The sequence below is a fragment of the Spirillospora sp. NPDC047279 genome, assembly GCF_040643285.1.
GTDB lineage: Bacteria > Actinomycetota > Actinomycetes > Streptosporangiales > Streptosporangiaceae > Spirillospora.
Window position 1 is genome coordinate 1 of record NZ_JBEYUA010000013.1, and the last position, 56,196, is coordinate 56,196.

At 72.0% G+C, this 56,196-nt stretch carries 55 protein-coding genes and 2 pseudogenes (1 of these 57 only partly in view); 22 read left to right on the forward strand and 35 right to left on the reverse strand.

The window, feature by feature from the left end:
* Window positions 1-768: hypothetical protein (locus ABZ810_RS30125; protein ID WP_358409097.1), on the reverse strand; the 768-nt coding region annotated here is incomplete at its 3' end.
* A 128-nt stretch (window positions 769-896) separates the two neighbouring features.
* Between ABZ810_RS30125 and ABZ810_RS30130 the strand changes: the two genes are divergently transcribed.
* Together ABZ810_RS30130 and ABZ810_RS30135 are read left to right on the forward strand one after the other, a co-directional pair.
* The gene (locus ABZ810_RS30130) at window positions 897-1,442 is read left to right on the forward strand and encodes a WHG domain-containing protein (protein WP_358409099.1); all 546 of its coding nucleotides are present in this window, start codon (window positions 897-899) and stop codon (window positions 1,440-1,442) included.
* The gene (locus tag ABZ810_RS30135) at window positions 1,439-1,831 is read left to right on the forward strand and encodes a PaaI family thioesterase (protein ID WP_358409101.1); all 393 of its coding nucleotides are present in this window, start codon (window positions 1,439-1,441) and stop codon (window positions 1,829-1,831) included. The genes ABZ810_RS30130 and ABZ810_RS30135 overlap by 4 nt, the downstream gene beginning before the upstream one ends.
* Here the strand turns inward: ABZ810_RS30135 and ABZ810_RS30140 are convergent.
* Entirely contained in the window at window positions 1,809-2,399 is a 591-nt protein-coding gene (locus tag ABZ810_RS30140) for a dihydrofolate reductase family protein (protein WP_358409103.1), read from the reverse strand. The genes ABZ810_RS30135 and ABZ810_RS30140 overlap by 23 nt on opposite strands.
* A gap of 98 nt (window positions 2,400-2,497) precedes the next feature.
* Between ABZ810_RS30140 and ABZ810_RS30145 the strand changes: the two genes are divergently transcribed.
* Entirely contained in the window at window positions 2,498-3,367 is an 870-nt protein-coding gene (locus ABZ810_RS30145; protein WP_358409105.1) for a helix-turn-helix domain-containing protein, read from the forward strand.
* Between the two features lie 205 nt (window positions 3,368-3,572).
* Window positions 3,573-4,208 (forward strand): hypothetical protein, encoded by a 636-nt coding sequence (locus ABZ810_RS30150; protein WP_358409106.1) that lies wholly within the window; start codon window positions 3,573-3,575, stop codon window positions 4,206-4,208.
* A gap of 48 nt (window positions 4,209-4,256) precedes the next feature.
* On the opposite strand, the gene gcl is transcribed toward ABZ810_RS30150, so the two are convergent.
* From gcl to uraD, 16 genes are all read right to left on the reverse strand, one after another.
* A complete protein-coding gene (gene gcl, locus ABZ810_RS30155; RefSeq protein WP_358409108.1) occupies window positions 4,257-6,026 on the reverse strand; it encodes a glyoxylate carboligase in 1,770 nt (589 codons plus the stop codon).
* A 130-nt stretch (window positions 6,027-6,156) separates the two neighbouring features.
* Window positions 6,157-7,185: an allantoicase gene (alc, locus tag ABZ810_RS30160; RefSeq protein WP_358409110.1), complete on the reverse strand. Its 1,029-nt coding sequence runs from the start codon at window positions 7,183-7,185 to the stop codon at window positions 6,157-6,159.
* Window positions 7,185-8,555 carry an allantoinase AllB gene (gene allB / locus ABZ810_RS30165; RefSeq protein ID WP_358409111.1) on the reverse strand — a complete coding sequence of 457 codons (1,371 nt, stop codon included), beginning with the start codon at window positions 8,553-8,555 and terminating at the stop codon, window positions 7,185-7,187. The genes alc and allB overlap by 1 nt, the downstream gene beginning before the upstream one ends.
* Window positions 8,552-9,730 (reverse strand): glycerate kinase, encoded by a 1,179-nt coding sequence (locus ABZ810_RS30170; protein WP_358409113.1) that lies wholly within the window; start codon window positions 9,728-9,730, stop codon window positions 8,552-8,554. Before ABZ810_RS30170 ends, allB begins: the two co-directional genes overlap by 4 nt.
* 90 nt (window positions 9,731-9,820) lie before the next feature.
* Window positions 9,821-10,738 (reverse strand): NAD(P)-binding domain-containing protein, encoded by a 918-nt coding sequence (locus ABZ810_RS30175; RefSeq protein WP_358409115.1) that lies wholly within the window; start codon window positions 10,736-10,738, stop codon window positions 9,821-9,823.
* Window positions 10,735-11,562, reverse strand: a complete 828-nt coding sequence (locus ABZ810_RS30180; RefSeq protein ID WP_358409526.1) for a TIM barrel protein — start codon at window positions 11,560-11,562, stop codon at window positions 10,735-10,737. The genes ABZ810_RS30175 and ABZ810_RS30180 overlap by 4 nt, the downstream gene beginning before the upstream one ends.
* Window positions 11,562-11,948, reverse strand: a complete 387-nt coding sequence (locus ABZ810_RS30185) for a gamma-glutamylcyclotransferase (RefSeq protein WP_358409117.1) — start codon at window positions 11,946-11,948, stop codon at window positions 11,562-11,564. The genes ABZ810_RS30180 and ABZ810_RS30185 overlap by 1 nt, the downstream gene beginning before the upstream one ends.
* 155 nt (window positions 11,949-12,103) lie before the next feature.
* The gene (locus ABZ810_RS30190; protein WP_358409119.1) at window positions 12,104-13,198 is read right to left on the reverse strand and encodes an XdhC family protein; all 1,095 of its coding nucleotides are present in this window, start codon (window positions 13,196-13,198) and stop codon (window positions 12,104-12,106) included.
* An 11-nt stretch (window positions 13,199-13,209) separates the two neighbouring features.
* On the reverse strand, window positions 13,210-14,658 hold the full coding sequence (locus ABZ810_RS30195) for an NCS2 family permease (protein ID WP_358409121.1): 1,449 nt from the start codon (window positions 14,656-14,658) through the stop codon (window positions 13,210-13,212).
* Window positions 14,659-14,853: 195 nt separating this feature from the next.
* Window positions 14,854-17,241, reverse strand: coding sequence for a molybdopterin cofactor-binding domain-containing protein (locus tag ABZ810_RS30200; RefSeq protein WP_358409123.1), 2,388 nt, complete (start codon window positions 17,239-17,241; stop codon window positions 14,854-14,856).
* Window positions 17,241-18,626, reverse strand: coding sequence for an 8-oxoguanine deaminase (locus tag ABZ810_RS30205; RefSeq protein ID WP_358409125.1), 1,386 nt, complete (start codon window positions 18,624-18,626; stop codon window positions 17,241-17,243). Before ABZ810_RS30205 ends, ABZ810_RS30200 begins: the two co-directional genes overlap by 1 nt.
* Window positions 18,623-19,120, reverse strand: coding sequence for a (2Fe-2S)-binding protein (locus tag ABZ810_RS30210; RefSeq protein ID WP_358409127.1), 498 nt, complete (start codon window positions 19,118-19,120; stop codon window positions 18,623-18,625). The genes ABZ810_RS30205 and ABZ810_RS30210 overlap by 4 nt, the downstream gene beginning before the upstream one ends.
* A complete protein-coding gene (locus ABZ810_RS30215) occupies window positions 19,120-20,004 on the reverse strand; it encodes an FAD binding domain-containing protein (protein WP_358409129.1) in 885 nt (294 codons plus the stop codon). The genes ABZ810_RS30210 and ABZ810_RS30215 overlap by 1 nt, the downstream gene beginning before the upstream one ends.
* A gap of 32 nt (window positions 20,005-20,036) precedes the next feature.
* Window positions 20,037-20,939: a factor-independent urate hydroxylase gene (gene pucL / locus ABZ810_RS30220; protein ID WP_358409131.1), complete on the reverse strand. Its 903-nt coding sequence runs from the start codon at window positions 20,937-20,939 to the stop codon at window positions 20,037-20,039.
* A 6-nt stretch (window positions 20,940-20,945) separates the two neighbouring features.
* Entirely contained in the window at window positions 20,946-21,260 is a 315-nt protein-coding gene (uraH, locus tag ABZ810_RS30225; RefSeq protein WP_358409133.1) for a hydroxyisourate hydrolase, read from the reverse strand.
* Window positions 21,257-21,793 carry a 2-oxo-4-hydroxy-4-carboxy-5-ureidoimidazoline decarboxylase gene (gene uraD, locus ABZ810_RS30230; protein WP_358409135.1) on the reverse strand — a complete coding sequence of 179 codons (537 nt, stop codon included), beginning with the start codon at window positions 21,791-21,793 and terminating at the stop codon, window positions 21,257-21,259. The genes uraH and uraD overlap by 4 nt, the downstream gene beginning before the upstream one ends.
* 267 nt (window positions 21,794-22,060) lie before the next feature.
* Between uraD and ABZ810_RS30235 the strand changes: the two genes are divergently transcribed.
* From ABZ810_RS30235 to ABZ810_RS30245, 3 genes are all read left to right on the forward strand, one after another.
* Window positions 22,061-23,611, forward strand: coding sequence for a PucR family transcriptional regulator ligand-binding domain-containing protein (locus tag ABZ810_RS30235; protein ID WP_358409137.1), 1,551 nt, complete (start codon window positions 22,061-22,063; stop codon window positions 23,609-23,611).
* A 167-nt stretch (window positions 23,612-23,778) separates the two neighbouring features.
* Complete coding sequence (locus tag ABZ810_RS30240; RefSeq protein WP_358409138.1) at window positions 23,779-23,979, forward strand: hypothetical protein; 201 nt, start codon at window positions 23,779-23,781, stop codon at window positions 23,977-23,979.
* Window positions 23,980-24,012: 33 nt separating this feature from the next.
* Window positions 24,013-24,786 (forward strand): protein phosphatase 2C domain-containing protein, encoded by a 774-nt coding sequence (locus ABZ810_RS30245; protein ID WP_358409140.1) that lies wholly within the window; start codon window positions 24,013-24,015, stop codon window positions 24,784-24,786.
* Here ABZ810_RS30245 and ABZ810_RS30250 read toward each other — a convergent pair.
* Both ABZ810_RS30250 and ABZ810_RS30255 read right to left on the reverse strand, forming a co-directional pair.
* On the reverse strand, window positions 24,770-25,504 hold the full coding sequence (locus ABZ810_RS30250) for a hypothetical protein (RefSeq protein WP_358409142.1): 735 nt from the start codon (window positions 25,502-25,504) through the stop codon (window positions 24,770-24,772). The two genes, ABZ810_RS30245 and ABZ810_RS30250, sit on opposite strands and share 17 nt — an antisense overlap.
* Before the next feature lie 45 nt (window positions 25,505-25,549).
* Entirely contained in the window at window positions 25,550-26,242 is a 693-nt protein-coding gene (locus ABZ810_RS30255; RefSeq protein ID WP_358409144.1) for a hypothetical protein, read from the reverse strand.
* Window positions 26,243-26,461: 219 nt separating this feature from the next.
* Between ABZ810_RS30255 and ABZ810_RS30260 the strand changes: the two genes are divergently transcribed.
* Window positions 26,462-27,196: a hypothetical protein gene (locus ABZ810_RS30260; RefSeq protein ID WP_358409145.1), complete on the forward strand. Its 735-nt coding sequence runs from the start codon at window positions 26,462-26,464 to the stop codon at window positions 27,194-27,196.
* Here the strand turns inward: ABZ810_RS30260 and ABZ810_RS30265 are convergent.
* Entirely contained in the window at window positions 27,193-28,281 is a 1,089-nt protein-coding gene (locus ABZ810_RS30265; protein WP_358409146.1) for a glycosyltransferase, read from the reverse strand. The two genes, ABZ810_RS30260 and ABZ810_RS30265, sit on opposite strands and share 4 nt — an antisense overlap.
* A 675-nt stretch (window positions 28,282-28,956) precedes the next feature.
* On the opposite strand from ABZ810_RS30265, the gene ABZ810_RS30270 reads away from it, so the two are divergent.
* The 4 genes and pseudogenes from ABZ810_RS30270 to ABZ810_RS30285 all read left to right on the forward strand — a co-directional run.
* Entirely contained in the window at window positions 28,957-29,595 is a 639-nt protein-coding gene (locus ABZ810_RS30270; protein ID WP_358409148.1) for an SMI1/KNR4 family protein, read from the forward strand.
* A 306-nt stretch (window positions 29,596-29,901) separates the two neighbouring features.
* The gene (locus ABZ810_RS30275; protein ID WP_358409149.1) at window positions 29,902-30,633 is read left to right on the forward strand and encodes a hypothetical protein; all 732 of its coding nucleotides are present in this window, start codon (window positions 29,902-29,904) and stop codon (window positions 30,631-30,633) included.
* A gap of 205 nt (window positions 30,634-30,838) precedes the next feature.
* Window positions 30,839-30,985 carry a hypothetical protein gene (locus ABZ810_RS30280; protein WP_358409150.1) on the forward strand — a complete coding sequence of 49 codons (147 nt, stop codon included), beginning with the start codon at window positions 30,839-30,841 and terminating at the stop codon, window positions 30,983-30,985.
* A gap of 27 nt (window positions 30,986-31,012) precedes the next feature.
* Window positions 31,013-31,104: pseudogene (locus ABZ810_RS30285) on the forward strand (transposase); the annotation flags it as partial.
* A 67-nt stretch (window positions 31,105-31,171) separates the two neighbouring features.
* Here ABZ810_RS30285 and ABZ810_RS30290 read toward each other — a convergent pair.
* From ABZ810_RS30290 to ABZ810_RS30310, 5 genes and pseudogenes are all read right to left on the reverse strand, one after another.
* Window positions 31,172-31,577 (reverse strand): annotated as a pseudogene (locus ABZ810_RS30290) (transposase); the annotation flags it as partial.
* A 152-nt stretch (window positions 31,578-31,729) separates the two neighbouring features.
* Entirely contained in the window at window positions 31,730-32,092 is a 363-nt protein-coding gene (locus ABZ810_RS30295) for a transposase (protein ID WP_358409528.1), read from the reverse strand.
* Between the two features lie 296 nt (window positions 32,093-32,388).
* On the reverse strand, window positions 32,389-33,930 hold the full coding sequence (locus tag ABZ810_RS30300; RefSeq protein ID WP_358409152.1) for a DUF222 domain-containing protein: 1,542 nt from the start codon (window positions 33,928-33,930) through the stop codon (window positions 32,389-32,391).
* Between the two features lie 727 nt (window positions 33,931-34,657).
* On the reverse strand, window positions 34,658-35,698 hold the full coding sequence (locus ABZ810_RS30305) for a DUF4037 domain-containing protein (protein WP_358409153.1): 1,041 nt from the start codon (window positions 35,696-35,698) through the stop codon (window positions 34,658-34,660).
* Window positions 35,695-36,228, reverse strand: a complete 534-nt coding sequence (locus ABZ810_RS30310; protein ID WP_358409154.1) for a helix-turn-helix domain-containing protein — start codon at window positions 36,226-36,228, stop codon at window positions 35,695-35,697. The genes ABZ810_RS30305 and ABZ810_RS30310 overlap by 4 nt, the downstream gene beginning before the upstream one ends.
* Before the next feature lie 79 nt (window positions 36,229-36,307).
* Here ABZ810_RS30310 and ABZ810_RS30315 point away from each other — a divergent pair, with 79 nt between their 5' ends.
* Entirely contained in the window at window positions 36,308-36,697 is a 390-nt protein-coding gene (locus ABZ810_RS30315) for a nuclear transport factor 2 family protein (RefSeq protein WP_358409156.1), read from the forward strand.
* Between the two features lie 10 nt (window positions 36,698-36,707).
* Window positions 36,708-37,208, forward strand: coding sequence for a GNAT family N-acetyltransferase (locus ABZ810_RS30320; RefSeq protein WP_358409157.1), 501 nt, complete (start codon window positions 36,708-36,710; stop codon window positions 37,206-37,208).
* Between the two features lie 4 nt (window positions 37,209-37,212).
* Here ABZ810_RS30320 and ABZ810_RS30325 read toward each other — a convergent pair whose 3' ends face one another.
* Window positions 37,213-37,368: a hypothetical protein gene (locus tag ABZ810_RS30325; RefSeq protein WP_358409158.1), complete on the reverse strand. Its 156-nt coding sequence runs from the start codon at window positions 37,366-37,368 to the stop codon at window positions 37,213-37,215.
* A 3-nt stretch (window positions 37,369-37,371) separates the two neighbouring features.
* Between ABZ810_RS30325 and ABZ810_RS30330 the strand changes: the two genes are divergently transcribed.
* Window positions 37,372-37,803 carry a helix-turn-helix domain-containing protein gene (locus ABZ810_RS30330; RefSeq protein WP_358409159.1) on the forward strand — a complete coding sequence of 144 codons (432 nt, stop codon included), beginning with the start codon at window positions 37,372-37,374 and terminating at the stop codon, window positions 37,801-37,803.
* A 143-nt stretch (window positions 37,804-37,946) separates the two neighbouring features.
* Here the strand turns inward: ABZ810_RS30330 and ABZ810_RS30335 are convergent, their stop codons facing one another.
* The 6 genes from ABZ810_RS30335 to ABZ810_RS30360 form a co-directional block, all read right to left on the reverse strand.
* The gene (locus tag ABZ810_RS30335; RefSeq protein ID WP_358409160.1) at window positions 37,947-39,422 is read right to left on the reverse strand and encodes an MFS transporter; all 1,476 of its coding nucleotides are present in this window, start codon (window positions 39,420-39,422) and stop codon (window positions 37,947-37,949) included.
* A gap of 171 nt (window positions 39,423-39,593) precedes the next feature.
* On the reverse strand, window positions 39,594-40,568 hold the full coding sequence (locus ABZ810_RS30340) for an NAD-dependent epimerase/dehydratase family protein (protein ID WP_358409161.1): 975 nt from the start codon (window positions 40,566-40,568) through the stop codon (window positions 39,594-39,596).
* Window positions 40,565-42,076 carry a class I adenylate-forming enzyme family protein gene (locus ABZ810_RS30345; protein ID WP_358409162.1) on the reverse strand — a complete coding sequence of 504 codons (1,512 nt, stop codon included), beginning with the start codon at window positions 42,074-42,076 and terminating at the stop codon, window positions 40,565-40,567. Before ABZ810_RS30345 ends, ABZ810_RS30340 begins: the two co-directional genes overlap by 4 nt.
* Complete coding sequence (locus tag ABZ810_RS30350; protein ID WP_358409163.1) at window positions 42,073-43,317, reverse strand: cytochrome P450; 1,245 nt, start codon at window positions 43,315-43,317, stop codon at window positions 42,073-42,075. The genes ABZ810_RS30345 and ABZ810_RS30350 overlap by 4 nt, the downstream gene beginning before the upstream one ends.
* Window positions 43,314-44,066, reverse strand: a complete 753-nt coding sequence (locus ABZ810_RS30355; RefSeq protein ID WP_358409165.1) for a glycosyltransferase family 2 protein — start codon at window positions 44,064-44,066, stop codon at window positions 43,314-43,316. The genes ABZ810_RS30350 and ABZ810_RS30355 overlap by 4 nt, the downstream gene beginning before the upstream one ends.
* Before the next feature lie 2 nt (window positions 44,067-44,068).
* Window positions 44,069-45,088 (reverse strand): ketoacyl-ACP synthase III, encoded by a 1,020-nt coding sequence (locus tag ABZ810_RS30360; RefSeq protein ID WP_358409167.1) that lies wholly within the window; start codon window positions 45,086-45,088, stop codon window positions 44,069-44,071.
* A gap of 244 nt (window positions 45,089-45,332) precedes the next feature.
* On the opposite strand from ABZ810_RS30360, the gene ABZ810_RS30365 reads away from it, so the two are divergent.
* The gene (locus tag ABZ810_RS30365; protein WP_358409168.1) at window positions 45,333-46,532 is read left to right on the forward strand and encodes a cytochrome P450; all 1,200 of its coding nucleotides are present in this window, start codon (window positions 45,333-45,335) and stop codon (window positions 46,530-46,532) included.
* Window positions 46,533-46,666: 134 nt separating this feature from the next.
* Here the strand turns inward: ABZ810_RS30365 and ABZ810_RS30370 are convergent, their stop codons facing one another.
* A complete protein-coding gene (locus ABZ810_RS30370; protein ID WP_358409170.1) occupies window positions 46,667-47,785 on the reverse strand; it encodes a hypothetical protein in 1,119 nt (372 codons plus the stop codon).
* 107 nt (window positions 47,786-47,892) lie between these two features.
* On the opposite strand from ABZ810_RS30370, the gene ABZ810_RS30375 reads away from it, so the two are divergent.
* The 4 genes from ABZ810_RS30375 to ABZ810_RS30390 all read left to right on the forward strand — a co-directional run bounded on the left by ABZ810_RS30375 (window position 47,893) and on the right by ABZ810_RS30390 (window position 52,443).
* Window positions 47,893-49,053, forward strand: coding sequence for a steroid 3-ketoacyl-CoA thiolase (locus ABZ810_RS30375; RefSeq protein WP_358409172.1), 1,161 nt, complete (start codon window positions 47,893-47,895; stop codon window positions 49,051-49,053).
* Entirely contained in the window at window positions 49,050-50,075 is a 1,026-nt protein-coding gene (locus ABZ810_RS30380) for an MBL fold metallo-hydrolase (protein WP_358409173.1), read from the forward strand. Before ABZ810_RS30375 ends, ABZ810_RS30380 begins: the two co-directional genes overlap by 4 nt.
* A 201-nt stretch (window positions 50,076-50,276) precedes the next feature.
* A complete protein-coding gene (locus ABZ810_RS30385; RefSeq protein WP_358409175.1) occupies window positions 50,277-51,122 on the forward strand; it encodes an SDR family NAD(P)-dependent oxidoreductase in 846 nt (281 codons plus the stop codon).
* Between the two features lie 70 nt (window positions 51,123-51,192).
* A complete protein-coding gene (locus ABZ810_RS30390; protein ID WP_358409177.1) occupies window positions 51,193-52,443 on the forward strand; it encodes a cytochrome P450 in 1,251 nt (416 codons plus the stop codon).
* A 117-nt stretch (window positions 52,444-52,560) separates the two neighbouring features.
* Here ABZ810_RS30390 and ABZ810_RS30395 read toward each other — a convergent pair whose 3' ends face one another.
* A complete protein-coding gene (locus ABZ810_RS30395) occupies window positions 52,561-53,814 on the reverse strand; it encodes a cytochrome P450 (RefSeq protein WP_358409178.1) in 1,254 nt (417 codons plus the stop codon).
* Window positions 53,815-54,315: 501 nt separating this feature from the next.
* Here ABZ810_RS30395 and ABZ810_RS30400 point away from each other — a divergent pair.
* Both ABZ810_RS30400 and ABZ810_RS30405 read left to right on the forward strand, forming a co-directional pair.
* Window positions 54,316-55,569, forward strand: a complete 1,254-nt coding sequence (locus ABZ810_RS30400; RefSeq protein WP_358409529.1) for a glycosyltransferase family 4 protein — start codon at window positions 54,316-54,318, stop codon at window positions 55,567-55,569.
* 102 nt (window positions 55,570-55,671) lie between these two features.
* Window positions 55,672-56,196, forward strand: the 5' portion of a protein-coding gene (locus ABZ810_RS30405; RefSeq protein ID WP_358409531.1) for a methyltransferase domain-containing protein. Its footprint extends 252 nt past the window's final position; only the first 525 of its 777 coding nucleotides appear in the window; its start codon is at window positions 55,672-55,674; its stop codon lies beyond the right edge, outside the window.

Sequence of the window (56,196 nt, forward strand, 5' to 3'; positions counted from 1 at the left end):
GTGTCGGTCGTCGTCTCGTCCATCGGGGGTGTCTCCTTCCGGAGGAACATCAGTCCCTCGCGTCTCCGGAGTTACACCGTTGATCGTATAGACCCAGTCGCTCTTGAAGTCCACTGTGCCTCGCTCCATGAGTTGCTCCAGGATGTGCCGAGCCGGCTTCGGGAGCAGGCCGAGCACCATCTCAGCGTACAAGGACGCGTTCTTGTGGCCTGCGTTGTTGAGGGTCACCAGGGCGGCGTGCACCACCTCCAGCGACGCCCGGTCGGTGAACCGGGTCACGGCTGCCAGGACGGCCAGGATCGTGAGCTCCGGGTTTCTCGCGGCCTCCGCGGTCGTGGTGACGAGCGGACGGTCCGGTCCGAACACCAGGGGCATGAGCGTGAAGCCCGGGTGTCCGGTCGTGATCGGTGTGCGCGCCCAGTCGGCCACCGACTGGCTGGGACAGAGGACGACGAGCAGGGCGGGGCACTGCTCACGGCGCCGCAACTCGGTGATGTAGATGGGCCAGGTGAACCTCTTCTCCTTGTCCTTCTTGAGCTGCTGTTCGACGACCACGGCGAGCCGCGGTCTCGAGGTGTCGGGCGGACGGAAGAGCACCACGTTGTCGGCCCGGAAGGCCGCCGTGGTCTTGGTGAGCTCCTCCGAGGCGGGGGTCACTAAATCTCCCTCGGGGACCGCGATGTCGAAGGCTTTGCTCAGGAGCTGGCCTATGACCTCGGGGTTGTCTCGGATGAGCTTGATGGGGGCTTCGTGCCTCAGTGAGACCATGACACGGAACGTTAGCGTTCGACTACTGTCGATAGTAGAACTATCGATTAACCTGCGAATATTCTTTTTCGGATCACTGATCTGAAATGAGCTAGTCTGGCTTCGTGGGGCGAATCGGACGGCCTAGGGTGCGGACTCCGGTGCTGCGCGAGGAGCTGGTCGCGGTGGCGACGGGACTTCTCGCGGAGGGCGGGAGTCCGGCGGTGACGACGCGGGCCGTGGCGGCGGGGGGCGGGACGTCGCTGGCGGCGGTGAACGAGCTGTTCGGGGGTAAGGCGGGGCTCGTTCGGGCTCTCTTCGCGGAGGGGTTCGGGTGGCTGGCGCAGGAGCTGGAGGCTCTCGGGCCCGATGCGGGGGTCCTGGAGGTGGCGCTGGCGGTGCGGGACTTCGCGCGCAGGCGGCCTCATCTGTACGAGGTGATGTTCTCGCGGCCGTTCGCCGAGTTCCGGCCTGGGCCCGAGGACGCGCGGGCGTCCGAGGTCGTCCACCGGGTCGTGATGGAACGGGTGGCCGCGGAGGTCGAGGGGGACGTGAAGGACGCGGCGATCGGGCTCTTCGCGGTCGTGCAGGGGTTGGTGGCGATGGAGACGGCCGGGTTGCTGGGCAGTACGGCCGAGGCCGCCGAACGGCGGTTCCGGGTGACGGTCGAGGCGACGCTCAAGGGGTTCTCATGAACGGTTTCGTGGCTTGGCACCGGCCCAGTCCGCTGCTCGACGCGCTGGGCGGCTTCATGCGGGATCCGGACGATCCGCTTCGGGCGGGGTTCGTGGTGGAGGGGGCGAAGACGAACGCGCGGGGCTTCCTGCACGCGGGGACGATCGCCACGATCGCGGACGTGGTCATCGGGCACGCGCTGGCCGTTCAGAGCGATCCGCCGGTGCCGCTGGTGACGGTCAACCTGTCGTGCGACCTGGTGGGGGCCGCGCGTTCGGGCGAGTGGGTGGACGTCACCGTGACGCCGACCCGCGTCGGGCGGCGCCTGGCGTCCGGGACGGCCACCTTCGCGACGGAACGGGTCGTCGCGAAGGTCACCGCCCTCTTCATGCCGGCGACGGGCGCCTGACGCGATAGCGCAGATGGGTGACGCTCTTCGCGGCCTCCTCGCCGTCCGGGGAGGTCAGCTGGCGGACCTGTTCGAGCTCGATGTGGTCCGGCAGGTCGTCGAAGAGCCGGCGCCCCCGCCCCAGGAGAACGGGCACGACGTGCAGTTCCAGTTCGTCCATCAGCCCGGCTCGCAACAGCGCCTGCGCGGCGCCGGCCCCGTGCACCATGATGTCGCCGTCCCCGGCCGCGGCGCGGGCGAGCGCGGCGCACTCGTGCACGTCGGTGACGTAGCGGATACTTCCCGGCGGGTCGTCGGGGGCCTCGTGGGTCAGGACGAAGACCGGAACGCCGTCGTGGTGGTCGCCCTGCCAGCGGCCCGCCAGCTCATAGGTGCGGCGGCCGGAGATGACGGCGCGGGTGGCCATCGCCTCGGCGACCACCTGCCCGTTCGGCCCCGGGTCGTCGCGCCGGTCGAGCCAGTTGAAGAGGCGGCCGCCGCCGATGCCGAGCGGGGCGTCCGCGTCGTCCTTCGGGCCCGCGATGAAACCGTCCAGGGACATGGTCATGTAAAGCCGGATCACTGCCATGGGTCGTCCGTTCCTCGAGATGCGTCCTTGGTCAGAACGTAGGCGGGCCGGCCCGGCCGGACCTTGAACGAAACCGTCATGTTGGCGACACTGCTGGGATGCCGGAGGCCGGGGAGCGCTGGTTCCGGTGGCCGCAGAGCTACCGGGAGCGGCCGCCGCGCGCCGAGCTGGCGCCGTACGTGAGCTGCGTGTGGGTCCAGGAGGTGGGCCCGGACGCCCCTCCGTACGTCTTCCAGGCCGTGCCGAACGGCAGCGTCGAGATCGTCTGCGTCCTGGGTGGCCTGCCGCACGTGATCGGCGTCCAGTCGGGGCGTACGAGGGAGACCCTCGCGCCCGGCACGGTGATGGTCGGCGTCCGGCTGCGGCCGGGCGCGGCGGCTCCGCTGCTGCGGGCGTCCGCCGGCGAGCTGGCGGATCTCACCGTCGGCTTCGACGACGTGTGGCGCGGCTCGGCCCAGCGGATGGGCGAACGGCTGGCGACCGTGTGCTCGCCCCAGGAGGCCGCCGCGCGGCTGGAGGCCGAGGTGCTCCGCCGGATCCGCGCCGCCACCGGCCCCGACCCGCTGGTCCGGGCCGCGGTCGGGCTGCTCATCACCGACCCGGCCAACGCCGTGCGCACGCTCACCACCGAGCTGAACATCTCCGACAGCCAGCTGCGCCGCCGGTTCGTGACGGCCGTCGGATGCCCGCCCAAGGTCCTGCACCGGACGTTGCGGTTCTGGGGGTTCCTCGCGCTGGCCCGGGCGGGCGCACCCGGTTCGTCGCTGACCACGCTCGCCGCGTACGCGGGCTACGCCGACCAGGCCCACCTGACCCGCGAGTGCGCCGCCATCACCGGAATGCCCCCGACCGAGCTCCTGGCCGGCATCGAACGCAACTGCGGCGAGAGCCACGACCACTCCGCCACCTATCAGCCGCTCCTGAGAGCCCGAAGGTCGAGGGAACCGCAGGGGCGGATCGGACACTAGAAGGTCATGACTCTCCAACCCCCCGCGGACGCGGAGTTGTGGGGCCGTGCCCGGGACGGCGACGAGCAGGCCTTCGGCGTGCTCTTCGACCGGCACTCGCGCACGGTCTACAACTACTGCTTCCGCCGCGGCCCGGGCGCCCGCGCCGCGTCCCGGCCAGTACGTCTACACCGAGGCCGAGTCGCGGGGCTTCGACACGCCGCGGGTGATCCGTTCGAGGACCTGGTCGTCGGTGGACGGCACGCGCATCGGGCTGAAGATCGAAGGAGGTCAGCGGTTCTGGGTCTGCGAGGCCGTCCGGAAGCCCGCGCCGTCCACGGCGCCCGCCGACTGCGAGAACCAGCCGTTCTACCGCCGTGACCTGCCGGTCGACGCGAAGGCCATGCGCGCCTGGCTCTACAGGAGCCCCTGGGGCACGCTCCTCCCGCCGGACGTGCGCGCCTACAGCCGCGTCCAGGAGCTCCTCGCCGGCTCCCAGCTGACGCCCGCCGCGCAGGCCGCGGTCTTCAAGGCGACCGCGACGCTCCCCGGCGTGAAGGTCGTCGAGTCGACCGCGCGGCACGTCGCGGTGGGCCAGGCCTGGCGCGGCGTCCGGATCGAGTTCCTGTTCGCCCCCGGGACGTACCGTTTCATCGGCGTCCGTACCGTCGCCGACCACGACCGTTCGTTCCAGCCCGAGGGCGGCAAGGAGCCCCCGAAGGTGCTGAAGGGCCCGAAGCGTGCGGCCGATCCGTGGACGCGGTACGGCGCCGACCAGAAGCAGGGCACCCACCTGCTCTCCTGGATGATCCTCGACCAGCGTGTGGTCGACGCCATCCCGCCCGCCCAGCTCAAGAGCTGACCCGCCCCCGTCCGGGCCCGAGCCGCCGTCCGGGCCCGGGCCCGGACGTCAGGGGATGAGCGGGTGGGTGGCGGTGGGGGCGTGGGAGGGGTGGGTGGCGAGGGGTTCGAACTCGTTGACGCTAGCGATGTCGGTGCCGCTCATCGAGATGTTGGTGACACGTTCGAGGATGGCCTCGACGACGACGGGGACGCGGTGCTCGTGGGCGAGTTTCCTGGCCTCCTCGAACGCGGGCAGGAGGCCGGCGGGGTCGAGGACGCGGAGGGCCTTGCAGCCGAGGCCCTCGGCGACCTTGACGTGGTCGACGCCGTAGACGCCCAGTTCGGGGGTGTTGACGTTCTCGAACTCCAGGCTGACCTGGAAGTCGATGGCGAAACTGCGCTGCGCCTGGCGGATGAGGCCCAGGTAGGAGTTGTTCACCACGACGTGGACGTACGGGATGTTGTGCTGGGCGCCGACCGCCAGCTCTTCGAGCATGAACTGGAAGTCGTAGTCGCCGGACAGGGCGACCACCTGGGCGTCGGGGTCGGCGGTGGCGACGCCGAGGGCGGCGGGGATCGTCCAGCCGAGGGGGCCGGCCTGGCCGCAGTTGATCCAGTGGCGCGGGCGGTAGACGTGGAGCATCTGGGCGCCGGCGATCTGGGAGAGGCCGATCGTGGTGACGTAGCGGGTCTCGGGGCCGAACGCGCGGTTCATCTCCTCGTAGACGCGCTGCGGCTTGAGCGGGACGTCGTCGAAGTGGGTGCGGCGCTGGAGCCGCGCCTTGCGGTCCTGGGCGGAGGCGGCCCATTCGCGGCGGTCGGGCAGGTCGAGGTCCCGGGCGACCTCGACGAAGAGCTCCAGGGCGGCGCGCGCGTCGGAGGCGATGCCGAAGTCGGGCATGAAGATCTTGCCGAGCTGGGTGGGGTCGACGTCGACGTGCACGAACGTGCGGTCGCGCGTGTAGACGTCCAGCCTGCCGGTGTGGCGGTTGGCCCAGCGGTTGCCGATGCCGAGGACGAAGTCGGACTCCAGGAACGTGGCGTTGCCGTAGCGGTGCGAGGTCTGGAGTCCGACCATGCCCGCGTTCAGCTCGTGGTCGTCGGGGATCGTGCCCCAGCCCATCAGGGTCGGGATGACCGGGACGCCGGTGAGCTCGGCGAACTCGACGAGGAGGTCGGACGCGTCGGCGTTGATGATCCCGCCGCCCGCGACGATCAGGGGGCGGGACGCGGCGTTCAGCATCGCGATGGCCTTCTCCGCCTGCGCGCGGGTGGCGCGCGCCCTGAAGACCGGCAGCGGCTCGTAGGTGTCCGGGTCGAACTCGATCTCGGTCAGCTGGACGTCGACGGGAAGGTCGATCAGGACGGGGCCCGGGCGGCCGGAGCGCATGACGTGGAACGCCTGCTGGAACACGCCGGGGACCTGCGCCGCCTCCAGCACGGTGACCGCCATCTTGGTGACGGGCGTGGCGATCGAGGCGATGTCGACGGCCTGGAAGTCCTCCTTGTGGATCACCGAGGTGGGGGCCTGGCCGGTGATGCACAGGATGGGGATCGAGTCGCCGATGGCCGAGTACAGGCCGGTGATCATGTCGGTGCCGGCGGGGCCGGACGTGCCGACGCAGACGCCGATGTTGCCCGCGCGGGTGCGGGTGTAGCCCTCGGCCATGTGCGAGGCGCCCTCGACGTGGCGGGCCAGGACGTGGCCGATGCCGCCGGAGGCCTTGAGCGCGGCGTAGAACGGGTTGATCGCCGCGCCGGGGACGCCGAACGCGGTGTCGACGCCCTCGCGCTTCAGGATCTCGACCGCGGCGCGGGCGGCTGTCATTCGAGGCATGTCGCGCTCCTCAGGGGTCGCTGAACACACGGCGCGGCGCACGAAGGCGCGGCCGTCGTCAGGTGAAGGTCGGGTGTGCTGCTCGGTACGACGCGGCAGCGGTCAGGCGGTCGGGCGGTCGGGCGGAGGCTCAGGCCAGGGACTCCCAGCGGCGGACGAGGTCCGCCTCGCCCTCGGGGGTGAGGCCGCCGAGGAGGCGGAGGCGGGCGATGCCGCCGCACGGGTGGATGTCGACCCGTACGTGGGTGGCCTCGCGGTCGCCGGCGAGGCGGTAGCGGTGGCGGCCGTCGGGCTGGAGGCGGGTGCGCTCCAGGATCGGGAACCACGCGTCCTCGTCGTCCGGCGAGGCGGAACGGGCGTCGATGGCGAAGAGCGACGCCGCGGCGGGCGCGTTGAACTTCAGGTTGGTGAGGTCGATCTCGGCGAGTTCGACGACGCCCGGCGCGGCCAGCCGGATGATCGCCCACTCGTTGCCGGGCTCGCGGCGGCGGGCGGTCTCCCAGCCCTCGGCCTGGTTGCGGGCGAGGCCGGGGGCGAGCATGTTGTCGGGCCGCGAGTAGAACATGTTGGAGCAGCCGGTGACGCGGGCGCCGTTCTCGAGCGCCGCCAGGTCGACGGTGAGGCCGGTCAGCAGCGCCGGGTCGGCGACGGGCTCGCCGTGCACGCGGAGGCGGGCGATGCCGCCGTCCGGGATCATGTTCAGCCGCACGTGCGTGAAGCGCCGTTCCACCGCGACGTCGAACGTGTGCTCCGCGTCGCCCTTGATCGGGCTCTTCGGCACGATCTCCACCCAGTCGGCGGCGTCCAGCTCGGCGAGCGAGGGGAACCCGCCGGCCGCGCAGGCCTCGACGGAGGCGTACGGCGGGTAGTTGCCCTTGAACCAGGCGGTGTCGATCACGACGCCGCGGATCACGCCGGGCAGGCCGAGCCGCACGATCGCCCAGTCGTGCCCCAGCTCGCCGTTCTCGTCCGGGCGGCGGCGCGCGGTCTCCCAGCCGTCGTACTCCTGCCCCTTGGCGCCGAACGTCTCCGGCTGGAAGGCCGGCCGCCAGGGGTTGATCAGGTTCTCCTTCTCCTCGAACGACTCGTCGCTCGCGGCGATCACCGAGCCGCCGAAGGAGCGGACGGCGAGGTCGGGAAGGGACGTGAAATCACTCATCAGGCGGTCTCTTTCCGGTCGGGTCGGCGCAGGAGCTCGCCGCGCGGGGTGCCGTCGGCCACCGCGCCGCGCAGCCAGGTGGCCTGGACGACGCCGCTCAGGGAACGGCCCGCGTACGGGGTGACGGGATGGCGGTGGTGCAGCGCGGCCGGATCGACGGTGAACGGCTCGTCGGCGGCGAACGCGACCAGGTCGGCGTCGGCGCCGACCGCGATGCGGCCCTTGCCGGTGAGCCCGGCGAGGTCCGCGGTGCCCTCGGCCATCCAGCGCACGACGTCGCCGAGGCCGTGGCCGCGGGCGCGCGCGGCGCTCCAGACGGCGGGCAGGCCGAGCTGGACGGACGCGATGCCGCCCCACGCGGAGACGAAGTCGCCGCGTTTGAGCTCGGGGGTGCAGGGCGAGTGGTCGGTGACGACGCAGGAGATCACGCCGTCGGCGAGGCCGCGCCACAACTCCTCGCGGTTGCCCGTGTCGCGGATCGGCGGGCAGCACTTGTAGGACGTCCCGGGGAGGCCGTCTACCGGGGCGGGGACGTCGTCGGCTGAGAGGGTCAGGTAGTGCGGGCAGGTCTCGGCGGTCACCGGCAGCCCGCGTGACCGCGCCTTGGCCAGCGGCTCCAGGCAGTCGGCGGCGGACAGGTGCAGGATGTGCGCCCGGACGCCGGTCCGCTCGACCAGGCGGATGACCTGCTCGACCGCGCTGCGTTCGGACGAGGGCGGCCGGGAGGCGAGGAACGCCGGGTAGCCGCCGTCGGCGGGCGGTTCGAGGATCGCGGGGTCCTCGGCGTGCACGATGACCAGCCCGCCGAACGAGGCGATCTCGCGGAACGCGGCGTGCATCTCGTCGTACGACAGCGGCGGGAACTCGGGCACGCCCGAGTCGGCGGTGAAGCACTTGAACCCGAAGACGCCGTGGTCGTGCAGCGTGCGCAGCGCGGGCACGTTGCCGGGGACCGCGCCGCCCCAGAAGCCGACGTCCACGTGCACCTGGCCGGCGGCGACGTCGCGCTTGACGGCGAGCGCCGAGGGGAGGGTGGTCGGCGGCAGCGCGTTGAGCGGCATGTCGACGAGCGTGGTGACGCCGCCGGCCGCGGCGGCACGGGTCGCGGTCGCGAAGCCCTCCCACTCGGTGCGGCCGGGCTCGTTGACGTGCACGTGGGTGTCGACGAGACCGGGCAGCAGGGCGGTGTCGCCCAGGTCGACGTCGGCGGCCGCGGCGAGCGCGGCGCCGTGCTCCTCGACGGCGGCGATCCGGCCGTCCCTGACCGCGACCGCGGCGGGGCGTTCGCCGTCCGGCAGCACCGCCCGCCGCGACCTGATCACCAGGTCGTACGCGTCGCCGCGCGGCTCGTTCCGGTGGGTCTCGTTCACGCCGCCCCTCCCACGGGTGTCGTCTCCGGGCCGCCGGACGAGCCGAGCCAGGTGCGGCCGATCTCCTCCGCCAGCCGTTCCAGCAGCGGGCCCGCCTCGGTCATGCACCGTTCCGGGTCGGGTTCGATGTCGGTGAGCGCGTAGGCGCTCTGCAGGCGGGCCTTGCGGAGCTGCTCGCCCGTCAGCGCGCGCCGTCCGGCGACCGCGACGGCGGGCACGGCGGCCTTGGCCGCGGCGCGCGCCACGCCGACGGGGGCCTTGCCGCGCAGCGACTGCCGGTCGAGCGAGCCCTCACCGGTGATCACGAGCCGGGCCCCGGCGACCTGCTCGGCGAAGCCCAGCAGGTCCAGGAGGTAGGAGATGCCGGGCCTGACGGTGGCGTTCAGGAAGACCATGGCGCCGAAGCCCACTCCCCCGGCCGCCCCGGCGCCCGGCCGCTGGGCGGCGAACGCGCCGAGGTCGCGGCGGGCGATCGTCTCGAGCCGGGCGAGGCCCTGCTCCAGGGTCCTGACCTGGCCGGGCGAGGCGCCCTTCTGCGGGCCGAAGACCGCGGCGGCGCCGTCCGGGCCGAGCAGCGGGCTGTCGACATCGCTCGCGACGACGACGGTCACGCCGTCCAGCCGTTCGGCCAGGTCGCCGGTGTCGATCGACACGAGCGAGCGCAGCGCCGCCCCGCCGGGCGGCAGCGGCCCGCCGTCGGCGTCCAGGAGGCGCACGCCCAGCGCGGCCGCCATGCCGGCGCCGCCGTCGGTGCAGGCGCTGCCGCCGAGCCCGAGGACGACGCGGGTGGCGCCGCCGCGGACCGCCGCGTCGATCAGCTCGCCGGTGCCGTGGCTGGAGGCCGTGAGCGGCGCGGGCTCGCCGCCGGGGAGCCGCCGCAGCCCGGAGGCCTCGGCGAGCTCGATCACGGCGGTGTCGCCGCGGACGGCGTACGAGGCGGTGACCGGCTCGCCCGTCGGCCCGGTGACCGAGGTCTGGAGCCGGGCGAACCCGGAGGCGACGGCGGCGTCGACCGTCCCGTCCCCGCCGTCGGCGACCGGCATGGCGACGACCGGCAGGTCCGGGTGGACGCGGCGCAGGCCGGCGGCCACGTGCGCGGCCACCTGGGCGGCGGTGAGCGAGCCCTTGAACTTGTCCGGGGCGATCACCACCTGCCCCCGCTGAGATTTCGCCATGATTGTCACCATTCTCGCCGTCTTTACGTTTCGCCGGTATTTCTGGGCGCCGTTTCTGGAGGAACGCCCAGCCAGGGCCGCGAGCCCCCGTCAGGCCGCCGTGCGTCCCGACAGTTCCTCGACGACCTTGAGGAGCGCCGAGTGGTCGAGCGAGCCGTAGCCCTTGGCCCTGGCGGCGGCGATCAGCTGCGCGACCAGCGCCGTCATCGGGAGGGACACCTCGGCGGAACGTGCCGCGGCGGACGCGATGCCCATGTCCTTGTGGTGCAGGTCGATCCGGAAGCCCGGCTGGAACCGCCGGGCCAGCATCGACTCGCGCTTGATGTCGAGGATGCGGCTGGCGGCGAGGCCGCCGGCGATCACGTCGAGCCCGGCGGCCGCGTCCACGCCGGCCGCCTCCATGAGCACGATGGCCTCGGCGACCAGGGCGTACGTGCCGCCCACGATCAGCTGGTTGGCGGCCTTGACGTACTGCCCGGCGCCGCTGCCGCCGACGCGCTCGTAGGTCCTGCCGACGACCTCGAAGATCGGCGCGGCCGCCTCGACGTCCTCCGGGGCACCCCCGACCATGATCGACAACACCGCGTCGACCGCGCCCTGCTCGCCGCCGCTGACCGGGGCGTCCAGCACGCGCAGGCCGAGCTCGCGGCCCGCGGCGGCGACCTTGATCGAGGTCTCCGGCCGGACGGTGGAGAAGTCGATCAGCAGCACGCCCGGCTTGGCGTGCCGCAGCACCCCGCCGTCGTCGCTGCCACCGTCGCCGCCGGCGCTCTCGTCGCCGAAGATCACGGTCTCGACGTGCTCGTCCTGCGGGAGCATCGTGATGACGATCTCGGCCTCGGCGACCGCCTCGGCGACGCCGGCCGCGCCGGTGCCGCCCGCGGCCACCAGGCGGTCGACGCCCTCCTGGGCGACGTCGTATCCGGTGACCTCGTGCCCGGCCCTGACCAGGTGACCGGCCATCGGGCCGCCCATGATGCCGAGTCCGATGAAAGCGATCTTGCTCATGAGGGGAGGTTCTCCATCCAGGTGAAGTCGGTGGCGCCCGCGGGCTTGTACTCCAGGGCGACCGTTCCGGCGTAGCCGGCGGACTCCAGGGCGGCGAAGAGCGCGGTGAAGTCGATGTCGCCGGTGCCGGGGTGGTCGCGGCCGGGCGCGTCGGCGATCTGCACGTGGCCGATGTCGGCGGCGTGGGCGCGTACGGCCTTCTCCAGGTCCTCGCCGTTGGAGGCCAGGTGGAAGCTGTCGAACAGGAACCTGACGTTCTCCGGGCCCTCGGCGCGCACGCGCTCGACGACGGCGATCGCGTCGGCGGCGGTCTCCAGCGGGTACGCGCCGTTGAGGCCGCGGGCGAGCGGCTCGATCAGCACCGTGCCGCCGAACGCGCCGACCGCGCGGGCCGCGTGCGCGAGGTTCCGGGTCGCGACGCGGTCCTGCTCGGAGTCGGCCACGCCGTCCACGCGCTGCCCGTAGAGGGCGTTGAAGGCGCGGACGCCGGTGCGCCCGGCGATGCGGACCAGCACGGCGACGCTGTCGCGGAACTCGGCCGAACGGGCCGGGTCGGAGAGCACGCCGCGCTCCCCCGCCGGCATGTCGCCCGCGTAGAAGTTGAGCCCGGTGAGCTGGACGCCCGCGTCCTCCAGCGCCTGGCAGAACGTGTCCACCTCGCCGTCGGACGGCACCGCCACGCCGGGCCAGGGCCACCAGAACTCGACCCTGCCGAAGCCCGCCGCCCTGGCCGCCGCCGGGCGTTCCAGCAGCGGCAGCTCGCCGAACAGGATCGAGCAGTTGACCACGTAGTCGTCCCGGGCCGTCACGTCGCTTCCCACCATCACGCCGCTTCCTTGGTCTTCCGGTATTCGCCCCAGCTGCCGTGCTCGGTGATGTCGGTCAGCCGGGCGTACGAGGTGTACGGGCGGCGCAGCACCATCGCCAGCGACGAGGTGCCGTCGGCCAGCTCGACGACGCCGAGCTCCAGCTCCGGCGGCTCCGCCGGGAGCAGTCTGTCGCGCAGCACGTCCATCGGCACGTCGTAGACCTCGCCGTGGACCTCCGTGCCGCCGTGGGCGACGGGCTGGAGGGCCGGGCACTGGTCCCCCACCGAGTAGAAGCGGTAGCGCGCCGCGGTGGTGGTCTCGGCGACCAGCGGGGCGCCGTCCAGCAGATGGTGGAGCGGACCGCCACGCATGGCGCCGCCGTTCAAGAAGATCAGTGGCATCTCGGTCCTCTCATGTCGGTGCTCATTTCGTCAGACGAAATTACATTGCCGCGTCGTGAAAGTGAGACTAGGTCGGGTGGTCAGGGGCGTCAAGGAAGCCTGTGGTGTCCTACGAGGGCCTCCGGCGCGGCGGGCGGAGCCGTTGTAGGAACGACTCAGGCCACGCTCGCGGGCGCCTCCCTGTCGTGGTGGATCGGCCCCTCCGTACGCCCCAGGGACACACCGGACCCGCCCCGGCGCAACGCCACGAACTCGGCCGCGATCGACAGCGCCGTCTCCTCCGGCGTCCGCGCGCCCAGGTCGAGACCGATCGGCGAGTGCAGGCGCGCGAGCTCCGCGTCGGTCGTCCCGGCGGCGCGCAGGCGGCGCAGGCGGTCGTCGTGGGTGCGGCGCGAGCCCATGGCCCCGACGTACGCGACGGGCAGGCGCAGCGCGACCTCGAGCAGCGGCACGTCGAACTTGGCGTCGTGGGTGAGGACGCAGACGACCGTCCGGCCGTCGATCAGGCCACGTCCGGCCTGGTCGTCCAGATAGCGGTGCGGCCAGCCGACGACGACCTCGTCGGCGTCGGGGAAGCGGGCCGGGGTGGCGAAGACCGGCCGCGCGTCGCACACCGTCACCCGGTAGCCGAGGAACGCGCCCACCCGCGTGAGGGCCGCCGCGTGGTCGATCGCGCCGAACACCAGCAGCCGCGGCGCCGGCGCGTACGACTGGACGAACACGTCCAGGCCCTCGCGGCAGCGCACCGACCGGATGCCGGTGATGCCGCCGTCGAGCATGGCGCGGGCCTCGCCGACGACGATCTGGTCGACGTCGGCGAGGCCCGAGCCGCCGTGGTGACGGTCGGGCCACACCACGAGGGTCGTGCCCGTCCCGTCCATCAGATGGGCGAAGGCCACCCGCTCGTCGCGTGAGATCGCCGTCAGCGCCCGGTCGGGAACCGGCCCCGGCCGGACGAACACCTCGATGGTGCCGCCGCAGGTCAGCCCCACGGCGAGGGCGTCGTCGTCGCTGTAGCCGAAGCTCTCCCTGACGGCCCTGCCGGAACGGAGGGCCTCCCGGCACAGCTCGTACACCGCGCCCTCGACGCATCCGCCGGAGACGCCGCCGATCGCCTCGCCCGTCTCCGAGACCGCCATCGCGGCGCCCGGCCGCCGGGGCGCGCTGCCCGCGACGGAGACGACGGTCGCGATGGCGTACGCGGTGCCCGCGTGGTGCCAGTCGTGCAGCCGGTCGGCGATCTCACGCATCCCCGGACCTCCTAGTTGATCCCCAGGGCCTGCTCGATGGGGTGCAGCGCGAAGTAGGCGACGAAGACCGCCGACAACACGTAGTTGAGCCAGTGGATCTCGCGGAACCTGCCGCGCGCCGCCTTGAGCAGGACGAACGACAACACGCCGGCCGCGACGCCGACCGTGATCGAGTAGGTGAACGGCATGAGGACGATGGTCAGGAACGCCGGGACGGCGACGTCCAGGTCCTCCCAGTCGATCTTGCGGGCGTGCGTCATCATCAGCGCGCCCACGATGACCAGCGCGGGGGCCGCCGCGCCGATCGGGATGACCCCGGCCAGCGGGGTGAGGAAGATCAGCGCGGTGAGCAGGGCGCCGGTGACGACGCTGGCCAGGCCGGTCCTGGCGCCCTCGGCGACGCCCGCCGCCGACTCCACGACCGCGGTGTTGGCCGAGCCGTTGACGCCGCCGCCGATGATCGCGCCGAAGCCGTCCACCGTCAGGATCCTGCTCAGGCCGGGCATCCGGCCCTGCTCGTCCAGCAGCTCGGCCTCCTCGCCGACGCCGAGGATGGTGCCCATCGCGTCGAAGAAGCCGGACATCACCAGCGTGAAGAGGATCACCGAGGCGGTGACCACGCCCGCCCTTTCGAACCCGCCGAACAGGTCGACGTCGAACAGCAGGTCGAACCGGGGCGTCGCGACGACCGAGTCCGGCAGCTTCGGCTCGACCGGTCCCCAGAGCTTCGGGTCGATGGCGAACGCGGCGTTCAGGCCGATCGCCAGCGCGGTGGCCGCCACGATGCTGATCAGCATCGCGCCGGGCACCCTGCGGACGAACAGCACCAGCATCAGCACCAGGCCCGCGCAGAAGACGACCACCGGCCAGCCCGCGAGCTTGCCGAAGACGCCCAGCGTGACCGGGGTGGAAGAGGTGTCGTGGTGGCCCACGAAACCGGCGTCCACCAGGCCGATCAGCGCGATGAACGCGCCGATGCCGACGCCGATGGCCTGCTTGATGGCGAGCGGGATGGCCTCCATGATCAGCGTCCGGATGCCGGTGAGCGCGAAGACGACGATGACGACGCCCTCCAGCACCACCAGCCCCATGGCCTGCGCCCAGGTCATGTGCGGCGCCGCCTGGAAGACCACGATCGGCGTGACGCCGAGCCCGGCCGCCATGGCCAGCGGCGCGTTGCCGACCAGGCCCATCAGGACGGTGCTGATGCCGGCCGACAACGCCACCATGGTGGTCAGCTGGGCCGGGTCGAGCGTGGCGCCGGTGACGTCCTCGGCGTCACCGATGATCAGAGGGATCAGCACGACCAGGTAGGCCATCGCCACGAACGTGGTGATGCCGCCCCGCACCTCGCGGGCGACGGTCGTGTTCCGGCCGCTGAGATCGAAGAAACGATCCAGCGCCGAACCCGATGGGGTGGATGCCGGAGACTCCGGGGGTGGGGTCTTGGTCTCGGTCACGGTTCGGTGCCCTCCTCGCGGGCGCGATCGACCGCCGGGCGGCCCCGGACCGCGCGGGTCCGGGTGCCGTCCGTTCGTCTCGATCGGTGCGGTTGTGGGGTCCGTCCCCGCGATGCCGTCCCCCGAGTACACGGCGCGGGGCGCCCCTGTTGATCAACTGCTCTGGAGAACCGGAGCCGTCGGCTGGGGCGTTGGTCAGCCGAGGGTGATGTGCTCCGGTCGAACCGGCACTCGGGTGAGTGCTCTGCCGGTGGCGTCGCGCACGGCCGCGACGATCGCCGGGGTGGAGGAGAGCGTGGGTGGCTCTCCGGCGCCCCGCAGCCCGTATGGGGCCTTGGGGTCGGGGTTCTCGAGGATGTCGAGCCGCATCGGCGGCATGTCGAGGATGGTCGGGATGAGGTAGTCGGTGAACGAGGGGTTCCGGACCAGCCCGTTCGCGACGACGATCTCCTCCATCACGGCGAGGCCGAGGCCCTGCGCGGTGCCGCCGTGGATCTGCCCCTCCAGCGACAGCAGGTTGAGGATCCTGCCGACGTCCTGGACGGCCGCCAGCTCGACGACCTTGACCAGGCCGAGGTCCACGTCCACGTCCACGACCGCGCGGTGCACGCACAGCGCGAGCTGGGTGTGGCTGTCGCCCTGCCCGGTGACCGGGTCCATCCTGCTGGTCGGGTGGTGGTGGTACTCGCGGGTCTCCTCGATGACGTCGTCGCCGAGGATCTCCTCGATCGAGGCGATGACGCCCTCACCCCGCGACACGACCTTGCCGCCGACCACGTTCAGGTCGCCCTGCCCGATCCCGGGGTGGGCCCGGCCGAGCTTGCGTACGGCCATGGCGAGCAGCTCGGCGCGCACCGCCTCGCAGGCGGTCTTGACCGCGCCGCCGGTCATGTACGACTGGCGCGAGGCGCTGGACGAGCCGGCGTCGCCGACCTGGTTGTCGGCCGGGTGGATCGTCACCCGCTGCACGCCCAGCTCGGTGCGGGCGATCTGCGCTTCGAGCGTCACCAGCCCCTGGCCGACCTCCGCCGCCGCCGTGTGGACGAGGGCGGTGGGCTCACCGCCGATGACCTCCAGCCGCACGCGGGCCGTGGAGAAGTCGTCGAAGCCCTCGGAGAAGCAGATGTTCTTGATGCCGACGCCGTAGCCGACGCCGCGCACCACGCCCTCGCCGTGCGTCGTCTGGGACGCGCCGCCCGGCAGCTCGCGGATGTCGATCGTCCCGTCGGGCCCGGCGCCGAGCGGCTCCGGCAGCGGCATCGCCTCAAGGCGTTCCAGCATCTCGGCCAGCGGCGCCGGCGACTCGACGACCTGGCCGGTCGCCAGCCTGGAGCCCTGGCTGACGGCGTTGATCCGCCGGATCTCCACCGGGCTGACGCCGCAGGCCTCGGCCAGCTTGTCCATCATCGACTCGTAGGCGAAGCACGCCTGCACCGCGCCGAAGCCGCGCATCGCGCCGCACGGCGGGTTGTTGGTGTAGACGCCCCACGCGTCGATCCTGATGTTGGGGATCTCGTAGGGGCCGACGCCGAGCGAGGCGGCGTTGCCGGTCACGTTGAGGGTCGCCGAGGTGTACGCGCCCCCGTCGAGGATGATCTCCACGTCGGCGTACAGCAGCCGCCCCTCGGCGGTCGCGCCGAACTCGTACCGCATCTCGGCCGGGTGGCGGTGCACGTGGCCGAAGAACGACTCGTACCGGTTGTAGGACATCTTGACCGGCTTGCCGGTGTGCAGCGCGAGCATGCCCGCGTGGATCTGCATCGACAGGTCCTCGCGGCCGCCGAAGGCGCCGCCGACGCCCGCCAGCGTCATGCGGATCTCGCTCTCGTCCAGGCCGAGGCAGGGCGCGATCTGCTTGAGGTCGTTGTGCATCCACTGGGTCGACACGTACATGTCGAGCCCGCCGTCCTCGCCGGGCACGGCCAGCCCGGACTCGGGCCCGAGGAACGCCTGGTCCTGGATGCCGACGCTGTAGTCGCTCGACACGACCACGGCGGCCTCGGCCCTGGCCGCCTCGACGTCGCCGACGCGCACCGGCTGGTGGCGGGCGATGCCGCCGCGGTCCTGCACGCGGAGGCCGTCCGGGTCGGCGATCACGGCGCGGGCGTCGGTGATCGGCTCCAGCACCTCCCACTCGATCGCGATCTTCTCGATCGCGCGGCGGGCGATCTCCGGGTGGTCGGCGGCGACCAGCGCGATCGGCTCGCCCTGGTGGCGGACCTCGCCGATCGCCAGCACCGGCTGGTCCTCGGTGTGGTCGAGGCCGTACACCTTGCGGCCCGGCACGTCCTCGTGGGTGAGGACGGCGTGGACGCCGGGCAGCGCCAGCGCCGGGCCGATGTCGATCGAGAGGATCGTGGCGCGCGGGTGCGGGCTGCGCAGCGTGGCGCCCCACACCATGCCGTCCATCCACAGGTCGGACGCGTACGCGAACTCGCCGGAGACCTTGAGCGTGCCGTCGGGCCGCAGCGGGCTGTCGCCCACCCCGCCCTGACCGGGCGCGGCCACATGGCCCGGCGTCTTCACCGGGCCGCTCTTCACCGGGCCGTTCCCGACCGGGCCGCTCTTCACCGGGGGCGCCATCAGAGAACCTCCTCCGCGAGCTTCATCAGGCGGCGGTGGGCGTCCGCGCCGCGGCGGGCCACCTCGTCCTGCGGCACGCTGACCAGCACGTCGTCCTGGACTACGGTCGCGCCGTTCACCAGCAGCCGGGCCAGCGGCGGGGTCTGCCCGTACGCGAACGCCGTCACCGGGTCGTCGATCGCCGCGTGGAACCCGTCGACCCGCCAGAGCGCGATGTCGGCGAGCTTGCCCGGCTCCAGCGAGCCGATCTCGGCGTCGCGGCCGAGCAGGCGGGCCCCGCCGATGGTGCCGAGCGCCAGCGCCTGGCGGGCGGTGAGCGCCGTCGGGCCGTACCTGGCGCGCTGCATGTACATGGCCTGCCGGACCTCGCCGGCCAGCGGGACCATCTCGGCGGACGCGGCGCCGTCGACGCCGAGGCCGACCGGGACCCCGGCGGCGAGCATGTCGGAGACCCGGGCGATGCCCGCGCCGAGCCGCGCGTTGGAGCTCGGGCAGTGCGCGGCGCCGGTGCCGGTCGCGGCCATCTTCTTGATGTCGGCGTCCTGGAGGTGCACCGCGTGCGCGTACCAGACGTCCTCGCCCAGCCAGCCCAGCGTCTCCATGTAGTCGACCGGGGACATGCCGAACTGCTCCTGGCAGTGCTCCTCCTCGTCGAGGGTCTCGCACAGGTGGGTGTGCAGCCGCACGCCCTTGGCCCGGGCGAGCTCCGCCGACCGTACGAGCAGCTCCCTGCTGACCGAGAACGGCGAGCACGGCGCGACCGCGACGCGGAGCATCGAGCCGAACGACGCGTCGTGGTAGCGGTCGATGGCCGCCTCGGTCTCGGCGAGGATCGTCGGCAGGTCCTCGACCACCTCGTCCGGCGGCAGCCCGCCGTGCGACCGGCCGCGGTCCATCGAGCCCCGGCACGGGTGGAAGCGGATGCCCAGCTCGGCCGCCGCGTCGATCCCGGCGGCGAACAGGTCGCCCCGGCCCTTGGGGAACACGTAGTGGTGGTCGGAGGCGGTGGTGCAGCCGGACTTGAGCAGCCAGCCGAGCCCGGCGGACGCGGCGCCGGCGACGACCTCGGCGTCCATCTTGGACCACGGCTTGTAGAGGGCGACGAGCCACTCGAACAGCGTGTTGTCCTTGGCCAGGCCCTGGCTCGCCCACTGGTAGAGGTGGTGGTGGGTGTTGACCAGGCCGGGCGTCGCCAGGCAGCCGCGCGCGTCGATCCGCCGCGTGCCGTCCCCCTCGCCGCCGATGCCGGCGGGAGCCGGGCCCGCGCCCACGGCCGTGATCGTGTCGCCCTCGACCACGATGTGGCCGGACGGGTGCTCCTCGCCGGTCACCGTGACGACGTAGGCGTTCTCGATGATCGTGGTGGTGGTTCCGGAAGCGCTCACCGGGCGGCCGCCTCTGCCTTGCGGGACGCCGCGAGCCGTACGGCGTCGAGGATCTTCTCGTACCCGGTGCAGCGGCACAGGTTGCCGGCCAGCGCCTCGCGGATCTCCGCGTCGGTGGGCTCGGGGTTGCGCTCGATCAGGTCGTGCGACTGGACGATCAGGCCCGGGGTGCAGAACCCGCACTGGACGGCGCCCGCCTCGACGAACGCCTCCTGGACCGGGTCGAGCCGCTGGTCGCCGGCGCCGGTCGAGCCCTCGGCCAGGCCCTCGACCGTGATCACTTCACGGTCCTGGACCTGCCCGGCCGCGACCAGGCACGAGCACGCCGGGACGCCGTCGAGGTAGACCGTGCAGCTGCCGCATTCACCCTGCTCACAGGCGTTCTTGGAGCCGGGCAGGCCCATCCGCTCGCGCAGCGTGTAGAGGAGGCTCTCGCCCTCCCAGACGTCGTCGACGGTCTCCTTCGAGCCGTTCACGGTGAAGGTCACGCGCATCAGGAGGCCTCCCTTCCAGTGATCTTGTTGGCGCGGTAGTCGTTCCAGGCCCAGGTCAGGGTGCGGCGGGCCATGACCGCCAGGGCGTGCCTGCGGTAGTCGGCGGTGCCGCGGACGTCGTCGATCGGCGCCGCGGCCTCCTTGACCAGCTCGCCGAAGTGCCTGGCCACCGAGATCGGCAGGGCGTCGCGGCCCTCCCAGTCCAGCTCGCCGGAGAGGAACTCCTCGGCGGCGGTGGCGCGGCGCGGCGTCGGCGCGGCCGAGCCGACGCCCGTCCCGACGCGGCGCTCCTCCGGGTGGAGGGCGATCGCGAACGAGCAGACGGCGATGACCATCGCGTTCCGGGTGCCGATCTTGGAGAAGTACTGGGCGCCGGTCGCCGGGGTGATCCAGAACGCCCGGATCAGCTCGTCCGGCTCCAGGGCGTTGCGCTTGACGCCCAGGTAGAACTCGGTCGCCGGGATCATCCGGACGCCGCGCGCGGCCGACTCGACCTCGATCACCGCGTCCCCCGCCAGCAACGGCGGGTGGCTGTCGCCGGCGGGCGAGGCGGCGCCGAGGTTGCCGCCGACCGATCCGCGGTTGCGGATCTGCGGCGAGCCGACCGTCCGGGACGCCTGGGCCAGGCCCGGCAGCACGTCGCCCAGCTCGTCGATCAGGCGGGCGTAGGGCACCGCGGCGCCGATGCGGAGCCTGCCGTCCTCGGCGGTGTCATAGGTGGTCAGCTCCGTGACCGGGTTGAGGTCGAGCAGCGCGGGCGGGCGGTGGACGTCGAAGTTGAGCTCCACCATGACGTCCGTGCCGCCCTGGATCGGCAGCGCGTCCGGCTGCGCGGCCTTGGCGGCCAGGGCGTCCGCCCAGGTCACGGGACGTAGGAAGTCCATGTCGTCACAATCCCCCAGATCTCCAGTGTCCCTCAGTTCCAGGCGAACCCGGCGTCGGGCGCGTCGTCGGTGAGCACGGAGCCCTCGATCAGGCCGTACGGGCGGTCCGCGGCGAAGAAGACCTCGTTGTTGTTGTCCATGCCGAACCGCTCGAGGTCGACCAGGAAGTGGTGCTTGTTGGGCATGGCCATGCGCACCTCGCAGATCTCCGGGCGGGTGCCGAGCACCCTGCCGCCCATCTCGTAGAGGGTCTGCTGGAGCGAGAGGCTGTAGGTCTCGGCGAACGCCTCCAGCAGGGCCCGCCGGGCCCCTTCGTAGGAACCTCCGAATCCGTGGGGACGTCCGAACTCCGAGCCGCCGGCGCGGTGCCGCCACCGCGCGGTGACCTCGGTGGCCAGGATGCGGTCGGTGGTCGGCTCGAGGGTCGTGTACTCGTCCTCGATGTAGCCGTGGAATTCACTGGCCGTTGAGTTGAGCACGACCAGGTTCTTCAGGCCCGACACCACGGTGGCGCCCTGGTCCTGGTCGTAGTGCACGACGCAGGTGCGGACCTCCGTGCCGCCGCGGACGAACGAGTGCCGCCGGTCCCCCGCGTCCGGCCCCGCCGGGATGCGGTCCCAGGAGTACTCCTCGATCTCCACCCGGGCGTGCGAGATCGGCTTGGTCTCCTCGACGAAGTGCCGGGCGAGCAGGAGCGCGAAGTCCTCGATCTCCTCGACGCCGTACTTCCTGGCGAACGCGTAGGCGGTGTTCTTCTGGGTGTCGGTCGGCAGGATGTTGCCGTTGTCGCCCGTCAGGTGGACCGCGTCCATGTCGCCCGACAACGAGGAGCTGACGTTGATGTCCTTGATGTGGTGCGTACCGCCGTCCCGGACGACGCGGACCACGCGGGTCTCCGCCTTGCCGTAGCGGTTGGGGCCGAGAACGATGGCCATTCGGGTCTAGCTCCCTCGGTAGGTCGAGTAGGCGAACGGGCTGAGCAGCAGGGGCACGTGGTGGTGCTGCCCGGGGTCGGTGATCCGGAAGGCCACCGTGACCTCGGGGTAGAAGTCGGACAGCCCGGCGGTGTCGAACGTCAGCCGGAAGGTCCCGGCGCCGGGCGTCCGCCCCCAGTCCCTGATCCGCCCGTCGGCGTCGGTGCGGCGTTCGGCCAGCGGCGTCCAGGTGCCGGCGGCGTCCCGTTCGTCCAGCCGGACGGCCAGATCGGCCGCGGGACGGCCCCGCGCCGCGTCGAGCACGTGCGTCGAGAGGCTCATGCGGAATCCCCCGTGTTCAGGAGCTTGACCAGGCGCAGCCGGACGATCTCGCCGAGCTCGGCGCGCACCACGCGGCGTTCGGCCTCCTCGTCGTTCCCCAGGCGGGCCTGGAGATTCGCGAGCATCTCCGCGGCGTCGCGGCCGGTGGCGCAGATGAGGAAGACGTGGTCGAAGCGCTCCTCGTAGGCCCGGTTGCCCTCGACCATCGCGGCCCGCAGGCTCTCCGCCGCCGCGTCCATGCCGGACTGCTCGCCGCGCGACCAGGCCGCCTCGCGGTCCCGGCCCGCGACCCGGTCACCGATCCGCGGGTGGGCGTCCAGCGCCTCCCGGACGTCCGCCCAGTCCAGCGCGGCCAGCTCCGTGGCCGCGGCCGACAGCAGGGCGGCCGGGTCGCCGTAGGGCCGCCCGCCGGCGACCGCGGCCGCCCAGCGGCGGGAGGCACAGCAGGCGAGCAGGTCGGACTCGGCGTCCGCCGCCGGCAGGGCGTTGAACCTCTCCAGGTCCCCGCGCCCCGCGGCTGGCTCTGACGTCACCGGCACTTTCCGCCTCCTCATCGGTGGGTTGTCCTGAAGTACACACAGCGGGAGCGGGGAACGTGAAGGGACAGGAAGTCCGAAGTGTGACCGCGCTCACCGGAGACTTTTCGTGCGTTGCTCCAACTGATTCCCCCGATCGGGCCCGGAAGACCGCCGGACGCCGCCCTGATGCCGATCATGCCGTGGCCGGCGATGAACAATGGGTTAACCTCGCCCGGCGAGGGAGCCGGCACCGGAGGGCGCACGCACCGAGGGGGGACGATCATGAGGTTGCGGACCTTGCTCGACATGCCCGATCTGCGGCTGGAGGTCGTCACCGGGGACGACCAGCTCGACCGGGTGATCAGGTGGGTCGTCACCACCGACATGCTCGACCCGAGCCGCTACCTGAGCGGCCGTGAGCTGGTCCTGAGCGGCCTGGTCTGGCGTTCGGGCCCCGGCGACTCCGAGATCTTCGTCCGGGGCCTGGCCGAGGCCGGGGTGTCCGCCCTGGCCGCCTGGGACGCCGACGCCGGGACGATCCCCGACGACCTGGGCGAGGCCTGCCGCAAGCACCGCCTGCCCCTCTTCCGCGTCCCCGAGGACGTCGCGTTCGCGACGGTCACCGAGGAGGTCGTCCGCCACCTGTCCACGGCCCGCGCCGCCGACCTGACCGCCGTCCTGGACCGGCACCGCCGCCTGGTCGCCGGGGCCACCGAGGGCGCCGGGCTCGGCCCCGTCCTCGACCTGGTGGGCCGTGACCTGGGCATGCGCTGCTGGGTGCTCACCCCCACCGGACGCGTCGTGGCGGGCTCGCACCCCCTCCCCGCCGACATCGACGCCGCCGGGGTCGCCCGCGTCTTCCTCACCGCGCCCCGCCTCCCCCACCACCTCCGCTCCCCCGATCTGTCGATCTTCCCCGTGGCGGCCGACACCACCTCCCGGGTCGCCGACTGGTTCATCGTCTGCGAGGGCGACTGGGAGGAGTGGCCCGAGGAACGCCGCGCCCTGACCGGCGAGATCGCCGCCATCGTGGCCCTCGAACGGGTGCGTTCGGACGATCGTCTGAGCGTCGAGGGCCGGCTGGCGCAGGAGCTCGTCCGCCTGATCGTCGCCGCCGCCGGCACCGACGAGATCCTGCCCCGCCTGGAGCTCACCGGCCTCGACGTGCTCTCCTCGTTCGTCGCCGTCGCCGCCACCTCCCGCGGCACCGAACGCGGCGACCTGCGCCCCGGCGAGCTGCGCACCCTGCTGGGCGAGATCCTCCCCGGCGCGGCCCCGCCGCGGCCCGTCGTGGGCCTGCTCGACGAGGAGGTCATCGCGCTCCTGCCCGTCCCCGGCGGCGGCGACCACGACATCGCCGGCGACGTGCACCGCGTCCTCCAGACCCTCGCCCCCGGCCTCTCCGACAGCGGCCTGGCGGTCGGCGTCAGCGACGTCGTCGCCGCCGGCGAGCTGCGCGGCGCCGTCGAGGAGGCCCGCTACGCCCGCCGCCTGGCCGCCGGCCGCACCGGCCCCGTCTGCGTCGTCGGCCACGACGAGCTGGCCACCCACGTGCTCCTGCTGGCCTCGGTCCCCGACGACGTCCGCCACATGTTCCGCGTCCGGCTCCTCGACCCGCTCCGCACCTACGACGAGGTCCACAAGGCCGACCTGGTCCGCACGCTGGAGACGTTCCTCCAGAACTCCGGATCGTGGACGCGGTGCGCCGAGCAGCTCCACCTGCACGTCAACTCGGTCCGCTACCGCATCCAGCGGATCGAGGAGCTGACCGGCCGCAACCTGTCCCGCCTGGAGGACCGGGTGGACTTCTTCCTCGCCCTCCGCCTCGGCTGAGCCCCGCGAGTCAGGCTCCCGGCGACCCACGTGAGAGGACCTGAAAATGGTCAGACGACGCATTCTTTCCGGGCTCTGCATCAGCGCCGCCGTCGCCGTTCCGCTGGTGCTCCAAGCGGGGTCCCGCATCGGCCTCCACCACGGTGTCGGTCCGTACGACCGACGGAATGCCGATCAGGGCGACGGCCATTCTCTGGGGCGACAACCCCGGCGCTTACGACAAGAAGATGCGCACCCGCGAACGCCTCGGCGCCTGCGACAAGCAGAAGGGCGACAAGAGGATCGCCTACGCGGAGGCCCAGTGGAGGGTCAACGGCAAATGGCGGTTCTTCTCCCTCTACGACACCGACGGCAAGGCCAAGGCCTGATCACGACCCATGCCGTGGCTCTACCCTGACGCCATGACCGCCTGCGGCCGATGCGGCGGCACCGTCGCCCCGGACGGCCACTGCTGGGACTGCGGCGCCGATCAGCCGGCCTTCCGTTCGCACTTCGAGGTCACCGCCCCCGGCGCCGCCGGGGTCAGCGACCGGGGGCACCGCCGCTCCCTCAACGCCGACGCGATGATGCTCACGATGACCGGCCCGTGGACGATCGGCGTCGTCTGCGACGGCGTCTCCCTGTCCCCGCGCGCCGAACGCGCCGCCCAGCTCGCGGCCGACACCGGCGCCGCCGTCCTGGCCGCCCGCCTGGACGCCGGAGACATCCCCGAGACCGCCCACGAACAGGCCGCCTCTCGCGCCGCCGACGCCGTCACGGCCCTGGCCATCCCCGACTCCGAGCTCTCCCCGTCCACCACGTACGTCGCGGGCGTCTCCGGCCCCGACGGCATCTGGGTCGCCTGGATCGGCGACAGCCGCGCGTACTGGCTCCCCGACGAGGGCCCCGGCATGGCGCTGACCACCGACGACACCGCCCCGAACGAAGCCCTCTCGTCCTGGCTCGGCGCCGACGCGGACACCCCGTCACCGCAGGGCCGCAGCTACCGCCCGCCGTCGCCGGGCAGCCTCCTTCTCTGCACCGACGGCCTCTGGCGCTACCTGCCCGAACCCACCGCCCTGCGCGCCGAACTCGACGGGGAAGACCCCCTCCCCAGCGCCCGCGCCTTGGTGACGTACGCCCTCAACGCCGGAGGCCACGACAACGTGACCGCCCTCATCATGCGTGGCGGCTAGGATCGGCCACCCACGCCGCCACCTGGAAACCCTGCCCGCACCCCGGGCACGCGGTAGTCCCGAACAGAAGAAGCAACAACGCCATGATCCTCGTCCGCCCAGCCGCCTCGGCCGCCAGATAGAGACGCCGCGCCACCGGCTCAAGCTCCCCCGGAGCCACCGGCACCACCTCACCCCGAGGCTCGACCCCGCTGACAGAGATGGTGAAGGGAGGCCCATCGAGGTCGATGCACATGATCTGATCGCAGTCCTCGCAGTACAGCTCGAACTCACCAGAGGTGAGCTCCCTGAGCCGCTCACTCCAGACCGGCACGTTCTCGAAGGCCGAAATGGACTGAAGCAGGGCCAGAAAGCCGGAGTCCCGGATCTCGCCGCCGACCGCCACCAGGGTCTCCCCGGCCAGCCGCAGCAGCTCCGCGATCTCGCCCGCGTACTCGGCCCGAACGTCACCCAGCCCGTGATCCTGACTCGCCCCGGCCACGATGGAACCGGACAGCACCAGGGGCCGCAGCCGGTCGGCCGGCGCCCACTCCCGCGCGACCTCCGTCAGCCTTGGCAGCGCGGCGAAACTCGCCGAATACACCGTCCCCTGATGACAGATCGCCGACCACAGCTCCACCCACACCTCCGCCCCTTCATCTGGAACGAGCCGGTCGAGCATCCCCGGCACATCGTCCGCACACCCATAGGCATGGCGCAGTTGCGACCAATCAGTCACCAGCCACCTCCACCACCAAAGGCCCCGACATCGTGACGGCCCTCGTCATGCTTGGCGGCTAGGATCGGCCACCCACGCCGCCACCTGGAAACCCTGCCCGCACCCCGGGCACGCGGCCGTCCCGAACAGAAGAAGCAACAACGCCATGATCTTCGTCCGCCCAGCCGCCTCGGCCGCCAGGTAGAGACGCCGCGCCACCGGCTCAAGCTCCCCCGGAGCCACCGGCACCACCTCGCCCTCCGCGTCTTCGCCCTCCTCATTGCCCCCGATGAGATAGAGGTAGGGCCGAGGATTATCAAGGATGATGTGCAGGACCCCGTCACAGTCCTCGCAGTACAGCTCGAACTCACCCGAGATGAGCTGGGTGAGCCGCTCACTCCAGACCGGCACGTTCTCGAACGCCAGGATGGACTGAAGCAGGCCGAGGAAGTCATAGTCCCGGACCTCGCCACCGACGGCCGCCAGGGTCTCCTCGGCCAGCCGATACAGCTCCGCGATCTCGGCCGCATGCTCGGCGCGGACGTCGCCCAGCCCGTGGTTCTGATCCGCACCGGCCACGATGCCGCCGGCCAATGACAGGGGCCACAGCCGGTCGGCCGGCGCCCACTCCCGCGCGACCTCCGTCAACCTCGGCAGCGCGGCGAAACTCGCCGAATACACCGTCCCCTGATGCAAGATGGCCGACGACAGGTCGGACCACACCTCCGCCTTCTCATCCGGAACGAGCCGGTCGAGCATCCCCGGCACATCGTCCGCAGGTCCGTAGGCGTGCCTCAACTGCGACCAATCAGTCATGACCGGAATCCAAGCAGCCCACGCCCGGCAGCCGAACGATCTTCACGGAACCTGGCGAGAACTCGACTACTTGACCGGCTCGTCGCAGACGACCTGGCCTCGGTCGAGCCGCAAGGTGTGAACCGTCTGGACGACCCGGCCGCCGGACCCGAGACTTGCCCCATGGACGTCTCGGGCAGCACCCCCGAAGCCGTACTCGGCCTCGTCGTCCGGCTCCCGGACGGACAACGCCTCAGCTTCCCCGACGTCCCCAGGACGACGCGCCTTGGCGATCTCGTCTCGCAAGCCCTCCAAGGCACCGAATACGCGGATTGGGGCCCCCAGATCGAGGTCCACTGGACCGACCGGAGAAGCCGTACCCGGCAACGCCTCTCATTTGAGCAGCGGCTCTCAGAAACGGGCCTGCGAAACGGTTCGGTCCTGCAAATCTCCATCTCCTGGGGCGTCGCCCCCGGCGGCCTGGGCGGTCCGCTGGCGCTGCCCGAGCTCGCCGCGTTCATCGGAGGCATGGCGCTGAGCGGTGTCGTCGGCAACATCGCGCACGACTCCCTCAAAGCGACGTGCAGATCGATCTCCGAACGCTGGTCGAGTCAGAGAAGGACCACCTTCCGCACCGACGAGGCGGCCGAACTGAGCCGGGCGGCGGCCTGCCTGCGGTTCGACATCAGTGACCCCGGCCGCCTGGCCCTGACCACGGCACGTCCCGTCGTCCTGCGGCTGGACGCGACCGGCATCCGTTCCCTCAAGCCGAAACGCCTGCCCGCCCTACGCCGTTCGGCCCGCTCCTGGAGCTGCACCTTCCACCTCCAGGAAGCAGGGCTGCCCACCACCCTGACGATCGTCGTCCAGGCCAATCCCCCCGACCCCGAACGCACGATCATCTACCTGCTCGACTAGGGACCTCCTTCCAGCAGCAGCTTCGCGGCAACCGCCGCCCCATCGATACCGACCATGCCGGCCACATCCCCGGCCCGCGCTCGGGTCTCGGGTGCCAGGACCGTCGTGAACGCATCCGCCAAGGACTCGACGGTCGGGGCCGGATCACCGTGCGCCACCCCCACGCCCAGCTCCGCGATCCGCCCCGCCCAGTACGGCTGGTCCGCGATCAGGGGCACCACGACCTGCGGCGCACCGGCCCTGGTGGCCGTCCCCGTCGTACCCGCCCCACCGTGATGAACGACGGCGGCGACCCGCGCGAACAACGCCTGCTGGTTGACCTCGCCGACGACGAAGCAGTCGTCCTGATCGTCGATCACAGCCAGGTCCGCCCAGCCACGTGCGAGCAGGACGCGGCGGCCATGCGCCCGGGCCGCCTCGATGGCCACCCGGGCGATGTCCTTCGGCGCATGCGCCGCCATGCTGCCGAACCCCACGTACACCGGCGGTTCGCCAGCGTCCAGGAACGCCTCCAGCCCAGCCGGGAGCGGCCTGTCATCGGGCAGCAGCCACGCCCCCGTCTGCACGATGTCGAGATCCGTCATGCCCTCCGCCGGGCACAGGACCGGGTCCGCCGCCAGCCACGGGCGGTCGGTGAAGACGTAATCACGAACGTTGTCCACCGGCGGCAGGCCGATCGCCGCCCGATGGCTGTTGAGCGCCGACCCGTACAACGCGTTCACCCGCTGCGCGTCCTGCTCCCACAACACCCGGTTGTCGGTCTCACCCTCCGGCGACGGCGTGCCCGGCCGAGCCCCCGGCGGAAAGTGCCGCGACGGCAGCCCGAAGTAATGGAAGCAGGCGAGCACGTAACGGATGCCCAGCTTCTCGGCCACGTCCCGGGCCCCCGCCGGCATCAGACCGGTCGCCAGCAGCACGTCACATCCCTCCGCCGCCGCGCCGAGCGTCTCGAACCGCGCCGCGACCAGCTGGGGAGCAAGCTGGAACGCCGCCTTCGCCGACGGCGGCTTCGTGCCCGCGACCACCGAACGCACCGTCGGCCCCAGCGGCACCAGAGGCACCCCGACCCGCCCCAGCAGCGTCACGAACTCCTCGTCCGGAGGCGCGCTCACCCGTACGTCCGCGCCGAACTCCCGCAGCCGCACAGCGAGCCCCACCAGCGGCTCGACGTCCCCGCGCGACCCCCACGTCGACAACAACACGCGCATATCGCGTCCCCCGTTCTCGCAGGTTCCGACCTTTCGGCCGACCATCGTGAAACACCACCCGGGGCTTGCCGCAAGCCCCCCATCGCGCTATAAATTGGAAATGGCAGGAAGGAACACCTCCTTGCCATTTCCTTTACGGAACCCCCGCCAAAGAAGCCCGCCGAGACCTTGCGGGCGACCGTTCACCCAGCACCCCGACGCCGCCGGTTGAGACGCGACCTCCCGGCTGACCGCGTTGCGAAACGGGACGGAGCGGCGGCGACGGCCCGATCAGCCGAAGACGTACTGGCCGCCCCCCGGCACGAGTGTTCCTGGGGGCGGGTGGCCGTTGTGGGCGGCGGTCGGGGGTGCCGGGCTGTCGGGTTTCGGCCAGATCCCGGCCACGTGAACCATGTGGATGCCCCAAATGTGCTTGGCTTCCGCACCATGAGCGAGGAAGCACCAGAGCGGGCGGTGCACGACCTGATGACGCGGCCCGGCCGCCTGACTTGCGGCATCGGGGCCCATCCGAACGGTCACACGTGCGTGGAGGTCGCAGCCACGGGCCACCTCGTGCAGACCTTCACGAACCGCTACGCGCGTCCGTTCACCACGAACCTGCCGCCGCTCCCACTGGCCGATCAGAGCTGGACTCACGCCTGGATCTGGGAGAACCGCGTCGTCGCCCTGGCCCCCGGGGGCCTGATCGTGGCCGACCGCGGCATGCCGGATCTGGACGACCTGCCCGCGGAGATGCCCTGGGTGGACCGCCTGATCGCGGTCGTCGGCGGAACCCCCGCCCCCGAGCCCGCCCCGGACTGGGCGGCAACCGAGGCCCGGCTCGGCACCCGGCTCCCCGGCGACTACAAGAAGATCGTGGAGACCTACGGGGCCCAGGGCCTGTTCGACGGCTTTTACCGCGTCCTCGCCCCCCACGAATTGCTCGACCACACCGGGACGCGCGCCGGCGACCACCCGCCGTTCCCGGCGAAGGGCGGTGCCCTCCCTTGGTCCAACAACGAGGAGGAGGACCTCTTCTTCTGGATCACGGAGGACGAGGATCCCGACCGCTGGCCCGTCTACGCCGTGGACAACTGCGGCGACGAAACCCTCTACGAGGGCTCGGCCGCCCAGTACCTGCTCGGCCTGATGACCGACCCCGACAACGACAGCACTCCCGCGGGCCACTGGTTCATGGGGAGCTCGCGCTGAAATGCGGGCCGACCATCGGAACGTGACCGGAGGCCTTGTCGATCGTCACATGCAACCACCGCCAGGCACAAAGGACATCCCTGCGAGACTGATCAAGCCGCCTCCGCGGCCGGTCTGCGTTACAGGAGCCAGACAGGCCCTCGCCATCATCCGCACTCAGATCGCGTCGTCCGACAGCCTCGGCAGGACGCCTGGGCGCCCCCGCGCTCGTCTACTTCCAGTGGTGGAGGCCGTGCAGAATGCAGAGGTGTTCGACCGTTGGGAACCCGCCTCGTCGGTGGGGTGCGCCAGTATCGGGCGGCTCGCGTGAGTGACCGGCGAGCGGCGACAGCACGGCTCCTGAAGGTGTACGGACCGCTCATCGAGACCGGGACCGCCGAGTTCCTTGAGCGAGCCCTGCGAGTCGGTGAACTGGGCCTCGCGGTGGAGGACCTGGCGCATGCCATGGTCGTCCGGCAGGTACCGCTCGCCGCGGGAGACGCGGTCGAGTTCAGGCGGCTGCTGACAGGCTTCACCCTCTGCCCGGACACTCCGCCCGACATCGCTGACCTGGTGGTTTTCGGCCAGGGTCCGCCGACCGACCACATGCTCTACCTGCCCGAGGCGCCGGACCCGTTCGAGGTCCGCGCGGCCACCGCCGAACGGTTCCCGATCCGCCCGGAACGGATCGGAGTCGTCGTCAACGACGCGCCCGCACCTGGAATGCCGGATCGGCCGTCCGTGCTCATCACCGCCGCCCCCGCGTCCGGTGACCGGACCGTCATCCTCGACGCGGGACCGGAGTTCGTCGATCTCACCGGCGGCGCGAGCGAACTGGCCGTCGCCAAGGCCCTGTGCCGACGGCTGGGCACCACCGCGATGCTCGGCCCGCACGGTCTGACCCCCAACCAGTGGATGCTGGTGACCGCCGCCGGCGGCCACGGCATCGTCATGGTCGACGGCGCCGCGAGTGACGAGGGCCGCTGGGAGATCCTCTTCGCCTACGAACGCATCGAAGGAGCCCCCGACCTGACCCTCACCCCTTCCCCCCACCCATGACCGCAACGCAGACCGTGCCCCTGCCGAACGAGGACCTAGTTCATTGATGTGAGCAGGGCAGGAGTTCGCTTCCGAGCTGTGGGGGCGGTTGGTCAACTCAGGTGGTGTACGAGTTCTTGCAGGGTCAAGGGTGTTGCGTCGTGAAATAGGGACGGCCACCGCGTGATCCTTCGAATCGACCAGGATCAGAAGGAGAACGAACGCGATGGCCGTGAAAGGCAGTGTGGACCCTGCGGGCTGGCTGGCCGGGCAGATCGGGGAGTGTGAGCCGGATCTGTCGCGGGCCATGGTGACCACGATGGCGAACGCTTTGATGTCGGCCGAGGCCGACGCGGTCTGCGGCGCCAAGTAGGGCGGGCGCTCGGCGGAACGGGTCAACTCCCGCAACGGCTACCGTGCCAGGGAGTGGGACACTCGCTCCGGGACGGTCGAGCTGGCCGTTCCAGGCTGCGGTCGGGGTCCTGCTTTCCTGAGTGGCTGTGGGAACGCGGGCGGCGGGCTGCGGCGGCCGCCGCCACCGAGCCGGGCCTGGCGCCGTCTCCGTCGAGGTCACCTCGCCTCCGAGGATCTCGCGGTGCCCGTCGGCATTGACGCCGCGCCGGTGGCGACCAGGACGTGCACGTTTGACGATGTGGCCGCCCTCGCGCACCTTCTGGGTGAGGGCGTCGGCCCAGACGAACGCGTACGGGCCGGTGTCCAGGGCGCGATTGCGGAACGCCTCGACCTGGTTGTCGAGGATCTTGCTCATCTGTGCGACCTGGCTCTTGGAGATGTGTTTATGCCCAGCCGCTTGACCAGCGTGTCGACCCGCCGCGTGCTCACGTCAGCGGGTAGCTGGTCGCGACGAGGCTCACCAGCGGCTGCTTGACCCGGCGGAGACGTTCCAGCGGCCATTCGGGAAAGTACGACCCGCTGCGCAGCTTCGGGATCGCCAGCTCGACCGTGTGCCTGGTGCGTTCTTCCCGGGGGTGGCCTGATTGGAGGCCGGTGGGGCGGTCGGGCCGATGGCGGGCAAGCTGGTGTCGGCGGTCTGCGGGTCGCGTGTGCGGGCGCGTGGCCGGCTCGCTGGTTCGTGTTCGCCGGAGGTGGTGCTCGTTCAGGCGGCGAGGGCAGCTGCGCGTTGGGCTGGGGCCAGGCGGGAGAGCTTGCCGAGGTTGAGGACCATGGCGGCGAACGGGAGTTCTGCTTGGCAGGCGGTCAGACCCCGGCGTGCGAAGCGCCGCAGGGCGGTGCGGTCCTTGAGATGCCCGTTGACGGGTTCGACGGTGGCGGCTCGTCGTTTGTAGAGGACTGCGCCTTCTTCGATGGCCAGACGGTGGACCCTGAGGGTGGCCGGGTCGACGTCCTGGGATGGTTGGTCGGGGTGTTGACCGGACCGTTGACCTGCGACAACTCGTACGCCATTCCCGTGGCAGCAACCTGGCAGCAGCGGCGAGTCGGCGTGCGGCGGGGGTGTCAGGCTCGCAGGCTCGCTTCAGGAGACCGCACCGTTGAGGTGGCTGCGGCAGCCACCATCATGTAGCAGCCTCAGCTTCTGGTGCCGATGCGGTGGGGGCTGCCCCGGATCAACGGGGCTTGAGGAGATCGCGTTGGGGTTGGGGCTGTGGGGGCGGCTGGTGGGCTTGGGTGGCGGCCGGGGCATGGCGGCCGGGGCATGGCAGCGGCGAGCTGGCGTGCGTCGGGAGTGTCGGGCTCGCCGGGGGCGTTTCGCGGGGTCACGTTGTTGGGGTGTTGTGGCGGTTGGGTGGTCGCTGGTCAGGCGGCGTCGTTGATGCCGTTCCAGTCCAAGCGGTTGGCGGTTTGCGTCCGACGTTGGCGGCCTGTCTTCCAGGGCAGGGGTGGGGGCAGGGTTCGGTAGACGTACCGGCCCTGAACGTCGCGCGTGATCTCCATCTGCTTTGGGTGGGTGTGTTTCCATCTGTTGTGCCACCCGCAGCACAGGGCCAGCTTGTCGATATTCGTGGGTGAGTGCCCCAGGGCCCATCCGTCAACGTGATCCACTTCGCAGAGCGTGCCGGGGATCGGGCAGTGTTCCACCGCGCACGTGGGGTAGATCGCTTCGAGTGCCCGCCGCTGTGCGGGACTGGCGAAGCGAACGGTGTAGCCGAGGTAGAGCGGGTGGTTTCCGGCTCCCAGAATGAGCGGTGAGATGCCGGCGTTCATCGCGATGCGGCGGGCCTGCTCAGCCGAGATCGGAGTGCCGTCCGCCAGCCGGGCCGAGCCCCAGCCGCCGCTTTGGAGGGCATGGGCGGCCGACTCGGCGGGCGCGACGGAGCTGGGGCCTGTGGTGGGAGCCGGGGCGGCGGCGTACGTCGCGTTGGAGGCCGGGTCTGGGAACGAACCAGCGGGCTGGTTGGAGCATGGCTCCGAGGCCATGTCGGGGCCCTCGCCGGAGGCCGGAGCCGTCGCGGCAGTGGCAGGGGACGGGAGCGTCTCGGTGCCTGGAGTTGGGGCGCTGGCAGTCGCGCTTCCGGCTGGGCCAGGGGTCAGGTTCGGGGTGAGGCTGCTGGTGAGGGTCTGTAGGTCGACGATGAGGGTGACCTTCGTTGACCTGTGCCCGCGGGACAGGACGCTGGACAGTGCGGCGGCCGTGCGTTCGGCGGTGTCGCGCATGTCGTCGGGACCTGCGGGCTTGGCGAGCTTGTCGAGGACGCCGTGCCAGATGGCGGAGTCTTCCGGATTGAGCCAGCCTTGGACGTGACTGCCGCCATCGAGGGAACGGGTGGCGGCCATCCATGACCGGTCATGGCTCCGTTTGGCCTCGTCGGGCTCGTCGGTGCCGTCCCGTTCGGCGATCACGTCGCGGATGCGGCGGCCGACGCGGGCCACCTGCCCCGCGCTGACACCCTCGTCGGCCAGGTCGAGCAGGATGCGTTCGGCCTTGGCGCAGTCGTCGTCGGTCAGGCGGGTGACGGCCTCGGCGATGGTGGCGGCGTAGCCGAACGACAGCTCACCGGCCGTCCAGCGCTCGTCGACCTGCGGAAGGCGAGAAACGTGGCGGGCCAAGGTGAGGCGTTCTTGCGCTCGACCGTCGCGCATGCCGAGTGTCGTACGGAGCCAGGCCTTGGTGGAGGCGAAGCCCCATTCCTTGACCACTCCGCTGGCGTCCACCCGTGCGATCAGACCGGCCAGAACGCGCTCGGTCTGGTCGACCGCTCCCGCCACTGACTCGGTGAGCTCTTTGCAGGCCCCTCCGGATTCGGGGGCTGGGCGCGTGGTGAGTTCAGCGGCGATCGCGTTCAACACTTCCACCAATTCCGTGGTGGAAGTGTTGCGGATGTCCAGTCTCGAACTCATGGAATTGATGATATCGAGAGTAATGATCCAATAACAGAGTGTTAATTGGTGTACCGTTGTCCGCATCTGGCCACGTCAGGCAATCAACAAGATAGACGAGATCACTCCCTTTTCTTTACCTCTCTCGAAAGTTGGACGGCGAGGGTTGGCGATCATCATCGGTCGACCTGCGGGCAGAGATCGGCGCGGCGACGAGCAAGATGGCTGAACTGGGTGGACAGCTGAGCGGAGCCGAACTGACCCCTTGCGCGAACCCGCAGCTGGCTCGGGGGTCACGTCACGTTGGCTGCGGCAGGAGAAGGTCAGGTTCTGCGCGGATTGCGGCGTCTGGCCGCCCGGTAGGCGCAACCGAATTCAGGAATTCATCTATCTGCAACCGCAACCCCGCACCTGCCCTAAATAGGGCCCAGCCACCGCACAGCTGAAACGCGCCCATAAAGCTCAGCCCCTCTACTCCTTTTCGTCGCTGCCGAAAGACCGCAACCCCGTAGCCACCGGCCACCCCGTCCACCAAGGTCAGCCAAAGGGGAGACATCCGAACACGCACGCACGTGCCACGCGCACACGCGAACGTCCAGGCGCAGCAGGCCCCGCGCCACCGGGCGACCAACCTCCACACCCACCCCACCCCACCCCCCATCCCGCCCCGCCCCGCCCCGCCCCGCTGAGCAAAACCGCAAAGTCGTACCCCGCCGCCTGGCGCGAAAGGAAAGGGTCGAGCGAGAGGTCAGGGCGCGGTCAGCCAGGTTCGGTAGGCGGACTGGAGGGCGCGGCGGCGGATCGGATGCATGAGGATGTCGACGTTGTCGACCCATTGCTCGATGGACCCGACGCCGACGGGAAGGCGTCCTACGGCGGGATCGTCGATGGAGGCGTGGAGAGTGCGCCAGACCGCTTCGTCGATGGTGCGGTACGGGCGGTCCCAGAACGGGGCGAGGACGGAGACCGGGGTGGGAACGGAGACCGGGGTGGGGAGCCGTTCTCGCTGGACGGCGAGCAGTGTCGCGGCGGCGGCCGCCACGGCGTCCTCGCGTTCTCGCCAGGTGGGAGCGGTGAGGATCGGGTCCAGGCGCAGGTCAGCGGCGATGGGGAGCTCGCGGAAGAGACTGCCGCGCCACTTGTCGTACGGCGGCCACGCCCGCGACAGGAGGAAGGCGAGGCGCATCAGGTCGGCGGCGATGCGGCCGTAGAGGAGACGGGAGCCGAGGTCGTCGCCTCGGTCGGCGGTGCGTCCCGCCATGGGCATCCACTGTGACAGGCGCTGCCAGCCGGAGGCCAGGACGTACCGTTCGATGTCGGGCGGGTACCAGCGGAGGGCGGCGCGAACGGGGGCCAAGGTCTCGGTCCGGTCGACGAAGACGGGCCCGCCGGTCACCTCCAGGACGTTCTGGCCGGGGATGACCAGCCAGTCGAGCGGGGTGAGGGCGAGCGGGTCGACGCCCAGGCGGCCGGCGGCGAAGTCACGGACGGTGGCGACCTCGACGTTGTGGGTCGGCTCGGGGTCCCAGGTGACCGGGAAGCGGACGGGGTGGCCTCGGTAGGTCTCGGGGAGTTCGCGTTCGAGGAGGTGCCGGAGGCCGGCCGCCGCGTCCGGGTCGTCCACCAGGAGGGTGAGGCGACAGCCCCAGTCGTGGTCGCGGCTCGTCTCGTCGTCGAGGCCGAGGACGTCGGAGCCTGAGCCGAGGCGCGCCGCCGCGTGCGGGAGGCCGGGGAGGAGCGGGGCGACCAGGTCGGTGTAGAAGGACCGGGCGAGGGCGGCGCCGTTCATCGCATGCCCTTGAAGATGATGGCGAGGGTGCGGTCGCGGAGGTCGTCGCTCCAGGCACCGAGCAGCGCACCCTGGCAGGCGGCGGTGAGCAACGCGACGACCTCGCTGACGTGCACGTCGGGACGGACCGTACGGCCGGCCTGGGCGCGGGCGAGCAGGGTCTCGAGAACGTGGGTGAAGCCCTGGATCGGCTCGGCGGGACTCACCTGGAGGAGGCCGGCGACGGTCCTGGTGGCGGCGGCCTGGGTGACGACCGAGGTGAAGAACGTGAAGAGGGCGGCGGGGTCGTCGTCGGCGACGAGGCGTTCGGCCTCGTCGGTGAGCCGCCGCAGCAGGTCCTTCATGATCGCCGCGAACAGTTCGTCCTTGGTCGGGAAGTGCCGGAAGACGGTGCCGATGGCGACCCCCGCACGTTCGGCGACCTCCTCGGTGGAGGCGGCGGGGCCCTTCTCGGCGAACACCGCCTCGGCGGCCTCCAGGATGCGGGTGCGGTTGCGGCGCGCGTCGGCGCGCAGCGGCTTCTCGGTCATGGCCCTCTCGTTGACAAGATGAGTCGCGACTCATATTTTCTAACATGAGTTCGCACTCATCTTATCTGGGAGGTGGGGCATGGGTCCCCGCGACGTCTTCGAACGGTTCCGTCAGAACGTCCTGGACGGGGAGGTGGGCCTCACGCCGGACCTGTGCGCGGAGGACGTGGTCGTCGAGATGCCGTTCGCCGCCGAGGGCTTCCGCCGCGTGGAGGGGCGCGAGACGTTCGCGGCGTTCGCGCGGCAGGGACGCGAGGCGCTGGCGGTGCGGTTCGAGGAGTTCAGGGACGTCGCCGTGCACGAGACGGGCGATCCGGACACGATCGTGGCCGAGTACGAGCTGACCGGGGTCGCCGGTGAGCACCGGGCGTCGGCGTCGTTCGTCCTGGTGCTGACCACGCGGGACGGGAAGGTCGTGCGGTGGCGGGAGTACCAGGACACCGCGGCCATCGCGCGGGCGCTCGCCTAGGGTTGCGCGTGTGGACCACGTTCTGAGGACCGAACGGCTGGTGCTGCGGCCGGCGCGCGCGAACGACCGGGCCGTCCTGACCGAGCACTGGGGCGCGCCGGACGTCCGGCGTTTCCTGTTCGACGGGCAGGTCGTCCCGGCCGAGGAGATCGCAGCGGTCATCACGGCGAGCGAGCGCGACTTCACCGGCCACCCGTTGTGGATCATCGAGAGCGAGGGCGTGTTCGTCGGGGCGGCGGCGCTGCGGCCGCTGGACGAGCTCGGGCAGGAGATCCTCTACAGCCTGGCCCCGGAGGCGTGGGGCCGCGGCTACGCGACCGAGGCCGCACGCGCGGTGGTCGACCACGCCCTCGGCCCGCTCGGCCTGCCGGAGGTCCTGGCGGAGATCGACGAGGGGAACGTCGCGTCGGTGGCTGTGGTCGAACGCCTGGGCATGACGCCGTTCGCGGTGGTCCCCGGCGAGCTCGGCCCGATGACCCGCTACCGCGCCCGACCCCGCGGAGCGCCCTGAGCGATCAGCCGATGAGGGAACGCGCCGTCGGTGCCAGGCGCAGGATTCCCGGTGCGGCGTCCGGGAGCGTGGGCGGCGCGGTGATGGTCACGGTCACGTCCCCGGGGCGTTCGCGCTGGCTGCGGCCGGGGTGCTGGACGGGCGGCGGGCCACCACGCACTGGATGTACACCAACGAGCTCGCCCGCCGGATGGTCGCCGCGCCGCACCGTGCGGGCGGTCAGGCCCAGTTCGTCCCGGCGCCGATGCCGCCGGATCGCCGCGACGGCCTCGGCGACGTCCTGGCGTGGGCGTCCGCGCGTCTGGACTCTCCGCCGAGAGCCCGGCTCACCAGCGCCGACCTGGCCGGACGTGCCGGCCTGAGCACACGTTCGCTCATCCGGCGGTTCCACGAGACGAGGGGGACGACGCCGATGCGGTGGCTGCACGAGCAGCGGATGGCGCTGGCCCGCGAGCTGCTGGAGACCACGGACCTGCCGGTGGAGGAGGTCGGGCGGCGCTGCGGGATGGGCGGCGCGGCCAACCTGCGCCACCATTTCACGCGCACGGCCGGGGTCACCCCCACCGCCTACCGCCGTACGTTCCGCGGCGCCTGACCCCTGCCGGGGAACACGGCGCCTGAACGCCCGCCCGACTGCACGCCGGACCCAGCCCGAACGCCGGGCCCAGCCCGAACGCCGGACCCGGGAAACGCCGCGGGCCCGCCTCCCGGAGGAGGCGGGCCCGGCGAGAACGGCGGTCAGTGATCCACGCGAGCCTGCTTGGGGAGGAAGAACCCGATCACGATCGACAGCAGTGCCAGCCCGGCGGCGATCAGGGTGACCTGCTCGGCCCCGGCCAGCGCGTTGGCCGCGGGCTCGCCGGGAACGGTGAACCGGTTGAAGAAGACGGTGCCGAGGACCGCGACGCCGAGGGCGGCGGCGAGCTGCTGGATCGACTCCAGCGCGCCGGAGGCCGAGCCGACCTCGTGGTCGGCGATCTCGCCCATGATGATGCCGAACAGCGGAACGAAGATCATGCCCATCCCGATGCCGAAGACCAGCAGCGGAGCGGCCAGGTGCCAGCCGCCGAGCTCGACGCCCACGGTCCGGAGGACCAGGTACACGCCGGCCATGCCCGCGGTCATGATGCCGAGCCCGATGTGCAGGATCCTGCGTCCCAGCGCGGGGGCCAGCATGCCGCCGCCGGCCGAGCCGATGAACGCGCCGACCGCCATGGAGGCCATCGCGAGGCTGGCGCCGATCGGGCTGTAGTGCAGGCCGAGCTGGAGCAGGAAGCCCAGCGCCAGCGAGAACCCGATGATCGCGATGAAGAAGGCGATGACGAAGACGACGCCGGAGGTGTACGAGCGGCGGGCGAAGACGCCGAGCTGGACGAGCGGGGTGCGGCCCGCGGCGCCGCGGCGCAGCTGGTGGACCACGAAGACGGCCAGGACCGCGACGGACGCGGCGAGGATCGCCCAGATCCAGGTCGGCCAGCCCTGCTCGCGTCCCTGCACCAGCGGGTAGACCAGCAGGCTCATGCCGGCGGCGCCGATCAGCGCGCCGGTGACGTCCAGGCCGCCGCTGCGGTCACCGCGGGCGGAGGGCAGCGCCTTGGCGCCGGCGACCATGGCGAACGCGCCCATCGGCAGGTTGATCGCGAAGATCATGCGCCAGTCGGTGCCGAAGAGGTCGGCCTTGATCAGCAGGCCGGCGACGATTGGGCCGATGATGGTGGCCAGGCCGATCGCCGGGCCGAACACCGCCCACGCCTTGGCCTGGTCCGGGCCGGGGAACAGGTCCCGGATCAGCCCGAAGCTCTGCGGGATCATGATCGCGCCGAACAGCCCCTGGGCAACTCGCGCCGCGATCAGCGTCTCGGGTGAGAACGCCAGCGCGCACAGCAGCGACGCCGCGACGAACCCGGCGGCCCCGATGAGGAGCATGCGCTTGCGGCCGAACATGTCGCCCAGCCGCCCGCCGGTCAGCAGCCCCGCCGCCAGCGCCAGGGTGTAGCTCGCCGCGATCCACTGGAGCGACGCGTACGACCCGCCGATGTCGCCCTGGATCACCGGCAGCGCCACGTTCACGATGCTGGCGTCGAGCAGGTTCAGGAGCGTCGCGGTCAGGATCGCGAACAGTCCGAGCCAGCGCCCGGGGACGGGACGCGCTCCGGCCGGGTCGGAACCGTTGGTCGTCACGGTCGCCGCCGGACTCTCGAGTGTTGCGGTCATCGGGCTTCTCCCTCGCCGTATGGGGGAACGGATCGCTTCGTTCTGGTTCTAGATTAGCAGAACGGAATGCTTCATTCCACTGTTTGGAGGCAGAACTTTCCCCCGCCTTCCCGCAGGTGGGACGGCGGCCGGGGTCAGTCCGGGATCACGGGGGCCGGGGTCGGTCCAGGATCACCAGTCGGCGGCGCCGGCGAAGGAGGTGGGCTTGGGGTCGTAGCCCAGAACATCGCGGGCCGCGGTGATGTCGAGCGTGCGCTCCACCGCGAGGTGGCTGATGGCGTAGCGGGTCAGCCGCGGCGGCTCCGGCCGCCGCGCCAGCATGAACGCGCCCTCGACCGCGGCGGCCACCGGCCGCAGCGCGCGGGCGGGCAGGAAGACCGGGCGGGCGCGGACGCCGCGTTCGGCGAGGATCTCGCGGAACGCGTCGCCGAGCGCGACCGGCTCGGCGTCGGTCACGTTGTAGACGCCGGTGCCGACCGGGCCGCAGGCGGCCAGGAGGCAGGCCTGGACGAGGTTGCCGATCGAGGTGAGGCTGACCGGCGTCGCGCCGGAGCCGGTGGCGGGCAGGATCGGGCCGCGCACCGACGACAGCACGCGCGGCAGCAGGGTGGTGTCGCCGGGCCCGTAGACGGCGTGCGGCCGCAGGACGATCGCCTCGCGGCGGTCGCGGGCGCGCCGCCACGGTGCCCGTCCGTGGCCGCGCATGACGGCCAGGACGGCGCGTTCGGCCGCCATCTTGGACGCGCCGTAGGCGTTGAGGTAGCGCGAGACGGGCGCCTGCCCCTCGACCGCCATGACGGTCGGGCGGTACGGGTCGTAGACGCTGGCCGTGCTGACGTGGACGAAGCGCGCGCCCGGGAAGCTGCGCAGGGTGTTGTGGGTGCCGCCGAGGTTGGTGGCGAAGAACCCGGCCGCGGGGCCCCAGTCGGTGACGCTGCCGGCGCAGTGCACGACGGTGTCGACCACGGGGGCGTCCGGGAGCGGGCCGTGGGTGAGGTCCCAGGATGTGTACGCGGCGCCGCCCAGGTGGCCGGGGGCGACCTGGGACCGCCGGCCGTAGGCCAGCGTCTCGACGCCGTTGTCCATCAGGGCGCGGCACACCGCTCCCCCGACGAACCCCGACGCGCCTGTCACGGCGACCTTCATGCGTCTCCCCCTCGCACCAGCTCACGCAGCCGGTCCCGATCGAGCTTGCGCCCTCGGCCCGACCTCGGCAAATCGGGGAGGACGACGATGCGGTCCGGCAGCGCGTCGTGGTCGATCACGTCCGGCAGCCGGCGGCGCAGGGCGGCGGGCAGGCCGGGGTCGCCGACGACGGCGAGCACGACCTCCTCGTCCCCGGTCCCGGGGTCGGGCAGCCCGACGATCGCCGCGTCCGCGACCCCGTCGAGTGCGGCGATCGCGGGCTCGTACAACCCGGGATAGAGGTTGAACTTGCCGCGGATCAGCATGTCCTTCTTGCGTCCCATCAGTACGAGGCGTCCCGCGTCCAGCCGGGCCAGGTCTCCGGTCGGCAGCCGTTTCAGCGGCTCCTGCCCCAGGTAGCCGAGGCACAGGTTGGGCCCCGCGAGCATGAGCTCCCCGTCGTCGCCGAACGCGGTCTCGACCAGCGGCTCGCCGAGCAGGTCGCCCTCCGCGCCCGACGCGGTGTGGGCGAGCTTGTCCTCCGCCGACGCGATGGCGACCGGCAGGATCTCGGTCATCGCGTACACCGACGACACCCGCGCGTCCGGTGCCGCCGCCACCGCGCGCCGCAGCACCCCGGCGGGCGCCGGGGCCGCGCCCAGCAGGACGTACCGCAGCGTGCCGGGCAGCGCGGGCTCCACGTCCAGCACCTCCGCCAGATGCACCGGAACGCAGAAGGTGTGCGTCGCGCCGCGTTCCCGCAACTGCCGGACGAACGTCCCGGGCGAGGCGGAGAGCGGCGGCATCGACCACCGCGCGCCGGAGATGAGCGTCGGCAGCCCGAGCATGAGCTGGTCGGTGTGCACGACGTCGCCCGGCCCGAGCGGCAGCCGCTCGCGGAACAGGTCCAGCGCGGCGGCCAGCGACGCCTGCGTGTGGACGACCGCACGCGGGTTCGCTGTCGTGCCGGAGGTGAAGATCACCGCCGCCGGGGCGTCGGGGTCGCCGTACGCGCCGTTCTCCGGCGGGGACTCGGGCGCGTCGCCGCGCAGGAGCGAGCCGAACGACAGCGCGCCGCGCGGCACCCCCGGCAGCCACCGACCCACGTACAGGTGCCGCAACGGCAGGTCGGCCAGCTTCGGCAGCAGCAGCCCGCGCCGCCCGGCGTACGCGCGGACGGCACGGAGCCGGCTCGCCGCGTACAGCAGCGACTCGGCGGCCGACCAGCGGGGATCGGCGAGCCGGAGCCGCGCCTCGAACATCTCCGAGCCCGCGCCCGGGTCGGCGAAGACGACCACGCCGCCCGCCGCGACCACGCCCAGCGCCAGCACGAGCGACTCCGGCGACGGCCGTACCGAGAACAACATCCCGTCGCCCGGCTCCAGCCCGTTCGCCGCCAGGCCGTGCCGGACGGCGAGCACCTGCCGCCGCAGGTCGCCGTAGGTCAGCTCGGTCCCGTCGCCCGCGACGAGCGCGACCGCGCCCGGCGTACGTTCCGCCTGCTCCATCAACCGCCGGACGAGCGTCACACCGCCTCCTTCGCGGATCCGCCCGCCGAACGCGCCGGGCCCGCCGAGCCCGCCGAGCCCGCTGAGCCCGCTGAGCCCGCTGAGCCCGCCGAACGCACGACGAGGCGCCGGTACGTGGGGATCAGCACCCCGCGCGCCGCCTCGCGCCGCGTGATCTCCAGGGGCGCGGCGGCCAGCACCGTCCGGACCACCGCGCGGGTCTCGGCCATGGCCAGCGGGTACCCGATGCAGAAGTGCGGCCCGGCGCCGAACCACAACCGCCGCAGCTCGGACGGGTGGGGCCGGTCGAGGTCGAACGGGCCGTAGGCGCGGCAGCAGTTGTACGTCGCGATCAGCACCCGGTCGCCGGGCCCGACCGCGACGCCGCCGATCTCGACCCCGCGGTGGACGCTCCGCAACATCACCGGCGTCGGCGTGGTCACGCGCATCGCCTCGTCGATCGCCCGGTCGAGCAAGCCGTCCGGATCGGCCGCGACCCGGCCCAGCAGGCCCGCGTCGGACAGCAGCGCGATCAGCCGCGGCACGAGCGTGGCGACCGTCTCGGTCCCGGTCAGGAAGAACGCCCCGGCGGCGCCGCGCGCCTCCGCCTCCGACAGGCCGAGCGCGCGCATCCGGCCCATGACCGTGCTCTCGTCGCCCGCCGCGTACGCCTTCGCGGCGATGTCGCCCAGCGGGTCGAGCACCGCCCGCGCCCGGACGACCTGCGCGGGCGAGAACCGCCGGGTCCGCAGCGACACCATCGAGACGATCTCCTCGCCCTGCTCGAAGAGGTGCCGGTAGTCGTCCTCGGTCCCCGCCTCGAGCCCGATGACCTCGCCGATCACCGTGCCCGCCATGACCCGCATCGTGTCGACGAGGTCGACCACGCCGCCGCGCGCCAGCCGGTCCGCCATCCGCCCGAGCGGCTCGGCGAGCACCCGCGCGCACAGCGCGTCGACGTAGGAGGGCGTGAACAGCTCGGTGAGCCGCCGCCGCAGCGCCCGGTGCCCCTCGCCCTCCATGTTGAGCAGCACGGACGGCCCGAGGATCGGCGTCCACAGGTCGCCCGGCGAGCCCGGCCCGTCCTTGCGGAACGTCTCGCCGTCCATGAGGACCTCGCGGGCGAGCCGCGCGTCGTTCACCACGACGCCGAGCCGCGGCACCCGCACGATCGGCCCGCGCCGCGCCAGCCCGCGCAGGAGCGGGTAGGCGAACGGATGAGCCGTCAGGTAGAGCCGCCGTTCCCAGTCCACCCCGCTCACCGGATGTCCACGACGTCGGGCCGGTAGCGGTGGTCGGCGTACCAGCCGAGCGTCCGGACCAGCCCGAACGCGCGCAGCCGCCGCACCGACCCGTGCACCACCACGTCCGCGCGCAGCCCGTACGCCGTGGTGAGCCGGCGCACCTGGTTGACCAGCGCGCGGTCCTCGTGCACGTCCTCGATCCTGGTCCGCGGGAACCCGCCGGCGCGCTCGTACAGGTCGGCGGTGATCGCGACGTTGCAGCCGGGCATCATCACGTACGGCCCGAGGAAGAGCGGGTCCTGGTTGCCGGGCCGGAACCGCCCGAACGTCGCGGCGAGGCCGATCACGGCGGGCAGCAGCCGCCGTTCCCACCACTTCAGCGGGAACTCGTCGGTGCGCGGCCGCAGCGGCCCGCTGACCATCTCGAGCCCGTCGTCGAACGCCCGTTTCACGGCCGCGATCCAGTCCGGGCCGGGCAGGCAGTCGGCGTCGGTGCGGGCGATGTGGGTGGCCCCGGCCGCGATCGCGTGCCGGATCCCCGAGTCGGCCGCCGCGCCGGTGCCCTTCTCCCGTTCCGGCACGATCCGCAGGTCCAGCTTGGGATGGTCGTCGGCGAACGCCCGCACCACCTCGGCGGTCGTGTCGGTGCTGCCGTTGTCGACCACGACCAGCCCGAAGTCGGCGTCGGTCTGCTCGGCGAGCCGCCGCAGCGTGGCGCCGATCGACCGTTCCTCGTTGTACGCCGGGATGACGACCCAGAGCTCCATGGTCACAACTCCGCGAAGACGACGCCGAGGCTCACGCCGCCGGCGAGGCCGACGAGCGCGACCCGGTCGCCCGGCCCGCACCGCCCCTCCTCCAGCGCGGTGGCCAGTTGCAGCGGCAGGGTCACCGAGGCGACGTTGCCGTGCTCGGGCAGCGTCACCACCAGCTTCTCCGCCGGGATGCCGAGCACGGTGCGCAGCACCTCCAGGTAGGGCAGCGTCACCTGGTGGACGGCGACGATCGCGAAGTCGTCCCAGGTCAGCCCGGTCTCGTCGAGGGCCCGCAGGAAGATGTCGGGGCCCGTGGCCAGGAACGCGTCCTTGAGCCGCCGCCCGTCGCCGCTAAAGTAGGAGTGCTCGGGGTCGCGCGGGTGCATGGAGCCGCCGGCCGGCAGCGTGCCGATGTCCCACGCCGACGACACCGCCGCGAAGTCGCGGTGGAACACTCCCGCCGCGGGGCCTCCCGAGGGGGCGGCCTCCAGCAACATCGCCGCGCCGCCGTCCGACAGCGTGTACCCGGCGAAGGCGTCCACGAACTGTGCCCGGTCGCGCACCCGCCAGCGGATCGCGCGCGACGGCGTCTCGCCGGCGCACACCAGCACCCGGGCGTACTGGCCGGTGCGGATGAGCGCCTCGGCGGTCTGCAGCGCGTTGAGGAAGCTGTTGCAGGCGTTCTTGACGTCGAAGACCGGGCAGGTCGCGCCCAGCTTGGCCGCGACGATGTGCGCGGTGGCGGGCTCGATCAGGTCCTGCGACGCCGAGCCGAAGATCAGCAGGTCGAGGTCGGCGGGCGCGACGCCGCGGCCGGCGAGCAGCTTGCGGGCCGCCTCGACGGCCAGGTCCGAGGCCTGCTGGTCGGGGCGCATGACGTGCCGGGAGCGGATCCCCGTCATCCGCTCGACGATCGTGGGCAGCGGCCGGAAGCCGTGCCCGGCGCTCTCGGCGGCGACGCGCGCCTCCACCTCCGCGCTGGTGACCGTGCGTTCCGGCAGGTAGGCGGTCACACCGGCGATTCGGGCTCTCATGGGCAGACGTCCCTCGGGTGTCGTGATCGGCATTCCGTGTGTCGGCATGTCGTGCTGGATCTCGTCGTGCTGGATCTCGTCGTGTTGCAGCCAGCCTCACCGACCACGCCCCCCGCCGATGAGGGAGACCCTACGGAACCCGGGGCAGGAGATCTGCCTCAATCGAGGGTGAGTACCACCACTCATATCAAGTGAGTCATACCGCCCATCCGAGGGCACCCCTGGCCCCGTGCACAATCGACCCGTGACCAGCACGAAGATCAACGACAGGACGGCCGCGGCCCGCCACGAGGCACGCCTTCTCTGGACCGGCAACCGCGGCCTCTACGCACTGCTCCAGGCCGCCCGCCAGGTGGGCCCGATCGCCCGCGTGCCGCGGCTCGGCTGGGTGGTGACCGACCCCGTCCTGGCCCGGCGGGTGCTGAACGACCACGCCGCCTTCGGGATGGCGGGCGAGGGCGGCGTCGGGCACCTGTGGAGCCAGCTCTTCGGGCCCGAGATGGCGCAGTTCTTCGGCGGCGCCCGGCACGCGGAGGTGCGCACCCGGGCCCGCGACCTGTTCACCGAGGACAGCGCCCGCGCGCTGGTCGAACGGTCGCAGGGCGCGCACTACCGCGCGATGGCCCGGCGGCTCGCCGCGGGCGGGACCGTCGACGTCGCCGACGCCACCCGGGTGCTGGCCGGACGCCTGGTCGCCGACCTGCTCGGCCTGCCCGGCGAGGGCCGGACGGACGACTCGTACCGCGCCGTCTTCGCCGCCGGGGAACGGCTCGCCGGGCTGGCGATGGGCACCACGGCCTCCACCCACCTGCCCGCCGAGGTGATCGGCGAGGCGCGGACGATCGTCGCCGACATCACCGTCGGCGTGGACGAGGCGTACCGCACCGCGGGGCCGGACACGATCCTGGGTCGCTGCCGCGAGATGGGCCTCGGCCTGCCGCTCACCCGAGGCCTGGCGACCCTGCTGGCCATCGCGGGCACCGAGACGGGGGCGTCCGGCACCTCCCGCACGGTCGCCCTGCTCCACGACACCGGGCAGCAGGGCCTGCTGCGCGCCGACCCGTCCCTGATGGAGAACGCCGTGCGCGAAGGGCTCCGCGTCGCGACCCCGGCCCCGGTCATCGGCCGCCATGTCGCGCGGGACGTCGCGGTCGGCGGGCGCGACCTGCGCGCGGGCGACCGTGTCCTGCTGCTGACCTACCTGGCCGACAACGGCGCCGGCCCGTTCGACGTCCGCCGCGACTACGTGCCGGAGACCCGGCAGTTGTGGTTCGGCGCGGGCCGCCACCTGTGCCTGGGCGCGGCGGTCGCGCGCACGCAGGTGACCCGGATGCTGGAGACGCTCTCGTCGGACGGCCCCTACCGCGTCGTGTCCCGGCGGGCGGCCCGCCGCGTCCTGGTCCCCACCTACGCGAGCCTCCGCGTACGGCGCGACGAGCGCTAGCCATACGGCGCGACGAGCGCTAGCCGCACGGCGCGACGAGCGCTAGCCACACGGCGCGACGAGCGCTGGCCACATACAGCGCCGGGCGCCGGCCATCCGGAGCGCCGGGCGCCGGCCATAGGGAGCGCCGGGCGCTAGACCCGGGTGACGGTGCCGCAGTCGCCGCCCGTCTGGAGCGGCTTGGACAGGTCGTAGGGATCGGTCGGCGCCCCGGGATCGGCGGCGGACCCGCCGTTCCGCCGGAAGTCCGGGTGGACGTAGCCGTCGTCGGGCGCCGAGCAGTCGACGGGCGCCGGGTTGATGCCCGACCGGTACTGCCAGAACCTCACCGCGCGGCCCTCCCGGTAGACGAAGATCTCGTTGGTCCGGCGCACGATCAACCGCATGAGCGTGCCGGGCCGGCCCGGCTGCTGGATCGCGTAGACGAAGAGGTGGTCGGCCGTGACCAGCGCGCCCTTGCTCCCGTCCCGCTCGGCCGCCTTCACCTTGATGGAGCCGTTCACCTTGACGATCGGGCTCCCCGGCTCGGCCGCGCCAGGAACGATCATGGTCATCCACAGGCGGAGGTTGCCGTCGCCCTTGAGGTTCAGCGCCTTGGTCACGTCCTTGCGCTGGTCGGGCTGGAGGAGCCGGGTGAACGGCTGGTGCCGCCCCTTGAAGACCACGTCGGGATCGAGGTTGCCCGCGACAATCGTCCTGCGGACGAAGAAGTAGGCGAGCTCCATGTCCTTGGCCGACAGGCCGTTCATCGCGGCGGGCTCGGGCGTCTGGACGCCCGCCTCGCCTTCGGCGTACCCCGCGGCCGGTGAGCCCGCGAACGGGTCCTTCGGACTGATCTCGGGCGCACCCGGGGTCTCGCCGAGCCCGCCGCCGGAGCCGTCGATGATGATGGCGCCGTTCCCGCCCGCGCCGCGGCCCAGGCCGGACTGCTCCCAGATCGCGCCGCCGACCACGGCCGCCAGGACCGCGCCGATCAGCACGTACGAGGCGACCTTCGTGCGCCCGGTGGCCCGCCAGCCCGGCCCGGAGGGCGAGCCGTAGAGCAGCTTCTCGGTCCTGCGCTCGGCCCGGCGGCGCCGCCGGGCCTGCCGCCCGCGCCCCGACCGGCCCTGCCGATCCTGCGCCGCCTTGCGGGCGCGCCGCCGCCTCAACCCGCCGGGAGCACGATCGCGCTCGCGGGCGGACGGCTCGGTGAAGGCCGCGCCCTTGACGAAGTCCTCGTCGAATATCGGCTGGTCAGAATCGGGGGCCATGCCAGCTAGGACGCGCGACCGCGGCGAAAGGATCACACGCACGGGTTCCGAGGAAAACTAGAACAAGTTATAGTCACGCTTGGAATGACGTTCTAGAAGGAGACCGCATGGGCACCCCGGTGATCGTCGAAGCGGTACGCACCCCGCTCGGTAAGCGGAACGGCTGGCTGGCGGGCCTCAAGGCGCAGGCCGTCCTCGCACACGCGCTGAGCTCGGTGCTCGACCGCGCCGGCACCGACCCGGCCGAAGTGGAACAGGTTTTCGCCGGGTGCGTGACCCAGGCGGGCGAGCAGGGCGGGCATGTCGGCCGCTACGCCTGGCTGTACGCGGGCCTCCCCTGGCAGACCGGCGTCACCACGATCGACGCCCAGTGCGGCTCCGCCCAGCAGGCCGTGCATCTGGCCGCCGCGCAGGTCGCGGCCGGCGTCGTGGACGTGGCGATCGGCTGCGGCGTCGAGGTGATGAGCCGGGCGCCGCTGGGCAGCAACGTGCTCCCGGCCAGCCCGCGACCGGACGACTGGTCGATCGACATGCCCAACCAGTTCGAGGCGGCCGAGCGCATCGCCCAGCGCCGCGGCCTCACCCGCGCCGACACCGACGCGTTCGGCGCCCGCTCGCAGCAGCTGGCCGCCAAGGCCTGGGCCGACGGCCGGTTCGAACGCGAGGTCGCGCCGATCGAGGCGCCCGTCCTGGACGCCGAGGGCGCCCCCACCGGCGAGACCCGCACGGTCACCCGCGACCAGGGGCTGCGCGAGACGACCGTGGAGGGCCTGTCCAAGCTCAAGGCCGTGATGGGCCCGGACGCCCTGCACACCGCCGGCAGCTCGTCCCAGATCTCCGACGGCGCCGCCGCCGTGCTGGTGATGTCCGAGGAGAAGGCGTACGAGCTGGGCCTGCGCCCGCGCGCCCGCATCCGCGCCCAGGCGCTCGTCGGCTCCGAGCCGTACTACCACCTCGACGGCCCGGTGCAGTCGACCGAGCGCGTCCTGGCCCGCGCCGGGATGACGATGGGCGACGTCGACATCACCGAGATCAACGAGGCTTTCGCGTCCGTCGTCCTGTCGTGGGCGTCGGTGCACGAGCCGGACATGGACACGGTGAACGTCAACGGCGGCGCCATCGCGCTCGGCCACCCGGTCGGCGCCACCGGCGCCCGCCTGATCACCTCCGCGCTGCACGAGCTGGAACGCCGCGACGCGACCACCGCCCTGGTCACCATGTGCTGCGGCGGCGCCCTGTCCACCGCGACCATCCTCGAACGCGCATGACCGAAACCCCGAGCCCGCGACGGCGGCGGCCCGTGCCGGAGGATCTGGGCGACGGCGTCTGGAGCGTTCCGGTGCCGATCCCCGGCAACCCCCTCGCGTACACCCTGGTCTACGCGGTGGAGAGCGAACGCGGGCCGGTGCTGATCGACGCGGGCTGGGAGCACGAGGACGCCTGGTCGGCGCTGCGCGACGGCCTCGCCACGTTCGGCATGGACATCGCGGACGTGCACGGGGTGGTGGTGACGCACCACCACCCCGACCACGCCGGCCTGGCGGGCCGGGTGCGCGAGTCGTCCGGCGCCTGGATCGCGATGCACCACAACGACGCCGAGGTCGTCCGGCTCTTCCGCGGGATGGTCGAGCAGGACGCCGAGCGCAGCTGGATGCGCGGCACGCTGGCCCGGGCCGGCGCCGCGGAGTCCGAGCTGGCCGGGCACTCCAGGCGGGAGCACATCGACCCGCCCGCCGAGCCGGACCGCGAGCTCGCCGACGGCGACCTGGTCGACCTGCCCGGCCGGGCGCTCCGGGTGGTGTGGACTCCGGGCCACTCCCCCGGCCACATCTGCCTGCATCTGGAGGACGGCGACCGGATCTTCACCGGCGACCACGTCCTGCCGCGGATCACCCCGCACATCGGGCTCTACCCGTACGACCTGCCGGACGTGGACCCGCTGGGCGACTTCCTCGGTTCGCTCGGCCGGGTGGCCGGCATGGCGGTGACCGAGGTCCTGCCCGCGCACCAGCACCGCTTCAACGGGCTGGCCGAACGGGCCGAGGCGATCATCGGGCATCACGAGGAACGGCTCACCGAGGTCACCGGGATGTTGTCCCGGGAGCCCGCCACGCTCTGGCAGCTGGCCGCCGGCATGCGCTGGCGCGACGGCTGGGACGCGATGGACCTGTCCTCCCGGCAGATGGCCGCGGGCGAGGCCGCCGCGCATCTGCGCGTCCTGGAGCGCCGCGGAGTGGCCCTGCGCGCGGCCGGGGGCGACCCCATCCGCTTCGTCCGCGCACTCGCCTGACCGGCCCGGGGTTCCCCTTCCGGGCCGGTCTCACTCCTGCGTGCGACGCATGTCACTCTCCCGTCTAGACCCTTGATGAGACTCGAGTCTCATGTTAGAACGTGTTCTATACGAGAGTGACCAAGCAAGCGCTCGATCTAGTCATCGCGTGGCGCGACGCGGTGCGCCCTCCGAGCAGGAATCCGGGCAGAAGGGAGACAGGTGAGCGGACAGGAGGTGAGCCTGGCCGGGCGGGTGGCGATCGTCACCGGAGCCGGGGCCGGGCTCGGGCGGGCCGAGGCCATCGCGCTGGCCGCGGCAGGCGCCCGCGTGGTGCTCAACGACCTGCACGGCGACGCCGTGCGGGCGGTGGCCGAGGAGATCGGCGCGGCGGGCGGCGAGGCCGCCGTGCTCGCCGGCGACATCGCCGACTGGACGACCGGGGAGGGGCTGCTGAAGACGGCCCTCACCGAGTTCGGCTCCCTCGACATCGTCGTCAACAACGCCGGCTTCACGCGCGACCGCATGTTGTTCAACATGTCCGAGGAGGAGTGGGACGCGGTGATCCGCGTTCATCTCAAGGGACACTTCGTGACCTCGCAGCAGGCCGCCGCCTACTGGCGGGCCAAGTCGAAGGAGACCGGCGGGCCCGTCTACGCCCGCGTCATCAACACCGCGTCGGAGGCGTACCTGCTGGGCGCCCCGGGCCAGCCCAACTACGCCGCCGCCAAGGGCGGGATCGCCGCGCTGACCCTGTCGACCGCGCACGCGTGCGGCCGGTACGGGGTGCGGGCCAACGCCATCTGCCCGCGCGCCCGCACCGCCATGACGGCCGGCGTCTTCGGGCCGCCGCCCGAGGACGGCCCCGACCCGCTGTCGGTGGACCACGTGACGCCGCTCGTGACCTACCTGGCGTCACCCGCCGCCGAGCGGGTCACCGGGCAGGTGTTCGTCGCCCACGGCGGCACGGTGCAGGTCATGTCGCAGCCGGTCGTGGCGCACGAGGTGTCGACCGAGGGCCTCTGGACCGCCGCCGGGCTGGCCGAGGCGCTCGGCCCGAAGCTCTGACGAATCCGGGCCTCCCCGGACTCCGAATCTCCCAAGACTCCGCCCCCACCCACCACCGTTTGGATGGACGATGGCCCCTGAGACGCTGGCCCCCGCGATCGACATCATCGACCCGACCATCTACGAGCAGGGCGGCATCCCGCACGAGCAGTTCCGATGGTTGCGGGACCACGACCCGGTGCACTGGCACCACGACCTGAACGAGGGCGTCCCCGGCTTCTGGGCGGTCACCCGGCACGCGGACGTGGTGACGGTCTCCCGGAACTCCCAGCTGTTCTCCAGTCACGTGCGCACCTCGATGTACGAGGAGTTCACCGACGACGAGATCCTGCTCTACGGGATGATGATGTTGTTCCAGGACCCGCCGGACCACACCCGGAACCGGTCCAAGGTCAACCGCGGCTTCACGCCGCGGATGATCAAGCAGCTCGAGGGGCACATCCGCGACATCTGCCACGAGCTGATCGACGAGGTGGTGGAGAAGGGCGAGGCCGACTTCGTCGAGGACATCGCGGCGCACCTGCCCGCGTACGTCATCTGCGAGCTGCTCGGGGCGCCGGTGGACGACCGGCAGCGGATCTGCGACTGGTCCAACCACATCATCGGGTTCGCCGACCCCGAGCTGGCCGGGGCCAAGGAGAAGGCCGCGGTGTTCGCCGGCGAGCTCATGGCGTACGCGGCCGCGCTCGCCGAGGAGCGCATCGCCGAGCCGCGCGACGACATCGCCAGCACGCTGCTCAAGCCGGACGAGAACGGCGAGCGCCTCAGCATCGAGGAGTTCCAGCTCTTCCTGCTCATGCTGATCATCGCTGGGCACGAGACGACGCGGAACGGCTCGGTCGGCGGCATGCTCGCGTTCTTCGAGCACCCCGACCAGTGGGCCAGGCTCAAGGCCGACCGGTCGCTGCTGCGCACCACGCCGGACGAGATCGTGCGCTGGACCTCGCCGATCAACCTGTTCCGCCGGACCGCCACCGCGGACACCGAGCTGGGCGGCAAGCTGATCAGGAAGGGCGACAAGGTCGTCATCTTCTACGGGTCGGCCAACCGCGACGAGCGCGTCATCGAGAACCCCGACGTCTTCGACATCGGCCGCGACCCGAACCCGCACATCGGGTTCGGCGGCGGCGGCGCGCACTTCTGCCTGGGCACGCACCTGGCCCGGCTAGAGCTGTTCGTGCTGTTCGAGGCCATCCTCGACCGCATGCCCGACATCCGGCCGGACGGCGAGCCGCGCCGCCTGCGGTCGAACTTCGTGAACGGGGTCAAGGAGATGCGGGTGCGCTTCACCCCGTCGGCCCGCCAGGGCGCACGTTCCTGAGCTCATCCGGCCCGAGCTCATCCGGCCCGAGGTCATCCGGCCCGAGGTCCCGCGGAGGGGCGGGGACCACCCGCCCCTCCGGCCGTACGCACGCTCCGCCGTCAGGCCCTCCGGCCGTCAGGCGCGGCTGCCGGGCGTGAACTCGACGCGCATCTCCTTGATGCCGTTGAGGAAGTTGGAGCGGAGCCGGCGCGGCTCGGCCGCGAGCCGGATGTCGGGCATCCGGTCCAGGAGCGCCTCGAAGACCACGCTGAGCTCCAGGCGGGCCAGGTGGGTGCCCAGGCAGAAGTGCGGGCCTCCCCCGCCGAACCCGATGTGCGGGTTGGGGTCGCGGCCGATGTCGAACGTGAACGGATCCTCGATCACGCGCTCGTCATGGTTGGCCGAGCCGTAGAAGACGACGACCTTGTCGCCCCGCTTCAGCTCCTTGCCGCCGAGCTCGGTGTCGGCCATGACCGTCCGCCGGAACAGGTTGACCGGGCTGGCCCAGCGCACGATCTCGTCGGGCGCCGTGCGCAGCAGCGACCGGTCGGCCAGCAGCCGCTGCCACTGCTCCGGGTGCCGGAAGAACGCGAGCATGCCGCCCGAGGTGGCGTTCCGGGTCGTCTCGTTCCCGGCGATGATCAGGATGAGCACGAAGAGCTGGAACTCCTCGTCGGTGAGCGCGTGCCCGGCCGAGTCGGGCTTGAGCAGCGCGGTCGCGATGTCGTCGCGCGGCTCGGCCCGGCGCAGCGCGGCGAGCTCGCCCGCGTACGCGAAGATCTCGGCGGCGGTCTGCTTGCCGATCTCGCGCGACCCGGAGAACTCGGGGTCGTCGAACCCGATCATCTGGTTGGACCAGTGGTAGATCTTGTCGCGGTCCTCGACCGGGGCGCCCAGCAGCTCGCAGATCACGTACGCGGGGAGCGGCGCGGCGATGTCGGTGACGAAGTCGGCCTCGCCCTTGTCGGCCACCGCGTCGATGAGCTGGTGGGCGATGTCGCGGACGTGCTCCTCCAGCTGCTTGATCATGCGGGGCGTGAAGCCCTTGTTGACCATGCTGCGCCGCTGGGTGTGGTCCGGCGGGTCCATGTAGAGGATCATCATCCGGTAGAGCACGAGGTCCTCGGGCTCGTTCTCGGCGAGCATCGCGCCCCGTTCGGCCGACGAGTACAGGTCGGCCCGCCGCGACACCTCCACCACGTCCGCGTGCCGGGTCACCGCCCAGAACCCCGGCACCCGCGCGTCGGGGTCGTGGTGCCAGTGCACCTGGTCGTGGTCGCGCAACCAGGTGAACTGGTCGTGCGGGATACCGCCGCGCTCGTAGGTGTCGGGGTCGATGATGTCGATCTTCGGGGCGGTGTGCGGGGCTGATGCGGACTCTGGGGCCACGCGGGCTCCTCTCGGACCGCCGGATCAGGGGCGCGCCGTACCCGGGACCCGACCGATCGCTTGCTCGGCTCTATATCTAGAACGTGTTCTAACATGAGACACAAGTCTCATCAAGGGTTCCGGGCCGGTGACCGGACGTCCATCCGGCCGCCTTTTCAAGGGTGCAACAAGTTCTAGAAATGAGACCCGCACCACATCCCTATGAGCAGGTACATCGCGGCAAACTCGCCCAGACTAGGCAGCCAATCTAGAACTTGTTATATTTTGCCGGATCGAACGGCTCACAGCGGTATCGTCGGCCCGGTGAGCGGGGCCCAGCGGGGCAAGGCGACCATGTCCCACATTCCAACCGTCCGGTAACATCAAGGCCCTGTTGTCTCAACTTCAGTAACGGCAAGCACGAGATGCAGGTTGGCCCCGGAGGTCACACCAGGCACCGGTCGACCGAAGAGGTGGTTCGTGAGCAGGTCCGAGGACGACGCACACCGTGATCGCTTGCGAATCGCCCTGCTCTCCTACCGGAGCAAACCGCACTGCGGCGGCCAGGGGGTCTACCTGCGGCATCTGAGCCGCGAGCTGGTCGACCTCGGCCACGCCGTCGAGGTGTTCTCCGGTCAGCCCTACCCGGAGCTGGACCGTGACGAGATCACGCTGACCAAGATCCCGAGCCTGGACCTCTACCGGGACGAGGACCCCTTCCGCACCCCGGCGCTGAAGGAGTTCCGCGACTGGATCGACGTGCTGGAGTTCGCCCACATGAAGACCGGCGGCTTCCCCGAGCCGCTGACGTTCTCCATCCGGGTCCTGCGCGCGCTCAAGCGCCGCCGCCGCGACTTCGACGTCGCGCACGACAACCAGGTCCTCGGGCTCGGCAACCTCGGCATCGAACGGCTCGGCCTGCCCCTGGTCACCAGCATCCACCACCCCATCAGCGTCGACCGGCGGATCGAGCTGGAGGCCGCCGAGGGCCTCAAGCAGCGCCTCGGCAAGCGCCGCTGGTACGGGTTCGTGACCATGCAGTCCCAGGTCGCCCGGCGCATCGGCCCCGTGCTCACCGTCTCCTCGTCGTCCAAGGTCGACATCGTCAAGGACTTCAAGGTCGACCCGCGCGACATCGAGATCCTGCCGCTGGGCGTCGACACCCAGATCTTCCACCCGCGCGGCCCCCGCGCGGACCGCGTGCCCGGCCGGATCGTCGCGATGGCCAGCGCGGACGCCCCGATCAAGGGCGTCGACGTGCTGCTGCGCGCGGTCGCCAAGGTCGCCACCGAACGCGACGTCCACGTGATCGTGGTGAGCCGCCCGCAGAAGGACGGCCCCACCGAGCGCCTCATCCGCGAGCTGGCCCTCGGCGAGCGGGTGCGGTTCGTGAGCGGCATCAGCGACGACGAGCTGGGCGAGCTGATGGCCTCCGCCGAGATCGCCGTCGTCCCCTCCCGCTACGAGGGCTTCTCGCTGCCGGCCGTCGAGCACATGGCGTCCGGCACCCCGCTGGTCGCCAGCCGCGCGGGCGCGCTGCCCGAGGTGGTGGGCGACGCCGCCGTGCTGGTCGAGCCCGGCGACGTCGAAGAGCTGGCCGTCACGCTTCGCCGCCTGCACGACTCCCCCGAGGAGCGGGCGAGGGCGGGCGAGGCGGGACTGGCCCGGGTGCAGGAGCGGTACGCGTGGCCCGCCGTGGCGCAGGCCACGGTCGAGCACTATCGTGCCGCGATCGCCCAGATGCAGCACCTGCGGCGGGCCGCGGGCAAGAACTGATTCTGCGGCAGGCCGCGGCGCGCCACCGGCCGGTGGCGCCTCGCGGGCCGGAGAACGGCGGAGACGTCCGGCGCGGCGTCTCCCGACGGAAGGAGCACGACCCTGCTGACCGTGGATTTCCAGCGGTTCCGCGTCACCCCTGGTGAGCGCATCCTCGACATGGGATGCGGCGCCGGACGGCATGCCTTCGAGCTGTACCGGCGGGGTGCGAACGTCGTGGCCTTCGACATGGACGCCGACGAGCTGGCCGGCGTGGAGAAGATGTTCGGCGCGATGCGCCTGGAGGGCGAGGTCCCCGAGGCCGGGGCCGCCGAGACCGTGCGGGGTGACGCGCTCGACCTGCCGTTCCCCGACGACCACTTCGACAAGATCATCGCGTCCGAGGTGCTCGAGCACATCCCCGACGACATGCGCGCGATGAAGGAGCTGCTGCGGGTGCTCAAGCCCGGCGGGCAGCTCGCCGCGACCGTGCCGACCTGGCTGCCCGAGCGCATCTGCTGGGCGCTCTCGGAGGCCTACCACACCGCCCCCGGCGGGCACGTGCGCATCTACACGCGCGCCGAGCTGGAGGCCAAGCTCAAGGCCACCGGCTTCCGGGTGGACGGCCACCACCACGCGCACGGGCTG

Coding starts and splice junctions, on each gene's coding strand:
- ABZ810_RS30135 (WP_358409101.1), top strand. CDS start 1,439: ATGAACGGTTTCGTGGCTTGGCACCGGCCCAGTCCGCTGCTCGACGCG.
- ABZ810_RS30140 (WP_358409103.1), bottom strand. CDS start 2,399: ATGGCAGTGATCCGGCTTTACATGACCATGTCCCTGGACGGTTTCATC.
- ABZ810_RS30145 (WP_358409105.1), top strand. CDS start 2,498: ATGCCGGAGGCCGGGGAGCGCTGGTTCCGGTGGCCGCAGAGCTACCGG.
- gcl (WP_358409108.1), bottom strand. CDS start 6,026: ATGCCTCGAATGACAGCCGCCCGCGCCGCGGTCGAGATCCTGAAGCGC.
- alc (WP_358409110.1), bottom strand. CDS start 7,185: ATGAGTGATTTCACGTCCCTTCCCGACCTCGCCGTCCGCTCCTTCGGC.
- ABZ810_RS30170 (WP_358409113.1), bottom strand. CDS start 9,730: ATGGCGAAATCTCAGCGGGGGCAGGTGGTGATCGCCCCGGACAAGTTC.
- ABZ810_RS30175 (WP_358409115.1), bottom strand. CDS start 10,738: ATGAGCAAGATCGCTTTCATCGGACTCGGCATCATGGGCGGCCCGATG.
- ABZ810_RS30180 (WP_358409526.1), bottom strand. CDS start 11,562: ATGGTGGGAAGCGACGTGACGGCCCGGGACGACTACGTGGTCAACTGC.
- ABZ810_RS30185 (WP_358409117.1), bottom strand. CDS start 11,948: ATGCCACTGATCTTCTTGAACGGCGGCGCCATGCGTGGCGGTCCGCTC.
- ABZ810_RS30190 (WP_358409119.1), bottom strand. CDS start 13,198: ATGCGTGAGATCGCCGACCGGCTGCACGACTGGCACCACGCGGGCACC.
- ABZ810_RS30200 (WP_358409123.1), bottom strand. CDS start 17,241: ATGGCGCCCCCGGTGAAGAGCGGCCCGGTCGGGAACGGCCCGGTGAAG.
- ABZ810_RS30210 (WP_358409127.1), bottom strand. CDS start 19,120: ATGCGCGTGACCTTCACCGTGAACGGCTCGAAGGAGACCGTCGACGAC.
- ABZ810_RS30215 (WP_358409129.1), bottom strand. CDS start 20,004: ATGGACTTCCTACGTCCCGTGACCTGGGCGGACGCCCTGGCCGCCAAG.
- pucL (WP_358409131.1), bottom strand. CDS start 20,939: ATGGCCATCGTTCTCGGCCCCAACCGCTACGGCAAGGCGGAGACCCGC.
- uraH (WP_358409133.1), bottom strand. CDS start 21,260: ATGAGCCTCTCGACGCACGTGCTCGACGCGGCGCGGGGCCGTCCCGCG.
- ABZ810_RS30235 (WP_358409137.1), top strand. CDS start 22,061: ATGAGGTTGCGGACCTTGCTCGACATGCCCGATCTGCGGCTGGAGGTC.
- ABZ810_RS30240 (WP_358409138.1), top strand. CDS start 23,779: ATGCCGATCAGGGCGACGGCCATTCTCTGGGGCGACAACCCCGGCGCT.
- ABZ810_RS30245 (WP_358409140.1), top strand. CDS start 24,013: ATGACCGCCTGCGGCCGATGCGGCGGCACCGTCGCCCCGGACGGCCAC.
- ABZ810_RS30255 (WP_358409144.1), bottom strand. CDS start 26,242: ATGCTCGACCGGCTCGTTCCGGATGAGAAGGCGGAGGTGTGGTCCGAC.
- ABZ810_RS30260 (WP_358409145.1), top strand. CDS start 26,462: ATGGACGTCTCGGGCAGCACCCCCGAAGCCGTACTCGGCCTCGTCGTC.
- ABZ810_RS30280 (WP_358409150.1), top strand. CDS start 30,839: ATGGCCGTGAAAGGCAGTGTGGACCCTGCGGGCTGGCTGGCCGGGCAG.
- ABZ810_RS30300 (WP_358409152.1), bottom strand. CDS start 33,930: ATGAGTTCGAGACTGGACATCCGCAACACTTCCACCACGGAATTGGTG.
- ABZ810_RS30305 (WP_358409153.1), bottom strand. CDS start 35,698: ATGAACGGCGCCGCCCTCGCCCGGTCCTTCTACACCGACCTGGTCGCC.
- ABZ810_RS30310 (WP_358409154.1), bottom strand. CDS start 36,228: ATGACCGAGAAGCCGCTGCGCGCCGACGCGCGCCGCAACCGCACCCGC.
- ABZ810_RS30315 (WP_358409156.1), top strand. CDS start 36,308: ATGGGTCCCCGCGACGTCTTCGAACGGTTCCGTCAGAACGTCCTGGAC.
- ABZ810_RS30330 (WP_358409159.1), top strand. CDS start 37,372: ATGTACACCAACGAGCTCGCCCGCCGGATGGTCGCCGCGCCGCACCGT.
- ABZ810_RS30335 (WP_358409160.1), bottom strand. CDS start 39,422: ATGACCGCAACACTCGAGAGTCCGGCGGCGACCGTGACGACCAACGGT.
- ABZ810_RS30340 (WP_358409161.1), bottom strand. CDS start 40,568: ATGAAGGTCGCCGTGACAGGCGCGTCGGGGTTCGTCGGGGGAGCGGTG.
- ABZ810_RS30355 (WP_358409165.1), bottom strand. CDS start 44,066: ATGGAGCTCTGGGTCGTCATCCCGGCGTACAACGAGGAACGGTCGATC.
- ABZ810_RS30360 (WP_358409167.1), bottom strand. CDS start 45,088: ATGAGAGCCCGAATCGCCGGTGTGACCGCCTACCTGCCGGAACGCACG.
- ABZ810_RS30370 (WP_358409170.1), bottom strand. CDS start 47,785: ATGGCCCCCGATTCTGACCAGCCGATATTCGACGAGGACTTCGTCAAG.
- ABZ810_RS30375 (WP_358409172.1), top strand. CDS start 47,893: ATGGGCACCCCGGTGATCGTCGAAGCGGTACGCACCCCGCTCGGTAAG.
- ABZ810_RS30380 (WP_358409173.1), top strand. CDS start 49,050: ATGACCGAAACCCCGAGCCCGCGACGGCGGCGGCCCGTGCCGGAGGAT.
- ABZ810_RS30390 (WP_358409177.1), top strand. CDS start 51,193: ATGGCCCCTGAGACGCTGGCCCCCGCGATCGACATCATCGACCCGACC.